Consider the following 56183-nt stretch of genomic DNA (forward strand, 5'->3'; position numbering starts at 1 on the left):
CGGTGAACGGTGTGCCGGGCATCTACCGCTCCGACGACAGCGGCGTCAGCTGGCGGCGGGTCAACGACGACCGGCACCAGTACGCCTCGACCAACGACGCGATCGCGGGCGACCCCAGGGTCTACGGGCGGGTCTACCTGTCCACCAACGGTCTCGGCATCCCCTACGGAGAACCGGTATGACGGGTCTGTACTACGGCGGCGACTACAACCCCGAGCAGTGGTCGCCGCAGGTGTGGAAGGAAGACGTCGCGCTGATGCGCGAGGCCGGGGTGAACCTGGTGACGGTCGGCGTGTTCGCCTGGTCCAGCCTGGAACCGGCGCCGGGCACGTACGAGTTCGGGTGGCTCGACCAGGTGATGGACCTGCTCGGCAGCGCCGGCGTACAGGTTGATCTGGCGACGCCGACCGCTTCACCGCCGCCGTGGTTCAGCCTGCGGCATCCCGACGCGCTGCCGGTCAACGCTGACGGTGTCCGGCTCACGCATGGCAGCAGGGACACGTACTGCGCCTGCGCGCCGGCGTACCGGGAGGCGGCGGCGGGCATCGCCCGGGCGCTGGGCGAGCGGTACGCCGGGCATCCCGCGCTGGCGATGTGGCACGTGCACAACGAGTACGGCACGGTCTGCCATTGCGATCACGCGGCCACGTCGTTCCGGCGCTGGTTGCGGGATCGCTATGGCGACCTGGACCGGCTGAACGCGGCCTGGACGACGGCCTTCTGGAGCCAGGGCTACGCCGACTGGGAGGAGATCCGGCCGCCGCGCGCGACGCAGTACCTGGTGAATCCGGCGCAGGCACTGGACTTCCGGCGGTTCTGGTCGGACGAGTTGCTGGCTGCGTACTCGGAGCAGAAGGCGATCCTGCGGTCGTTCACGCCGGAGCTGCCGATCACGACGAACTTCGTGTTCGGCTCCTGGGTTCCGGTCGACCACGCACGCTGGGCGTCGGAGGTGGATTTGGTTGCCATCGACCACTACCCGGGCGACGCGGGGATCGGTGCGGAGCAGCAGACGGCGTTCGGGGCGGACCTCGCGCGGTCGTGGGCGGGCGGCGGGTCCTGGCTGCTGATGGAGCAGGCGGCCGGATCGGTGAACGACGGGCGCCGCCTCACCACCAAGACACCCGGGCGGATGACCCGGCACAGCCTGGCGCACGTCGCCCGCGGCTCGAAGGGCGCGCTGTTCTTCCAGTGGCGCGCGTCGCGCGGCGGGGCCGAGATGTTCCACTCCGCGCTGGTGCCGCACGCCGGGTCCAGTACGAGGCGTTTTCGCGAGGTCGTCGAGCTCGGCGCCGCGTTGCCGCGGATCGCCGAGGTCGAGGCGAGTGCGGTCCGGGCCGACGTCGCGATCCTGTGGGACGTGGAGTCCTGGTGGGCGATGCAGGCGACCCACCTGCCGTCGTCCGAGCTCGACTATCTGACCGCGGTGCAGGCCGCGCACCGGCAGGTCTGGGCGGCTGGAGTCGGAGCGGATCTGCCCGGTCCCACGGCCGATCTGTCGTCGTACCGGCTGGTCGTGGTGCCCAGCTTGTACCTGGTCTCGGCCGAGGCGGCTGCTGCGATCGCGCGGTATGTCGAGGGCGGTGGGCACGTGCTGGTCACGTACTTCAGCGGCATCGTGAACGAGAACGCGCAGGTCTGGCTGGGCGGCTATCCCGGCGCTTTCACCGATCTGCTCGGCATCCGGGTCGAGGAATTCCACCCCGTCGCCGAAGTCGAACTCGCGTCGGGTGGTCGCGGCACGGTGTGGAGCGAGGACGTGCAACTGGCCGGCGCCGAGGTGATCGACCGGTACGCCGGTGGCGTGCTGGACGGGTCGCCTGCGATCACCCGGCACCAGTACGGCGCCGGCGTCGCGTGGTACGTGTCGACGCAGCTGGAGGACGAGGCGTACCGGGCGCTACTGGACCAGGCGCTGCGCGGTGCGGGCATCGAGCTGCCGGTGCTGCCCGCGGGCGTCGAGCTGGTCCGGCGTCACGCCGAGGGGACGACGTGGACGTTCCTGCTCAACCACGGCGACGCGGCGGCCGTCGTACCGGTTGAGGGGCTGGACCTGCTGTCCGGCGCGGAGGTGAACGGAAGCCTGGTCCTGCCCGCCGGTGGTCAGGCGGTCGTCCGCTCCGAATGAGCTTCAGGCGCGGCGCAGGTGCTCGCCCGGGCGGTCAGCCGGGCGGGCACCAGTGTCACGCCGGCCGACGTCCGGTGGCCTTCGAGCTTCGCGATCAGGGCCTCGACGGCCTGCTGGCCGATCTCGTCGGCCGGCAGCGTGACCGACGACAGCTGGGGGACCTGGCGCTCGGCCACGTCGTCGGCGCAGATCGCCATCAGCGACATGTCCTCCGGCACCCGGCGGCCGAGACGGCGCAGAACGTCCAGCAGCGGACCGATGATGGGCTCGTTCTGGACCACCAGGCCGGTGATGCCCGGATGCGCCTCGAGCAGCTCGCCGACCGTCCCGAGCACCGCGTCGAAGGTCGGCTCGCACGGCGTCTCGATGCCCATCACGCCGCGGCGCTCGGCCGCCGCCTGGAAGCCGGCCAGCGTGCGGTGCGCGAAGCCGGTCTGCCGGGCGTAGACGGCGGACGGCGTACCGAGCAAGGCGATGCTGTGGTGCCCGAGGTCGGTCAGGTGGTCGACGCACTGCTCGGCTGCCGCGAAGAAGTCGAGGTCGATACAGGTCAGGCCCTCGGTGTCGGCCGGTACGCCGATCAGCACCGACGGCATCGGCAGCTCGCGCAGCAACGGCACACGCTCGTCGTGCAGCTCGACGTCCATCACCACCAGGGCGTCGACCAGCGCGCTCTGCGAGACGCGCTCGAGTCCGGACCGGCCCTCGTCGGCCGTCAGCAGCAGGACGTCGTGGTCGTAGCGGCGGGCGGTGGTCACGACGGCGGTGGCGAACTGCATCAGCACGGGGACGTGCATGCCGGCCCGCAGGGGGATGACCAGCGCGAGCACGTTGGACCGGTTCGAGGCCAGCGCACGGGCGCTCGCGTTCGGCCGGTAGCCCAGCACCCGGACGGCCTCCTGCACGCGATCGCGGGTCTCGGGCGAGATCGACCGCTTGCCGCTGAGAACGTACGACACCGTGCTGGCCGCCACTCCGGCCTGCCGCGCGACATCGGCGATCGTGACGATGGCTGCCTCCTCGGTCCGCGTGGCGGTCGAAGCGCTTCGACCTTGTCCGCTCACAGCGTCGAGCGGCGCACGGTTCCTGTCAAGACCGTACAGCCTTCGGTCGGCATTTCCGGCCCGGGCCGTTGACCTCCGATAAACCGGCTGCGACAGTGCTCTCGATCCGCCGGTCGTGACCGGCGGAATTCCCTCGTCGATTCGATTCGAATTCGACGGCCATCCTCCGGAACAGACGCTTTCCTGCCTTTCGAATGATCGTCGAAGCGGCAGCGGGTCCTACGCGACGGCGTACGACATCTGGGCCGGCAACAACGCCTACGAGATCATGCTGTGGATGAACAAGCAGGGCGCGGTCGGCCCGATCGGCAGCCGGCAGGCCACCGCCACCGTCGGCGGCCACACCTGGGACGTCTACCGGGGCACCAATGGCGCCAACGAGGTGTTCTCGTTCGTCCGCACGAGCAACACCAATTCCGGCACCGTCGACATCAAAGCGGTGCTGAACTGGATTCGTGGCCGCGGCTGGATGGCCGACGCGACGGTGGGCGAGGTGCAATTCGGATTCGAGATCACCTCGTCCGGCGGTGGGCTGAATTTCAGCACCAGCAGTTATTCGGTCACGTCGTCCTGACCCTTCACATGGCGCTGCGCGGGGCGTACGGGTTCCGGCTGTTCAGGTCGCCGATGTAGTCGGTCGGAATGGCCGGTTCACCGCGGCTCAGCTGGCTGGCGCTGCGCGGCAGCTCGTCGCGGACCTTGAGGTGATGGGCCTGGGACTCCGCCGGCGTCGTCCGGCCGACGATCTTGCCCGCCTGGACCAACGGCTGCAGCAGCGGCCGGTCGTCCCCGTCGTCCACCGGCGGCTCGCCGACGCCGATCACCTCGGCCTCGGCGACGCCGTCGGCGGAGCGACGGCGCAGCGCGTACTTGCGGCCGCCGATCGAGATCTTGTCCGGGCTCTTCTTCGCCACCGGGACCAGCGTGCCGTCGGCGTCCTCGCGGGCGACCAGCTTGTAGACGAAACCGCAGGTCGGGTAGCCGCTGCCGGTCACCAGCGACGTGCCCACGCCGTACCCGTCGACCGCGGCCGGGGCGAGCGCGGCGATCTGGTACTCGTCCAGGTCGCTGGTCACGATGATCCGGGTCTTCGTCGCGCCCAGTGCGTCGAGCTGCTCCCGGACCTGGCCGGCCAGCGACGGCAGGTCGCCGGAGTCGAGCCGGACCGCGCCGAGCTCCGGACCGGTCACCTCGATCGCCGTCTTGACCGCCTCGGTCAAGTCGTAGGTGTCGACCAGCAGTGTCGTGCCCTTGCCGAGCGCCTCGACCTGCGACACGAACGCGTCCCGCTCGGTGTCGTGCAACAGCGTGAACGAGTGCGCCGCCGTCCCGGCGCTCGGGATGCCGAACCGGCGCGCCGCCTCCAGGTTGGAGGTCGTCGCGAACCCCGCGATGTACGCCGCCAGCGCGGACGCGACCGCGGCCTCCTCGTGGGTGCGCCGCGAGCCCATCTCGATGCACGGCCGGCCGCCGGCCCACCAGGTCATCCGGGACGCCGCCGAGGCGACCGCGGAGTCGTGGTTGAGGATCGACAGGAACACGGTTTCCAGCAGCACCGCCTCGGCGAAGCTGGACTCCACCACCAGGACCGGCGAGCCGGGGAAGAAGATCTCGCCGTCGGCGTAGCCGCTGATGTCGCCGCTGAACCGGTAGCCGGCCAGCCAGTCGCAGGTGGCCTGGTCGACCACGCCACGCTCGGCCAGGAACGCGACCGTCGCCTCGTCGAAGCGGAACCGCTCCAGCGCGTCGAGCAGCCGGTTCACGCCCGCGACCACGCCGTACCGGCGGCCGTCGGGCAGCCGGCGGGCGAACAACTCGAAGACCGACCGGCGGTGCGCCGTACCGTCGGCGAGCGCGGCCTGCAGCATGGTGAGCTCGTAGTGGTCGGTGAGCAGGGCGGTCGTTGGCTCCGCTGAAGTCGTCACAAGGGCAGCCTATTGCGAGACCGGATCGGCCAGTGGAGACAATGGGCCCGTGACCACCGCACCGAGCGAGCTCGACAGCCCCGAAGTCGACGAGGCGATCGAGTTGAGCCCACCGTGGGTGACGATCGTGTGGAACGATCCGGTGAACCTGATGGACTACGTCACGTTCGTCTTCCAGACCTACTTCGGCTACTCCAAGCAGAAGGCGGAGAAGCTGATGATGCAAGTGCACGAGGAGGGCAAGTCGGCCGTGTCCAGCGGCAACCGCGAGGCGATGGAGCGCGACGTCGAAGCCATGCACAGCTACGGCCTGTGGGCCACCTGCGAGAAGTCGTGACCCGGTTCCGGAAACGCCGCAAGACCGTCGTCGTCAGTTTCGCCGAGCACGAGGCCGACATCCTGGCCAACCTGCTGCGCAACCTGGTCGAACTCCTGTACGACGGCATGCCGCCGCGCGCCACCGAGGCCGGCGACGACCCCCTGGCGGCCCTGCTCGACACCGACGGCCCGACCGCGCCGCCGGAGGACGTCGTCCTGCAGCGCCTGCTGCCGAACGCCTACTCCGGTGACGACCAGGCCGCGGGCGAGTTCCGCCGGTTCACCGAGCGGGGGCTGCGCGACGGCAAGGCCAACGACGCCCGGCGCGTGCTGACCGCCCTCGAGGAGCACTCCGTCGAGGACGGCATCCCGCTCGAGCCCGACGACCAGCTCGCCTGGCTGCGCGCGCTGAACGACCTCCGCCTGGCGATCGGCACCCGCCTGGACATCAAGGAGGACGACGACTACGCCGTCTGGGAGAAACTGCCCGACGACGACCCCCGGCGCCTCACCTACGACCTCTACGACTGGCTCGGCTACCTCCAGTCCGCCCTCCTGCACAACATGCGCTGACCCCGCGGCCTAGGGTTGGCCGCATGGAGAAGCGGACGTTGGGGCGTACTGGTCGGGATGTCGGCGTGGTCGGGCTGGGGGCCTGGCAGCTCGGGGCCGACTGGGGTGAGGTCGGGGAGGACGAGGCGCTCGGCGTACTGCGGGCGGCTGTCGACGGTGGGGTGACGTTCATCGACACCGCCGACGTGTACGGCGACGGCCGCAGCGAGCGGCTGGTCGGCCAGGTGCTCAAGGAGTACGACGGTCTGACGGTCGCCAGCAAGATGGGACGCCGGGTCGAGCAGCAGCCGGAGAACTACACGCTCGACAACTTCCGCGCCTGGAACGACCGGTCCCGGGAGAACCTGGACGTCGAGACGATCGACCTGGTCCAGCTGCACTGCCCGCCGACCGAGGTCTACTCGACCGACGCGGTGTTCGACGCGCTGGACACGCTCGTCGAGGAGCAGCGGATCGCGGCGTACGGGGTGAGCGTGGAGACCTGCGCCGAGGCGCTCACGGCGATCGCCCGGCCGAACGTGGCGTCGGTGCAAATCATCCTGAACGCGTTCCGCCTGAAGCCGCTCGACGAGGTGCTGCCGGCCGCCCGCGAGGCCGGCGTCGGGATCATCGCCCGCGTCCCGCTGGCCAGCGGTCTGCTGTCCGGCAAGTACGACGAGAACACCACCTTCGCCGCCGACGACCACCGCACCTACAACCGCCACGGCGAGGCCTTCGACGTCGGCGAGACCTTCTCCGGCGTCGACTTCCGCACCGGCCTGGAGGCCGTCCAGCGCCTGATGCCATGGCTGCCGGCGGGCGCGACGATGGCCCAGTTCGCCCTGCGCTGGATCATCGACCAGCCCGGGGTCTCGGTCGTCATCCCCGGCGCCCGCAACCCCGAACAGGTCGCCGGCAACATCGGCGCCGCGGCCCTCGATCCCCTGACCGAGGAGCAACTCGAAGCCGTCCGTTCGACGTACGACGAACTCGTCCGGCCCCAGGTCCACGACCGCTGGTAGTCCACATACTGGACCGGATGCCGGGTTGGCGGGGACGCCTGGTCGCGCTCCGTATCGTGGAACTGTGCTGATCATCGACCAGGCGACGTACGACGCGATCGTGGCGCACGCGCGGCGGGACCACCCGGACGAGGCGTGTGGGGTGGTGGCGGGGCCGGCGGGGTCGGACCGGCCGGAGCGGTTCATCCCGATGCTGAACGCGGCGATGTCACCCACGTTCTACGAGTTCGACTCCGGCGACTTGTTCAAGCTCTACAAGGAGATGGACGAGCGCGACGAGGAGCCGGTGGTGATCTACCACTCGCACACCGCGACCGAGGCGTACCCGTCGCGCACCGACATCAACCTGGCGCAGGAGCCGGGGGCGCACTACGTGCTGGTGTCGACCCGCGACGGCGCGGACTCGCCGGCCTACGACGGGCCGGTGGAGTTCCGCTCGTACCGGATCATCGACGGCGCGGTCACCGAAGAAGAAGTGCAGATCGTTCCGAACAACCGAGGAGACAACTGAGATGGCGATCGAGCTTCGCGTCCCGACCATTCTGCGCACCTACACCGGGGGCGAGAAGGCGGTGAACGGCGACGGCAGCACGCTGGCCGAGTTCATCGACAACGTCAACGGCGCGCACCCGGGTCTGAAGGAGCGGATCGTCGAGGGTGAGCCCGAAGAGCTGCGCCGGTTCGTGAACGTCTACGTCAACGACGAGGACGTGCGCTTCACCGGCGGTCTGCAGACCGGGGTCAAGGACGGCGACGTCGTCGTCGTACTGCCCGCGGTGGCCGGCGGCTGATCATGCGTTTCGACAGCCTGCTCGACTCGGTCGGCGGTACGCCGCTGGTCGGGCTGCCCAAGCTCTCGCCCTCGGCCGACGTCCGGTTGTGGGCGAAGCTGGAGGACCACAACCCGACCGGCTCGATCAAGGACCGGGCGGCGCTGCGGATGCTGCTGGACGCCGAGAAGGACGGCCGGCTCCGGCCGGGCAACACGATTCTCGAGCCGACGTCGGGCAACACCGGCATCTCGCTGGCGATGGCGGCCAAGCTGCGCGGCTACCGGATGGTCTGCGTGATGCCGGAGAACACCTCCGAGGAGCGCCGCCAGATCCTGCGGATGTGGGGTGTGGAGATCATCTCCTCGCCGGCCGCGGGTGGTTCCAACGAGGCCGTCCGGGTGGCCAAGCAGGTCGCGGAGGAGCACCCGGACTGGGTGATGCTCTACCAGTACGGCAACCCGTCGAACGCGGCCGCCCACTACGACGGCACCGCGCGCGAGATCCTCGCGGACCTCCCGTCGGTGACGCACTTCGTCGCAGGTCTCGGCACCACCGGCACGCTGATGGGCGCCGGCCGGTTCTTCCGCGAGCACAAGCCCGAGGTGCGGATCGTCGCCGCCGAGCCGCGGTACGGCGAACTGGTCTACGGACTGCGCAACCTCGACGAAGGCTTCGTGCCCGAGCTGTACGACGCGTCGCTGATCGACGGCCGGTTCTCGGTCGGGCCGCGCGACGCCGTCCGGCGGGTCCGCGAGCTGCTCGACAACGAGGGCATCTTCGCCGGCATCTCGACCGGCGCGATCCTGCACGCGGCGCTCGGCCAGGCGGCCAAGTGCGTGCGTGACGGCGAGCAGGCCGACATCGCGTTCGTGGTCGCCGACGGCGGCTGGAAGTACCTGTCGACCGGCGCCTACGAAGGCACGATCGACGAGGCCGAGGACCGCCTCGAAGGTCAGCTCTGGGCCTGAGCTGAGTCAGGTCCTCGCGGTGCGTGGCACCGCTCGAGGTTCCCAGCCCGGTGGGACGGTCCGTCCCTGGTGGCCGGGACGCCGGGACGCCCAAGGTCGAGACATTCCGTTTCGACCCTGGGAGGGGCCCATGTCCAGCACCAGAACCAGTTCACCCGTTCCGGCCACGACCACCGGGCGGCGCCTGCGCGCCGCGGGGTGGTCGCTGATCGGCTCGTTCGTGGGTTTCGTGGTCGCGGTCGCGACGATGATCGCCACCGGCAACGGCTACGACGCCGCGTTGACCGAGGCCGCCGAGCGCCGCGGTGTCGGCCTCAACGATCTGCCGGCTGAGGCGATCGCGCCGATCAACCGGCAGTACAACGACCTTCCGACCGGCATCCTCACCCTGTGCCTGGTCCTGCTGGCGCTCGGCCTCTTCCTCGCCGGTGTCCGGCTGGCCACCTGGGACAGCGGCGGACTGGGCAAGGCGTCGGTCGCGGTCGCGGCGGTCATGCCGGTGTGCTGGCTGGCCGTCTACGCCCTCGAGTACTCGATCGGAGTCGAGGAACCCGAGCGCTGGTTCGACCTGTACGACGCGGCGTACGACCCGGCGATCGCCGTCAGCTCCGTCGCCGGATCGCTGGCGCTGCTGGGTGTCGTGGTCGTGCTGCGGCGGGCCGGCGTGGCACGGCGTACCGGTCTGGTGGTCGCGGTGTTGGCCGGACTCACCGTCGTCACCGCGGTCGCGGTCGGCGCTCCGCCGGTCGTGCCGTTGCTGTTGGCCGCGATTGTCGGCATCGTGATGGTCAGGACGGCACGGTCCGGCACGGCCGGGTGACCGACCGTCGGGCCGGGAGTGGTCGGGTGGAGCTGAAGATCCGGTTGCCGCAGACCGTCGCCGTGGGCGTCACCTTGGTGGCGCTGACGACGGCGGCACTCGGTACGCCGGCGGTCCACCGGCGGATCCAGGTCCCGTGCGAGAGCGGGATCTGCCAGCCGTTCGAGCGGCCCACCCAGCCATCGCAGGAGGTGCTTGCCGCCCTGCACATCTCGGTGGCGGCCTACGCCGGGATCATCACCGTCGTCAGCTGGGCGCTGTTGCTGCTCGCTTTGTCCGTCAGCCTGGTCCTCGTCTGGCGCCGGCCGTCGCTGCTGGCCGGGGTGACCGGGATCCAGCTCGGCGGGATCTTCGTCGGCCCGTTCGCCGACGCGCTCGCCGAGCAGGGGAACCCCACGACGACGGTCCTGCGGACCATCGTGATCGCCGCGGTCCAGCTGACGATGCCGCTGCTGATCGGGCTGTTCCCCGACAACCGCTGGCACCCTGGCTGGTTTCGCTGGGCCTGGCCGGTGGTCGGCCTGACCGGCGCGGCCCTTGTGGTCGGCGATCAGCTGAACGTGATCCAGCCGACCTCCGCGCCGCAAGGTCTGTACGACCTGTCGTCGGTGCTGTTGCTGGCCGGGATCCAGGTTCACCGCTATCTACGGGTGTCGGACTGGACCGCGCGGCAGCAGGCCAAGTGGTTCGTGCTCAGCTTCGTCGTGCTGGCCGCCAACGTCGTGGTCGCCAACGTGCTCGACGTCGCCGGACTGGTGGAGCACTGGCAGCTCGGACTGGTCGCGACGGCCTACCTCGCCTTCGTCGCGATGATCCTCGGACTGGCCTTCGCTCTCCTGCGCTATCGCCTGTACGACGTCAGCGTCGTCCTGCGCCGCACCTTCCTGTACGCCGGTGCGGTGATCGGGCTGGTGATCGCCTACGCCGGCCTGGTCGCGCTCGCCAGCCTGTCGATGGCGCGGGCCTCGGCCTCGATGGTCGGAGCCGCGGCGGTGGCAGCCCTGGCACTGGGCGGTGGTCTGCTGGCGGCGCGCGCCGGCGGCTGGTTCCGGGACAGGCTGCTGGGAGCCAGTGGCCGTCCGGGCGGGGTGGCGGCGCTGCTGGCCCGCGGGATGACCGGCGAGGACGGCCAACCGGCGAACCTCGCCGAGACCATCGCGGCCGCCCTCGTCCTGCCCTACGTCGCGGTCCTCGATGCCGGCGGCCGGACCCTGTGGACCCACGGCGACCGCGTTCCGCCGGACATCCACCCCGAAAGTGTGGTCGACGGTTCCGGCACCGTGCTGGGCTCATTGCTGCTGGCAACGACCAACGGGGCGCGGCTGTCCCGGCGGGAACGCCGGGCGCTGCGCGAGGTGCTGCCGTTCGTCGTACTGGTTCTGCGGGCGCAGCGGGAGTCCGGTGAACTGCGCGCGGCGCGAGCGGTGGCCGCCACCGCGCGCGAGGACGAGCGACGCCGGCTGCGGCGCGATCTGCACGACGGGGTCGGACCGCTGCTGGCCGGCCAGTTGCTCACCCTGGACTCCCTGCGGCTCGCCGCGGCGCAAGCGGCCCGCGAGGGGGAGTTGCTCGCGCACCTCGAGGGCCAGGCCCGCGCCGCGATCACCGAGGTCCGGCGGATCAGTCGCGACCTTCAACCGGCCGCGTTGAGCACCGGGCTCGGCGCGGCCCTCGAGGCCGAGGTGGAGCGGCTGCGCGTTGCGGGGCTGGACGTCCGCCTGCGGCACGCACTTCCGGACGACGGTCTCCCGGCAGCGCTGGAGGTCGCTGCGCTGCGCATCGTTGCCGAAGCGCTGGCGAACGTCGTACGGCATGCCGGTGCGCGGGCGGTGACAGTGGAAGTTGCCGCGAGCGACGGCTGGCTGGACGTCCACGTCGCCGACGACGGGCGGGGGTTCGGTGACGATGCGGTGCCGGGCGTCGGGCTGGCGTCGATGCGGGAGCGCGCCGAGGAGCTCGGCGGGTGGCTGGACGTCGTGACGAATTCGTCCGGGACCCGCGTGCACGGGAGGATTCCGCGATGAGCGACGAACCGGTCGAAGTGGTGCTGGTCGAGGACCATCCGATGTTCCGGCTCGGTCTGCGGACCCGGATCGAGCTCGACCCCGGGCTGACCGTGGTCGGCGAGGCCGCGGACGGGCTGGAGGCGGTCGGCCTGGTGGAACGGCTCGCGCCGGACGTCGTCGTGGTGGATCTCAACCTGCCGGGGCTCAGCGGGATCGAGCTGATCCGGCGGCTCGGCGCCACCGCGCCCCGGGTCGCGCCGCTGGTGCTGACCATGCTGGACGACGAGTCGGTGTTCGCGGCGGTGCGGGCCGGCGCGCGCGGTTACCTGCTCAAGGACGCCGAGCCGGATCGCATCCTGGCCGCGATCCGGGCGGTCGCCGCCGGAGAGGCGGTGTTCTCCGGCGCGGTCGCGGCGCGGTTGCTCGCGCTCGCGGCGCAACCGGCCGGCCGGCACCGCGCGCCGGTCTTCGCCGGGCTGACGGAGCGGGAACACGAGATCCTCGCGCTGATGGCCGACGGCCTCGGTAACGTGGCGATCGGGCAACAGCTCGGACTGCGGCCGAAGACGGTCCGCAACTACGTCTCGAACGTGCTGACCAAGATCCAGGCCGCGGACCGCGCCGACGCCGTACTGCGTGCTCGCTCCGCCGGACTCGGCGACGGGCGGCAGGGTTGACTCAGGTCTTGAACAACACTTTGCGTCCCAGTCTCGGGTGGGTGCCGCGGCCCTTGCAGCTGTTGCAGGGGCGAGTGGCGTAGTTGAACAACGTGCCGCGGTGACGGCCCATGCCCTTGCACCGATTGCATTTCGCGTTCGGGTGCAGGCGTAAGGACAGGACGTAGGCGGCGAAGGCGGCGGCCAGCAGCACCAGCAGCATCCCGGTCGGCCCGAGGGCCGCGGCGATGTCGGCGGCGGTGCTGTCGGCGTTGGCGTCGGCAACCTGGCCGGCGGCTTGCCCGGCGGTGGTCGGTTGCGGATTCGGTGCGGCGGTGGAGCCCAGTGCCACCGCGATGTGGACTGCCAGGTTCATGGCATCGCGAGGGGCGGTCGGAAATACATCGCTCCAGAGTGGCGTGCGTCACGTGAGAATGCAATTCCGCAGAGTAAAGATGTGGACAACTCCGGCGTGTCGTTCGGAAGTCTTAGGTGAGGGTTCCTTCGGAACTGCCCGCTGCCGGTCCTGACGGTGCCGCGGTCTAATCTAACCGTTGTGGCAGACGCACCGATCGGCATCTTCGACTCAGGCTTCGGCGGGCTCACGGTGGCGCGGGCGGTGCTGGACCAGCTGCCGCACGAACCGATCCTCTACCTGGGCGACACCGCCCGCCAGCCGTACGGGCCGAAGTCCATCGCCGAGGTCCGGGAGTACGCGCTGGAGTGCCTGGACCACTTGGTCGAGGCCGGCGTGAAGGCGCTGGTGATCGCCTGCAACTCCGCCAGCGCCGCGATGCTGCGCGACGCCCGCGAGCGGTACGACGTCCCGGTGGTCGAGGTGATCCTGCCCGCCGCCCGGCGCGCGGTCGCCGCGACCAGGAACCACAAGGTCGGCGTGATCTGCACCCGCTCGACCGCCGCGTCGCAGGCCTACGACGACGCGTTCGCGGCCGCGCCGCAGGTCGAGCTGACCACCCAGGCCTGCCCGAAGTTCGTTGATTTCGTGGAGTCCGGCGTGACGTCGGGCCCGGAGCTGCTGGCCGCCGCCCACGAATATCTGGACCCGCTCGTCGAGGCCGGCGTGGACACGCTGATCCTCGGCTGCACGCACTACCCGTTGCTGACCGGCGTCATCTCGTACGTGATGGGCGACGAGGTCACGCTGGTGAGCAGCGCCGAGGAAGGCGCCAAGGACGTGTACGGCGTACTGACCAAGGCGAATCTGCTGCGCGACGATGCGCTGCCCGCGCCGCGGCACCGCTTCGTCACCACCGGAAACCCGGCCGACTTCGCCGCGATCGGCTCTCGCTTCCTGGGACCGGTGATCAGCACGGTCGACCAGTTCGCCTGGGTGCGTTGACCCAACTGTGACCCAGGTCGCAGCAGACGTTGTCCACGGCACCGGTTGCGGGCGCGATCGTCGGCAGGCAACTGTTCTGCGACGTCCCGGCGTGCTCTGCGCGGTGGGCAACCCGCCGGTAATGTTCAAGGTATGAAGCTCACCGTGATCGGCTGCTCCGGGTCCGTCCCCGGGCCGGACTCGCCTGCGTCGAGCTACCTGGTCACCGCGGACGGGTTCCACCTGGTGCTCGACCTGGGCAGCGGCGCGCTCGGCGCGTTGCAGCGGCATCTCGGCGTACCGGAGATCGGCGCGATCGCGTTGTCCCACCTGCATCCCGACCACTGCATGGACCTGTGCGGTCTGTACGTCGCGGCGAAGTACTCGCCCGCGTCGCCGTTCCCGCGGATCCCGGTCTACGGCCCGCCCGGGACGGCCGGGCGGATGGCGCTGGCCTACGACCTGCCGGATGACCCGGGCATGGAGGAGGAGCTGGAGTTCCACACCTGGCAGGAATCCCAGCAGATCGGGCCCTTCACGGTCCGGACCGCGCCGATGATGCACCCGGTCCCGGCGTACGCGATCCGGGTTGAGTACGGCAACAAGTCGCTGACCTACACCGGCGACACCGGGCCGAACGACGCGCTCGTCGAGCTGGCCCGCGGCACCGATCTGCTGCTGTCGGAGGCGGCCCAGCAGGACAACAACCCGGCGAATTCGGCCGATCTGCACCTCACGCCGTCCGAGGCGGGCGAGCATGCGAAGCGGGCCGGGGTGAAGCGGCTCGTGATCACCCACGTGCCGCCGTGGTACGACCGGGTCACGCAGACCGAGAACGCGCGCCGGACCTTCCCTGGTGAGGTGCTGACCGCGACACCGGGCGCCGTCTACGAGATCTGACGCCGCCACGGTTGCCGACGGCATCCGGTCGAGGACGTGAGCCGGCCACTCGCCGTGGTGCGAGTGGCCGTTTCGCTTTGTCCTCCAGGGGATTCAGCGCTGCTGGCCGCCGTCGAAGTAGCTGACCAGCGCCGGGTCGAGCTGCGGGATGTCGATCGGCGTGCCGTTCTCGCGCAGGGACGTGGTGGCCGCGTACCCGGCGGCGACCGCGGCGCGGGCGGCGATCGGCGAGGTCAGCGTGGTGCCGCCGTCGCGGACGAAGCGGACGAACTCGTCGACCAGCCGCGGGTCGGCGCCGCCGTGCCCCTCGTCCTCGGAGGCGACCTCGACGACCTGGTCGGCGTCGGCGCGGTAGCCCGAGCGGCCGCTGTTCCAGACCTTCACGACGCTGCCGGAGGTGTCGCCGAAGTTCTCCAGCCGGCCGTGGGTGCCGATCACCGTGTAGTTGCGCCAGTAGTCCGGGGTGAAGTGGCACTGCTGGTAGCTGAGGAAAACGCCGTTGTCGAGCTGGAAGTTCGCCATCGACAGGTCCTCGACGTCCATCACCGGCGCCAGGCCCTTCTGCTCCAGCGGCGGCCAGTTGTCGTTCGACACGAACTCGTGGAACCGCTGCCCGGAGCGGTCCTGGCGGTCCTCGATCCCGCCGTACAGGACCAGGCCGCCGAGGGCGGTCGCGTGGGTGGTGTAGCCGCCGGCCAGCCAGTGCATCACGTCGATGTCGTGGGCACCCTTCTGCAGCAGCAGACTGGTGGTCCGGCGGCGGTCGGCGTGCCAGTCCTTGAAGTAGAAGTCGCCGCCGTGCCCGACGAAGTGCCGGCACCAGATCGCCTTCACCTCACCGATCGCGCCGGACTGGATCAGCTCGCGCATGGTCTGGACGACCGGCATGTGCCGCATGTTGTGGCCGACGTACAGGCGGGTGCCGCTCTCGTACGCCGCCTGCAGGACGCGGTCGCAGCCCGCCGTGGTGATCGCGAGCGGCTTCTCCACGAACACGGCGACGCCGGCCCGGAGGAAGTCGATCGCGGGGTCCTCGTGCAGGTCGTCGGGGGTGGTCAGGAAGACACCGTCGAGCTTCAGGTCGAGCAGTTCGCGGTGGTCGCCGTACGCCGTGGCCTCGGGGTACGTCGCCAGCGCGGCCTGGCGCTGCTTGTCGGCCGGGTCGCAGACGGCCACGATCTCGCCGCCCTCGCCGGGGTGGTGGGCGTGCCGGGCGAGTTGACTGCGCTGGCCGAGTCCGACCACACCGAACCGAAGATCAGTCATCGTTCACTACTCCTGCACGTAGTTGTTTGTAAGAGCCTATGTCCGAACACTTCCGCCCTTCAACACCTGTTTGCTCCCGCCGTGTTGCCCGGCCGTTCCGCCAGCTCTCACCCAGCACCCGCCCAGCGACGTCATCATGACGGAACGTGAGCCTCCACTACGTGGCACTCGGCGACTCGACCACCGTGGGTGTCGGGGACCCGCAAGACGGCAGCACGACCGACCTATCCGGTGCCGGAGCGCGTCCGGGCGAGGGGTGGCGGGGCTGGGCCTCGCTGCTCGCCGACTCCCTGGGCAGTTCCCACCGTGTGACGTTCTCCAACTACGCGATCAGTGGCGCGACCGCGCCGCGGGTGGTCGCCGAGCAGCTCCCCGAGATCGGCTCGGGGCCGATCGACCTGGCCTCACTGATCGTCGGCCTGAACGACACGCTCCGCTCGTCCTTCGATCCCGGCCAGATCCGCGACTGCCTGCACCAGTGCGCCGCGGAGCTGACCGGGCGAGGCGCACTGCTCCTGACCGTCCGGTTCCACGACCACGGACAGATCTTCGGGCTGCCCACCTGGCTGCGCCGGCCGCTGTGGCAGCGGATCGAGCAGGTCAACGCCGTCTACGACGACCTGTTCCTGCAGTACGGCGGGATCCGGCTCGACATGGCCGACTATCCCGAGGTGTATCGCCGGGACTTCTGGTCGGTGGACCGCCTGCATCCCGGCGAGCGGGGTCACCGGCGACTGGCGCGGGCGTTCGCCGACGAGCTGGCCGCGCGCGGCGTACGGATCGACGTACCGCCGGAGCTGGACTGTGCCGGTGAGCCGCCGAGCCGGTGGGCCGACACGGTCTGGATGGTGAAGGAGGGCGTTCCGTGGCTCGGGCGCCGGGCCGGGGACCTGACGCCGTGGGCCGCGCGGATGGTGCTGACGCAGTTCCGCCCGCCCGCCGATGCGGGGGTGCGACGACTTCGGGCCTAGGGCACGGCTCCCAATTCCCCGCCTACTGCGCGGCACCCGGCACGGCACCTCGGCGCACGGGAGCCAAGCTCACGATGCTTCGCATCGCCACGCTCGTCTCCCGCACGCCGAGCTACCGCACCGGGCACCTGCTCGCGACGGCGGGGAATTGGGAGACGTGCCCTAAAGTTTCGGGCATGGCTCGTAGCGACGGACGTACCCCTGACCAGCTTCGCCCGGTGACCCTGACCCGGAACTGGCTCGACCACGCCGAAGGATCGGTGCTGGTGGAGTTCGGCCGGACCCGGGTGCTGTGCGCGGCGTCGGTCACCGAGGGCGTGCCGCGCTGGCGCAAGGGATCCGGCCTGGGCTGGGTCAGCGCGGAGTACGCGATGCTGCCGCGCTCGACCAACACCCGCTCCGACCGCGAGTCGGTGAAGGGCCGGATCGGCGGCCGCACGCACGAGATCTCCCGGCTGATCGGGCGCTCGCTGCGCGCGGTGATCGACTACAAGGCCCTCGGCGAGAACACGATCCTGCTCGACTGCGACGTGCTGCAGGCCGACGGCGGCACGCGGACGGCGGCGATCACCGGCGCGTACGTCGCGCTGGCCGACGCGGTGTCGTTCCTGCGCGAGCGCAAGGCGCTGAAGGGCGAGCCGCTGACCGGATCGGTCTCGGCGGTGTCGGTCGGCATCATCGACGGCGCCGCGATGCTCGATCTGTGCTACGAGGAGGACGTGCGGGCCGAGACAGACATGAACCTGGTGCTGACCGGCGACGGCAAGTTCATCGAGGTGCAGGGCACCGCCGAGGGCGCGCCGTTCGACCGGGCCGAGCTCGACGCGCTGCTGGAGCTGGGCACGGCCGGCTGCGCCGAGCTGACCAAGCTGCAGCTGGAGGCGCTGGCATGAGCAAGGTGCTGCTCGCGTCGAACAACGCGAAGAAGCTCGAGGAACTGCGCCGGATCCTCGCGCCGATCGTGCCGGGCATCGAGGTGCTCGGGCTCGGCGACGTCGCGGCGTACGACGAACCGGCGGAGACCGAGCCGACGTTCGAGGGCAACGCGCTGCTGAAGGCCCGGGCGGCCGTCGCGGCGACCGGGTTGCCGTCGATCGCGGACGACAGTGGGATCTGCGTCGACGCGCTGAACGGCATGCCCGGCGTACTGTCGGCGCGGTGGTCCGGGCCGGCCAAGGACAACCACGCGAACAACCTGCTGCTGCTCGGCCAGCTGGAGGACGTGCCCGACGAGCGCCGCGGCGCCGCCTTCGTCGCGGCCGTTGCCTTCGTCCGACCGGAGGGCGCCGAGGAGGTCGTGCGCGGCGAGATGCGCGGCTCGGTCATCCGCGAGCTGCGCGGCACCGGCGGCTTCGGGTACGACGTGCTGTTCGTGCCCGAGGGCTACGACCGCACCACCGCGGAGCTGTCGATCGAGGAGAAGGACGCGATCAGCCACCGGGGCAAGTCGCTGCGCGCCCTCGCCCCGCTCGTCGCGAAAGCCCTGGAGGCCTAGATGCTGTTCGCCGGAACCGACACCGAAGGCGTCGCCGAGGGCCGCATCACCGCGGCGTACCGGCGCTGGGCCGAACCGCGCGTCGTCGAGGGCCGGGTCTACCGCACCAACGCGGGCCGGATCGAGATCGACAGCATCAAGCGGGTCAACCCCGAGCTGATCTCCGACTACGACGAGATGCTCCACCTGGCCGGCCGCGCGAACGCCAAGGACGTCCGTCGCCGGCTGCGGGGCGACGAGACGCTGCCCACCTGGCTGATCCGCTTCCATCTGGTCGAGGGCCCGGATCCCCGTGACGAGCTCGCCAATGCGGCCGACCTCAGTCCCGCCGACGTCGAAGAGCTGACCAGCAAGCTCGCCCACCTGGACAGTTTCAAGGAGTCTCCTTGGACGCTCGCCACGCTGCGGCTCATCGAGGCCAACCCCGCGACGCGGGCCGCGGATCTGGCGGGGCAACTGGACCGGGACACCCCGGGCTTCAAGATCGACGTCCGCAAGCTGAAGAACCTCGGCCTCACCCACAGCCTGGAAGTCGGCTACGAACTGACTCCTCGGGGCGCGGCGTACCTGAAGGCGTTGGGCTGAGCGGGATCACTGTCCATAGCAGGTGACCATCGCGGTCGCGCGTTGGTGCAGCTTGGTGCGTAACCACTGTGGGGTCAGGGTTTCCGCGTTTGTTGCCAGTTGCCACATTGCCCATTCCGCGTGTCTGGCGTCCTGGAAGGTGACTTCCATGCTCAGCCAGCCGCCGGGTTCGGACGCCTCGGAGAGTACGGCGAGTGCTGTGCCGACGAGGTCTTTGCGGCGCGCTGGGTTCACTCGAGCGTGGACGGTGACCTGGTCGCCGCCGGTGCGGAACTGGGTGCTGCGTTCCTGCCAGGCGCTGTCCAGATCGATGTGGTCGGGGCGCTGGGCCGGTTCGGTGAGTTCTTCGGCGGCCAGAACGCGCGACACCCGGTAGGTGCGGTCGGCGCCTGACTTCGTGGCGAGCAGGTAGCTCTGGCCTCGGACGGTGACTAGGCCGACGGGGTCGACCGTGCGCCACTCCGGATCCTTGCCCAGGGCTGCGTAGTGGATGCGGAGTTTGTGGCCGGCGAGTACCGCGCGCCGGACCTCGGCGACGACGGTGTCGGGGGCCTCCTCGGCGACTCCGCGCCGCGAGAGAAGGTCGACCTCGGGTTCGAGCAGCAGTCGCTGGGCCGCGCCGGTTGCGGCGTCGCGGTAGCCGGCGGGGAGCGCGTCGACGACCTTCAGCATGGCGGAGGCGAGGGCCGAGCCGAGGCCGAACGCCTGGGCGCCGCGGCGCGATCCGGCGACCAGGAGGGCGAGGGCTTCGTCGTGGTTCAGCCCGATGAGCTCGGTCTGGAAGCCCGGCAGTAAAGCGAATCCGCCGTGGCGGCCGCGTTCGGCGTACACCGGGACGCCGGCCGCGGACAGTGCCTCGATGTCGCGCAGCACTGTGCGGGTGGACACCTCCAGCTCCTGGGCCAGTGCCGTCGCGGACAACCGGCCGCGCTGGCGGAGCAGCAACACCAGCGAGACCAGGCGGTCGGCGCGCATACGACAAAACCTCTCCGGAATACACGACCAAGGGTGTCGTGATTTGTTGGCAGGCTCATCGGCGTACGGATTTCCCGACGAACCGAATGGAGCTGAAGTGGCAGTGGAGCGAACGGCGATCAACCCGGTGACCTGGTCGACGGAGCTGGGATTCAACCAGGGGGAGGTCGTCTCCGGGCACACGCGGACCTTGTACTGCTCGGGGCAGACCGCGACGAATGCCGACGGTAAGCCCGAGCACGACGGCGATCTGGCGGCCCAGCTGGCGTTGAGCCTCGACAACCTGGAGGCCGTGCTGGGGGAGGCCGGCATGTCGCTCGCGAACCTGGTGCGGCTGAACGTCTACACCACCGACGTGGACCTGCTCTTCCAGCACTACGGCGTACTGGCGTCGCGGTTGGGGGCCGCGCGGGTGGCGCCGACCACCACGATGCTCGGCGTGACCCGGCTCGCGATCCCTGGCCAACTGGTCGAGCTCGAGGGCACCGCGGTCGCGTAACGCCCGGGACGGCTAGCAAGCGCGCTCGTACTCGACTTGCGCCAAAGCCTGTCCGTCCCCGAAATCCCTGGTCTGCGTGGCGCCGGTCTCGGCGAATCCGCACTTGCTGTAGAACCGCCGGGACTGGGCCGTGTCGCGCAACGTCCACAGATGCACCTGGGTGAACCCTTCGTCCCGCAACACCTGCAGCGTCCCGTCCATCAACGCCGCCGCGACTCCGGATCCCCAGCCGTCCGGATGCCCGTAGAAGCTGTAGATCTCGGCCAGTCCGGGCCGGGTCCCGGATTCCATCACCCACGCCATCGCCAGCGGCCGCCCGTCCACCGATCCCAGCATCACGATGCCCTCACCGGAGCTGATCCGGTCGTGCCAGCGGGTCAAGCGGCTCTTGATCTCCCCGGCCGCGAACTTCTCGTCGAAGAACGGTGCATAGGCCGCCGCCCACGCCGCCGCGTGGATCTCGCCCACCGCGTCCCCGTCACCGGCCACCGCGCGTCGTACGTCGATCATGGTCCGACGGTAGGAGATCGCGCCGACAGTTCAGGTCGCGGCGCCGAGGATCAGCCCGGCCGCCAGGGCGCCGTACGCCGTACCGGCGAAGCGGGGGAGCCACTGGTTGGCGGCGCGGTGCCGGCGCAGGAACCGACCGACGCGGACGGCGCCGCTGCCGATCGAGAGGTCGACGACCAGGCCCACCAGCAACATCGTCAGCCCGAGGGCGAACAACTGCAGCGCCTGACGGCCCAGGCTCGGGTCGACGAACTGCGGCAGGAAGGCCAGGTAGAACAGCAGGATCTTGGGATTGGTGAGGTTGTTGACCAGGCCGCGCACGTACACCGGGCCGAACCGGTCCGGCACCGCCTCGCCCGCGGTCGCCGGGGTGAGCTCGGACTTGCGCAGGGACTGGAAGGCGAGCCACACCAGGTACGCAGCGCCGGCGAAGCGGAGCACGTCCATGGCGATCGGGGCCGCACGCAGAACGGCGGCCAGGCCGAGCGCCACCGCGCTGGTGTGCACGAGCATCCCCGTCGCGGTGCCACAGGCTGCGGCGCGGCCGGCGCGACTTCCGCCGGTCAGCCCCTGGGCCAGGATGAACAGCATGCCGGGACCCGGCGTGAAGTTGATGATCAGGGCGGCGACCAGAAAGGTGGCGAACAGTTCGGCGTTCATCGTTGTCTCCTCGGAGGCGGGTTGTGGTGGTGGTTCCAGCGTCGGCCTCCGAGTGGTATGACGTCCAATGCCAATATCGGCGACAACCCATAGATACTCTTGATCTATGTTCAACCTGATCCAGCTCAGCGTCCTGGCCGCGGTCGGCCGGCACGGGTCGGTGACCGAGGCGGCCAAGGAACTGCACTACTCCCAGCCGTCGGTGAGCCACCACTTGGCGCGGCTGGAAGCCGCCGCCGGCGTGAAGCTCGTCCAGCGGGTTGGTCGCGGCATCCGGTTGACGCCGGAAGGCCAGCTGCTGGCCCATCGGGCTGCCGAGATCGTGGGCCGGGTCGACGCGGCGAGCAGTGAGCTCGCGGCGCAGGTCGGACTGCAGTCGGGGCGAGTCCGGCTGGCCGCGAACGCGTCGGCGCTCAGCACGATCGTGCCGAAGGCGGTCGACGCGCTGGCGCAGGCCTATCCCGGGATCGAGCTGAGCCTGATCGATCGGCACCCGGTCGAATCGCTGCAGCTGCTCCGGCACGGCGAGGTCGACGTCGCCGTGGTGTTCCGGTACGCCAACGCGCCGGCCGAGTCCGGCGAGTTCCGCCTGGTCCAGCTCGGCGACGACCCGATCCACCTGATCAGCCGGCAGGGCGACGACAGTCTCGCGAATCATCGCGAGTCGTCCTGGATCGGCGGGTGTGACCGCTGCGTGGCGGAGTTGCTCGCTGTGTGCCGCAGCGCGGACTTCGATCCCCGGATCGGCTCGCACAGTGACGACATCGTCGTCGTCCAGGCGCTGGTCGCGGCCGGTCTCGGGGTCGCCCTCCTGCCCGGTCTCGCGCTGCAGGCTCATCGGCGCCCCGACGTCCACGCCACCGAGCTCGTCGGTCTGCGCCGACAGATCCAGGCGGCGACGTACGGCGAACCGCCCGACCCACCGGCTGTCGCCGCCGTACTGGATGCGCTCGGCGCAGCCAGCGCATTACAGGAGGTTGGAGGCCCACCCGACCACGTCTCGTAGACCGGGCAACGAGCTGCACGGGCCGGTTGGCCGGAGATGATTTCGGCGTCGGCCGGGGCTCGTGTGAGGTCAGTCTCAGGAGTTGGGTTCATGTCTCCGGACCGGTTAAGTTGCTTAGGCAAGCCTTACCTAGGATCTGGGGAGATCGTGCGAGACCTTCGAGTCGCCGTCGTCGGCGCAGGGCCGGCCGGGATCTATGCCGCCGACATTCTGACCAAGGAGCACGAAGGCGCTCACGTCGACCTGATCGAGCGGCTGCCGGCGCCGTTCGGGCTGGTGCGGTACGGCGTGGCGCCGGATCACCCGCGGATCAAGGAGATCATCAAGGCGCTGCACCGGGTGATCGGGCGGGACCGGATCCGGTTCCTCGGCAACGTCGAGTTCGGCGCGGACCTCAAGCTCGAGGACCTGCGCCGGCACTACCACGCGGTGATCTTCGCGACCGGGGCGATCTCGGACCGCGAGCTCGCGATTCCGGGCATCGATCTGCCGGGCAGCTACGGCGCGGCCGACTTCGTCAGCTGGTACGCCGGGCATCCCGACGTACCGCGTGAGTGGCCGCTGGACGCTCGCCACGTCGCGGTGATCGGCGCCGGCAACGTCGCGCTCGACGTCGCCCGGATGCTGGCCAAGCCGGCCGACGAGCAGCTCACCACCGAGATCGCGGACAACGTCTACCGCGGGCTGAAGGCGAACCAGGCCACGGATGTGCACGTCTTCGCGCGGCGCGGGCCGGCGCAGATCAAGTTCACGCCGATGGAGCTGCGCGAGCTGTCGCACTCGCCGAACGTGGACGTGATCGTGCACCCCGAGGGCTTCGAGATCGACGAGGCGAGCCAGAAGGCGATCAACTCCAGCAAGGGGACGCGACTGGTCGTCGACACGCTGCTCAAGTACCTCGAGGCGGAGCCGACCGGCGCCGCGCACCGGATCCACATCCACCTGTGCCACGCGCCCGTCGAGATCCTGGGCGAGACCCGCGTCGAGGGGCTGCGCACCGAACGCACCGAACTGCAGGGCGACGGGACTGTCCGGGGCACCGGCGAGTACGTCGACACTCCGGTGCAGGCGGTCTATCGCGCGGTCGGATACCTGTCGTCGAACCTGCCCGGCCTGCCGTTCGACCACCAGGCCGGCGTGATGCCGAACGCGGGCGGCCGCGTGCTCGGCATGGATGACGAGCCGCTGCCCGGGCTGTACGTCACAGGCTGGATCAAGCGCGGGCCGATCGGGCTGATCGGGCACACGAAGTCCGACGCCGCCGAGACGATCGCCAACCTGCTCGCCGACATCGACCAGTTGCCCCAGCCGGAACTGGAGGATCCTGACGCGATCCTCGAGCACCTCGCCGCACGCGGCGCGACGATCGTCGACGCCGAGGGATGGACGAAGCTGGACGCGCACGAGCTCGCGCTCGGTGAAGCCGCCGGGCGGGAGCGCATCAAGGTCGTGCCGCGCGAGGACATGCTGCGAGCCTCCCGGGGCTGACGCGCGTGCGGCGAACGTCCGCCCGAAGCTGATGCCCGTACGGCGACAGCGTCCAAGGCGCATCCGGCCCGCCTCCACTTTGTGCACCGCCCAGCCACTTCGTCAGCCCTGGAGCGGCTGGGCGGTGCACAAGCGCGGGTCCCCGGAGGCGCGGCGGCGGGTCGGTACGCTGGAGCATCGGACGTGGCGGACCTGAGGGGTGTGGGTGAGCAAGGGCTGGTGGTGGCTGGCGATCGGCGCGGTCGCGGTGGCGGCCTGGGCCGCGCGTCCGGACTCGCCCGATACCGACACCTCGGCGGACAGCCCGGCCGCGTCCACCGCGACCAAGACGCCGGCACCCGCGCCGAAGTCCGCCGAATCCAAGCCGAAGCCGACGCCGTCCACCACCGACTGGTGGACCGACTACGATCCCGCGCACTTCGCCGTACAGGTGAAGCGATCGGCCGCCGCGGCGAAGGTGGACCCGCAGCTGCTGATGGCGATTCTCTACAACGAGTCCTACAAACCGCACGACCCGGAGTTCGAACGCGCCTGGCTGCGCATCGACTCCAACCCCGCGCTGGGAATCGCCAACATGCACCGCGCCGCCTTCGAGGACACTCAGCGCGGAAGCCGGTTCGCCGGCCGCAAATGGGAGGAACTTCCCGACCACCCCGAGCTCGCGATCGAAGCCGCCGCCTGGCACCTGCGCGACCTCGCCGCGCGCCTGCCCAGCAAACCCCGTACCGAGCTGAAGAAGCACGAATTGATTGCCCTCGGCTACAACGCCGGCCAGGGCAACATGCGAGCGTTCGCCCGCGGCGTGAAGCCCGGCTCGCAGGCCCAGTCCTACCTGGACCGCTTGCGCGACAACTGGGACAAGTCGGGAGAAGCCCTTCGGGCGTAGCTTCTGTGAGGTGGGTCACAGGAGTCGTGCTTTCCCGCCGTACGCCGTGCTGTGGTCGAAGAAGCCACCTTCGACAAGGAGACGCGGATGATGGATGTGGACGAAGCGGCGGAGCGCCTGGGATTCCCGGCTGGTGCCCGTGCCTGGCTCAACGGCCTACCGGTGCCTGCCGACGTGCAGCTCCCAGCGAATCCCCAAGCCCTGTTGGACTTCTGCGGTGTAGCCGACAACGACCAGCGGGAGATGCTCGCCGCGCGTCCTGACCCGGAGGCCCATCCTGAGTGGTGGGCGGTGGTGTCGGCCATGGCTGCCAGTCTCGAGCAAAACCTGGACAAACCGATCCCGTCGACAGGCTTCCAGGGCTGGCCTGTGGTGCCCGCAGCGTCCTCGCCGGTCGGCCTGTTCGCCGCCGCTTGGGCGCTGCTCAGCGCGCTCCCTCGGCTGCTCGATCGCCACGAACGACGTGGGGTTCCGGACGCCGTGAGCCGCGCGACCGCCTCCGCACTCGGCGGTGTCATGGGCACCCATCGCCACCTCACCGGTCGTCCCGGAGTCGGTCTGATGCCGCTGTGGGGTCCGCCGTTGCGGTTCCGGGGCGCCGATTTCGAGATCGGCCGGCATTCGTTCACCCGTGCTGAACTCGGCCTCGGCGACGGCGTCGCGGGTCATGTGCTGATGATCCACGTACCGCCGATCGGCCCGCTCGATCCATCCAGTTCGGAGCGGTCGGTCGCCGAAGCGGCTCGTCTGTTCGACCAGTGCTACCCCGACGAGCCGGTGACGGCGTTCGTCTGCAACTCCTGGCTCCTCGATCCTCAACTGGCCGAGTACCTGCCGGAGGACTGCAACATCCGCCGCTTCCAGCGCCGGTTCGACGTACTGCCGCTGCTGCCGCCTCAGGACCCGTACGACGACGACCGCGACATGATGCGGATAGGGCTGCACCTGTCGCCGCCGACAGGTCCCTTCACGGCCGAGGATTTGGAGCGGGTGCCGCAGAAGACCACACTGCAGCGCGCGTTCGTCGCCCATCTGCGGACCGGCCGTCACTGGCAGAAGCGCACCGGCATCCTCCGCTCGGACGAAGCCCTCACTTCTTGGCCGGCGACAGATGCGCGCGCTCGCCCTGCGGGCCGAACAGCGTGAGCAGCTCGGCCGGGCGGCGATCGGCGCTGCCGATCCAGTGGGGGACTCGGGTGTCGAACTCCGCGGCCTCGCCCTCGGCGAGCAGGAACTCCTGCTCGCCAAGGACGAATCGCACCTTCCCGTTCAGCACGTAGAACCACTCGTATCCCTCGTGCGTCTGCCGCTTCGTCGTCGACGCGCGACCGGCCGGCGGATAGATCACCTTGTACGCCTGGACGCCCCCGGCTCGTCTGGTCAGCGGCACGATCGTCAGCCCTGACCGCCGTACGGGGCGCAGGTGGATACGGGGATCGCCGGTTGGTGGCGCGGCGACCAGGTCGTCGAGCGGTACGCCGTGCGCTCGCGCCAGCGGGAGCAGTTGCTCCAGCGTCGGGCGGAGTTTGCCGTTCTCCAGGCGGGACAGGGTGCTGGCGGTGAGGCCGGTCTCGGTCGCGAGGCCGGCCAACGTGGTGCGTCGCGCCTGGCGGAGCGCCCGCAAGCGCGGGCCGACTCCGGCCAGCACGTCATCGTTGCTCATGGCCACATCATGCGGATCTGCAACATCCTTTGCAAGAAGGAAAGCACTGCGGAAAGGGTGGAAGCAACACAACACAAGGAGACAAAACGCATGGACGCAGAACGCTTCTGGGACGACCTGTACGACGCCCGCAGCACCTGGGGAGAGCGACCCAATCCGCTGCTCGTCGAGACTGTCGAGGCGCTGCCCACCGGCGAGGCGCTGGATCTCGGATGCGGTGCCGGAGGCGACACCATCTGGCTCGCTCGCCAGGGCTGGGACGTCACCGCCGTGGACATCTCCGGCACGGCCGTCGAACAGGTGAGCAAGCGAGCTCACGATCTCGGCCTCGCCGACCGAGTGACCGCCGTACGGCACGATCTGGCGCGCGGCTTTCCGGAGGGGACCTTCGACCTCGTGTCAGCGCAGTACCTGCAGACTCCGTTCGCGTTCCCGCGCAGCGAAGTCCTGCGTACGGCGGCACACGCTCTGCGCCCCGGCGGTCTGCTGCTGATCGTCGACCACGGCTCGACCGCGCCCTGGTCGTGGAACCAGGACCCCGACGCGCACTTCCCGGCGCCGAGCGAGATCGCCGCCGAGCTCGGCCTCGACCCCGCCCAGTGGCCGGTACGACGAGCCGACCGTCCTCAACGCGAAGCCGTCGGCCCGGCAGGGGAGACCGCCACGGTCACCGACAACGTCCTGCTCATCCAGCGAGTCGACCGATGACCGACAGGAAACCGCCGCGGACCACAAACGACGAGAAGGCCACGCTGGTCGGCTTCCTCGACTATCTGCGCGACGCGATCGCGGCCAAGGTCGTCGGTGTTCCCGAACCGGAGATACGAACCCCGGGAGTGCAGTCCGGCACGAACCTGCTGGGCCTGGTCAAGCACCTCACCGCCGTCGAGCGGTTCTACCTGCTCGGCGAGGACGTCCGCGACTGGCCGGGCACCATGCGTCCGTCGCAGAAGGAAACCGTCGACGGCGTCCTGGCGGCGTATCGGGAGATCAGAGCGCGGGCCAACGAGGTGATCGACGCCTGCCCCGATCTGACACTGCCCGCCCCGGGACCGCCACGGCGTGGCCCGAAGCCGTCGATGCGCTGGGCGCTGGTCCACCTGATCGAGGAGACCGGCCGGCACGCCGGGCACGCCGACATCCTCCGCGAGCAGTACGACGGCTCCACCGGTCGCTGAAACTAATTTCTTCACAGGGGACAGAAAGTCTTGACAACCCTCCGGTGAGCCTTCAGGGTTCCAATATCCTATCCGATCCGCCCCGGTCGGTACGGATCACTCGAACGACCACAGAGAGGGTCACCGCTCATGACCAGATCCCTTCGGCCCAAGGCGGTCAGAGGCCTGATCGCCGGGCTCGCCGTCGCCGTCGTCCTCCCGATCGGCGCTTCGGCCGTCTCGTCGGCCGCGCCGATCACCCCAGGTACGACCACCGCGGTGGGCAAGGCGGCGCCGGCCGAGGTCACCGCGCCGGACGCCGAGCCGTTCGCGCCCGCCGGCCCGATCGCCGCGAAGCCCTACATGGGGTGGAGCAGCTACAGCATGCAGGTCTACGCGCCCGAGGGCGGCAAGTGGATCACGGCCGCCCAGATCAAGGCCCAGTCCGACGCGATGCACCGCAAGCTGCAGCCGTACGGCTACGACCACATCAACATCGACGCCGCCTGGAACGACGGGATCGACGCCTACGGCCGCCCGACGCCGAGCAAAACCCTGTTCCCGAACGGGTTCCAGGAGGTCATCGACCACATCCACGACAACGGCCAGAAGGTCGGCATCTACGGCATCCCGGGCATCTCCGACGGCGTGCTGAAGGCCAACCTGCCGGTCTACGGCCACCCGGAGTGCCGCACCGGCGATCTCGCGGCCGAGCCGCGCCAGCAGGGCGACTACTGGGGCTTCGGCTACCGCATCGACATGACCAAGCCGTGCGCCCAGCACTACATCGACTCGATCGCCGACCTGTACGCCGAGTGGGGCATCGACTTCCTGAAGTTCGACAGCGTCACGCCGGGTTCGGGCAAGAACGACCTGTCGCTGGACGCGCGCGACGAGGTCAAGGGCTGGTCGCAGGCGCTGGCCCGGCACAAGATCTGGCTCGAGCTGTCCTGGGCCCTCGACATCCGGTACGCCGACTACTGGAAGCAGGTCGCGAACGGCTGGCGGATCGACTGGGACATCGAGTGCTACTGCCCTGGTGAGGCACTCACCGCCTGGCCGAACGTCTCGCGGCTGTTCCCGAAGCTGGCCGACTGGTGGCGCCACGCGGGACCCGGCGGCTGGAACGACCTCGACTCGCTCAACATCGGCAACGGCGCGATGGACGGCCTGACCCGCGACGAGCGCCGTACGGCGGCCACCCTCTGGGCGGTCTCGGCCGCGCCGTTCTACGTCGGCAACGACATGACCAAGCTCGACGCGTACGGGCTGGAGCTGCTGACGAACCGCGAGGTGATCGCGGTGAACCAGGCCGGCCGCCCCGCGCAGCCGGTGTCGACCAAGACCAACCGTCAGGTCTGGTACTCGCTCAACCCGGACAGCTCGTACACCGTTGCCCTGTTCAACCTCGGCACCACCGAGGCCGACATGACCGCGACCTTCGCCGACCTCGGCCTGGACGGCGCCGCGTCGGTGCGTGACGTGTGGGCGAAGAAGGACCTGGGCACGTTCGCGACCGGCTACACCGCGCGGGCCGTGCCGCCGCACGGCGCCCGGCTGTTCAAGGTCACCCCGCGGCCCAAGGCGTCGATCCGCGTCAACGACGACGACCTGCGGGTCCAGTACGACGGCGACTGGCAGCGCAACAACAACCGCGAGGTCTCGGCCGTGACCGAGCCGCTGACCGTCAAGGTGTCGGAGACCTCCACGGGCACCCAGACGCCGACGGACAACGCCGGCGTGCGCACGGTCACGCTGAACAACGACGACCCGAAGATCAACTACACCGGGTCGTGGAGCCGCAGTACCGGTCGGGGGATGGGCGACTACCAGGACGACGTCCAGTACACCGAGGCCAACGGCGACTCGTTCTCGCACACCTTCGTCGGCACCGGTGTCGACTACGTGACCGAGACGCACGAGTCGCAGGGCGAGGTGGAGATCTACATCGACGGCGAACTCAAGCAGACCGTCAACACCTACCAGGCCGAGGGCCGCGGCGCGCAGCAGAAGGTCTTCAGCATCTCCGACCTGCCGAACGGCACGCACACCATCCGCGGGGTGAAGAAGTCGGGCCAGTTCATGCTGCTCGACAAGCTGGACGTCCGGCAGGTGAGCCTGCTGAACCCCGACACGGTGACCTTCGACAAGTCGGCTCCGGCCGACGTCACGATCCAGATCGCCCGCGACTCCAGCGAGCTGTCGTCGATCGCGAAGGCCGGCAAGTTGCTGGTCAAGGGCACCGACTACACCGTCGACGGCCGCAACGTCACGCTGAAGAAGGAGTTCCTGGCCACCCAGCCGACCGGTGACAACGCGCTGGACTTCACCTTCCGCGGCGACTACCGCGACGACGTCCACGCCACCACCGCCAACGGCGCCTCGGTCAGCTTCGGCTTCCGCGGTACGTCGGTCGACTGGATCACCGCCAAGGCTCCCGACCAGGGCGAAGCCGACGTCTACCTCGACGGCAAGCTCGTCCGCCGGGTCAACCTGCACAGCGACGAGCGCAGCACGCTGCAGCAGGTCTTCAGCCAGACCGGTCTGAAGGACGCCAACCACACCCTCCGTATCGTGAAGGTCTCCGGAGACGTCCTCCGCACCGACCAGCTCCGCTACACGACCGCGAGGTAGTTCCTGCTCGAACCCGCGGGCCGGCCGATGTCCCATCGGCCGGCCCGCGGCGTTGTTCCAGGCTGAAGCCGGCGCTCGTCACAACCCGCCTCGCTGTTCGGTCAATGCTGGTGACATCGACCGCTAGGCAGGAGAGCAGAGCCATGAGTGTCCTGAAACCGACCATCGTCCTCGTGCACGGAGCGTTCGCGGAGTCGGCGAGCTGGAACGGGGTGATCGAGCGGCTGCGGGCGGAGTCGCTGGACGTCGTCGCGGTCGCCAACCCGTTGCGTGGTCTGGCCGAGGACGCGACGTACGTGCGGGACGTGATCGCCGGGATCGGCGGGTCGGTCGTCCTGGTCGGGCACTCGTACGGCGGCATGGTGATCACCGAAGCCGCGACCGACAACGCATCGGTTCTCGCGCTCGTGTACGTCGACGCGTTCGCGCCCGAGCACGGGGAGAGCGCGTTCGAGCTGTCGGCCAAGTTCCCCGGCAGCACGCTCGGCGAGGCCCTTACGGTCTACCCCGTCTCGTCCGGCGGGAACGAACTGGTCATCCGGCAGGACAAGTTCCACCACCAGTTCGCGGCCGACGTCCCGGCCGGCCAGGCCGCGCTGATGGCCGCGACGCAGCGTCCGGTGACCGAGAAGGCGCTGACCGATCCGCTGCCCACCGACAGCCCGGCGTGGCGGACGATCCCGTCCTGGTTCGTGATCAGCGACCAGGACCTGAACATCCCGGTCGCGGCCCACCGCTACTTCGCCGAACGGGCCGGCGCCCGGGCGACACGCGAGGTGCCCGGGGGCTCGCACGCGCTGAGCGTCTCCCAGCCCGCGGAAGTTGCCGCAGGCATCCTCGACGCGGTCACGGCGGTCTCCAACTGAAGCCGATCCACGCGCCCGGAGGCGATCCGGGATGACCGCGACCGCGATGGTGGCCGAGTTCGACGACGTCGCGGGCTGGACCGCCGACGCCGTCGAGCGACTCGGGGACCAGTACGCGATCCCGGCCGCCTGCCGGGGCAGCGCGAGCCCGGCCGCACTGGCCTGGCTGGCCGAGGCCTGCGAGCTGTCCGCCGGTACGACGCTGCTGGACGTCGGCGCGGGAGTCGGCGGTCCGGCGGCCTGGGCGGCTCGGCGGTTCGGCGTACGGCCGGTGCTGGTCGAACCGATGCCGACGGCGTGCCGGGCCGCCCGGCGACTGTTCGGGTTGCCGGTGATCGCTGCCGACGGTGGTCGGATTCCCTTGCGGACAAGCTCGATCGACACGGCCTGGTGCCTCGGCGTGCTGTGCACGGTCGAGGACAAGGCCGCGCTGCTGGCTGAGATCCATCGCGTCCTGCGACCCGGTGCTTCTCTCGGGCTGCTGGTGGTAGTAGTTGCCCGCGACAACCGATGGCAGCCGCTACCGGACGGCAACCACTTCCCGACCCAGGACGAGCTCGCAAACGTGCTGGACCGCACCGGATTCACCCTGCTCGAGCAGACGACCCGCCCCGACAGTACGCCGCTGTCGTGGTCGCGACGGGTCGAGGAGGTGACCGCGGCGGTCACCGCGCAGCACCGCGCGACTCCCGCCTACGCTCTGGCCGCCCGGCAGAGCGAGCGACTCGGTCGCTTGTTCAGCTCCGGCCACCTCTCCATGCAGTTGCTGCACGCCGTCAGCCGCTGAACGGCGTGATGTCACAGAGGACCCCGCTACCCGGTCATTGCCGGTAGATGCCCAGCAGGAGGACGAGATGGAGCCGAGAATCGACACCGAACGCCTGGTGATCCGGCCGTGGCGCGACGCCGACGCCCCGGCCGCGCTCACGATCTACGGTGACGAGGAGGTGACGCGCTGGCTGACGCCGGCGATGGACCAGGTCGCCGACGAGCCGGCCATGCGCGCCGTACTGCGGCGCTGGCAAGTCGGCGACGTGGCACCGGTCAGTCACTGGGCGGTGCAGGAGCGCGACACGCGCCGGCTGGTCGGCGGCGTGGCGCTCCTGCGCCTGGCACCGTGGCAGGACATCGAGATCGCCTGGCAGCTGGCCCGTACGGCGTGGGGCCGCGGGTATGCGGCGGAGGCGGGCGAGGCGCTGGCCCGTTGGTCGATGCACCACGCCAACGTCGACGAGTTGTTCGCGCTGATCGGGTCGTCGAACACCCGCGCGGCGGCGACGGCCGAGCGGATCGGCATGGAGTGGATCGGCGAAACGGACCGCTATCACGGGCAGCCGCTGGAGCTGTACCGGCTGCGCCACGACGATCTGGCGTACTGCGAGACCTGCGAAAGCGATCTGGAGACCGATGCCGTGGCGGCTGGACAGAGCCGCGGCGACTGATCGGTCAACCGCGCAGGGCATCGGCGATCGCAGCGGTCACGACGTCCGGGGCTGACACAGCCAGCGAATGCGAGGCGCCGGCCACCTCACGGATCCCCCTCGCCCCGGCCCGACGCGCCATCGCGCGATGCACCGCGACCGGGATGACAAGATCCTCGTCCCCGAAGGCGAACCACGACGGCAGCCGCTTCCACGCCGGTACGCCGGCCGGCAGCGCGGCCATCAGCGCAGCCTGCGCCACCGGCCGCTGGGTCACGCTCAGCAGCGCGGCTCGATCGGCCGCGACGTCAGCCGCGACGACGCGGTGGAACGCGTCGTGGGCGATCGTCAGTTCCACGCCGCCGGTGCTCACCGGCGATGCCACCAAGGCGTGGGCGAGCATGCTGCCGGGGGACCGGCCCATCAGCTCGAACGCGCTCTCGCCGTGGTCGGGAGCGAACGCGGCGACGTACACCAACCCCCGTACGTCGTGAGCGTGCGTGGCCGCCTCGGTGATCACCGCTCCGCCGTACGAATGGCCGACGAGAACCACTGGCCGGCCGAGACCGGCGATCACGTCCCGGACGTAAGCGGCGTCCATGGCGAGACCGCGGAGAGGGGTGGCGGCAGCGACGGCCTCGATCGAGCGGGCTCGCAGTCGCGTGAGGACCTCGCTCCAGAGCGCGGACTCGGCGAACGCGCCGTGCGCCAGCAGGACCATCGGTCGCTCGTTCATCGGGACTCCTGGCTGTGCGGATGTCTCCGCCGGGCGGGTGCGCCCGAGCACAGTAATGACAGGGAGCACACCTCCGTTGTGACGAGATGACCCTCCGTACGCTCCCGCGAGCCTGAATTCGTCTGCTCAGCGACCGCCGAGGTCAGCGGTGAGCAGGTCCTCCAGGTCGGTGAGGTCGCCGGCCCGGGCCGCCTTCAGGAAGGCGTCCAGGAGTTGCCGGTGGGCGAGCGACGACACCGGTGCCCTGCGGTCGGCGGTGAGGTGGCCACGGGCGCGGCTGACCAGTTGCCGCGCGTTCGCCGCGCCGGTGTGCAGCATCTCGGAGATCCGCCCGTACGGGTAGTCGAACGCCTCGCGCAGGACATAGGCGGCGCGTTCGCGCGGTGGCAACGTGCCGAGCAGGGTGAGGATGGCCAGCTCGACCTCTTCGCCGAGCTCGGCCTCGGCGGCCGGATCGTCGTCGGTGCACCCGAGCTGCTCCTGGTACCACTCGCCGACCGGCGTCTCGTGCCGGCGACGGGCCGACTGGCTGACGTTGATCGCGAGCCGGACGGTCATCGTCACCAGGAACGCGTGCGGATCCGCGACCACCGTCCGGTCGGTGCGCTGCCAGCGCAGCCAGATGTCCTGTACGACGTCCTCGGCGTCGCCGGCACTGGCCAGGACGCGGCCGGCGATCCGCAGCAACCTGGGCCGGGCGCTGACGAACACGGCGACACCGTCGTCGGCCGCGGGCGACGGCACGCGGATGGGACTTTCGGTGTGTGCCCTGGACACGGTGACGGTCACGGCTCCGGTTCCTTCCCTTCCGGCGGCACCGCGCGGTGCCTGTGTCACCACCGTCGCGCCCGGCGCCGGTGCGCCGCGCCCTGGGAAGTCCGTGGTCACCCCGTGGTGTGACCACGGACGACCACGTGGCCGGACCACGCGCCACCACGTGCGCGCAGTCCCTCGGCGGGCAGCACCGTGCGCCGGGCCACGGAGGGGTGGCCCGGCGCGGGTTCGGTGCTTCGGGTAAGGAGGGCTGCGACGCCGGTCAGCGCACGGCCGCCCTCGCCGCCCCTTCGATGAACCGCGTCACGGTCGTGGGGTGGGTCATCAGGCCGACATGCCCGGCGTCGTACGTCGCCGTGGTGGCCCCGGCGCGGTTCGCCATGGTCCGCTGGGCGCCGATCGGGATGATCAGGTCCTTCGTGCCGAGCAGGGCCCAGGACGGGATCGTCCGCCAGGCCGGGGTGGCCGACGGCTCGTTGAGCGCGCCGACCGTGGCCGGCCGCTGCGTGGCCGCCACCAACGCCTTGTCCTCGGTGCTCAGCCCGGTCGCGAACGACGCGAAGACCGTGGACCGCTTCAGGTACAGCTCGGTGGCCGGCGTCGGCGGCAGAGTGGCGGGCACGAAGTCGAAGATCGTGGTCGGGTCGACCGAGAGCGCGGAATCCGGCCCGGCGAGCTGGGTGGCGCTCTCGCCGGCGTCCGGCAGGAACGCGTTCACGTAGACGAGCGCCTTGACCCCCGGGTGGCCGACGGCCGCGTTGCTGATCACGGGACCGCCGTACGAGTGACCCACCAGCACGATGGGTCCGGTGATCGTGTCCAGGTACGCCCGGATCGACGCCGCGTCGCCGGACAGCGACCGGAGCGGGTTCGCGAGGGCGGCGACCCGGTAGCCGTCGTCCTGGAGCTTGCTGATCACCGAGCTCCAGCTCGACGCGTCGGCCCAGGCACCGTGCACCAGAACGACGGTCGGTTTCGCCGTTCGGCTTTCGGAAGCGGCGCTCTGCGCCGGACTGAGACCGGCCGCGAACAGCGCGAGCGCGGCCAGGATCGTGACGGCGAACGACGGGTGCGCCCGGCGGGTGGTGCGAGGAAAGAGCCTCATGGTGCGGATGTCCTGTTCTGTGCGGTGGGCGGCGGAGTCGCACGACTCACCGGGACAGACCGAGCGGTTCCTGGCGCTGTGACAGCCGTTCCGGGGGAGGCGGACAGCCGTGCCGGCCTGTCACAGCGCTCGGCCGGGAGCTGTCCTCTGAGAGTCCGATCACTAAAAGTCAACGCGAGTTGACTTTTCGGCCGACCGAATCCTACCGTCGAAGTCAACAGCCATTGACAAATTTCAGGGGTGGTCATGACGCAGACGTCCGCCCGCGCGGAACGGGGCTCGGCGCCGCCGCGGGCTACCCAGGAAGGGCTTCGCCGGTTCGTCGAGCGGTTCGCCGAGGACCATCCGCCGCTGTCGCTGGCTGCGGCGGACCTGACCATCCACGACCCGGACGCGGTGCGCCGCCGGTTCGGGCCGGTCTTCAACTACCTGACCCGGGTCGAGTTCGAGGTCGAACGCAACGTCCTGGAGCTGCGCGCCTTGATGCCGGATGCCACCGAGGTGGACCGGTTCTTCTACCAGGAGGTCTGGTCGCCGCAGGAGTTGCAGCACGGAGTGCTGCTGGACGCCGTACAGCAGGGCTTCGGGTTGGCGCCGGAGCCTGCCGAGCTGAGCAGGGTGAGTGCCCGGATCAGGCTGGTCGGGGTGCTGTCGCACCTGCCCGGCATGCTCGGCGTGGTCCGGCTGCTCTACTACCTGACCGGCGCTGCCACCGAACGATCTGCGGTGGTCGCGTATTCGCGCCTGGTCGACGGGCTGCGCGCCATGGGTGAGCGAGCCGTGGCGGAGACGGTCGTTGCCCCGATCAAGCGGCAGGAGCCGGGCCACTTCGCCTTCTACCGGCTGTCGGCGCAGGCGCTGGTGGCGGACGAAGGACTCCGGGACTGGCAGCTCCAGCTGGCGCGGATCCTGCGCCGCCGGTCGTTCGGGCTCGTCGGCGTGAACAATCGCAAGCAACAGGCGGACTTCGGCGACGTCGCTCGTGCTCTCGGTCTGGATCGGGAGCTGCTGGAGGTCGCCCGGCAGGTCAGCTTGGTGGAGCGCGAACTGCTGTGGGCTCAGCAGCAGGGCATGGACGTCCCCAGCTACATCCTGGCGGCGCTCCGGGATGCGATCGAGTCGAGCGTCGCGCGGGAAGCGGGACTCCGGCTGTGACCGGCCGGCGATGCTCAGCCGGTGGCCATGTCCAGAGGGTCGCTGAGGTAGCGCTGTACGGCGGGTGCCAGGTCCGCGACCAGGCCCTCCGGGGTGCGAGCGGTCATGTCGGGCAGGCGCAGCAGATAGCGCGTCAGGGCGATGCCCAGCAGCTGGCTGCAGATCAGGCCGGCCCGTCGTGCGGCCTCCGCCTCGGGCGCGACGGTCGCCACCATGGCGCGCAGTTGGCGAACGTAGACCTCGCGCAGTTTGGCCGCCGCCGTCTCGTGGGTCGCGGCGGACCGCAGCAGGATCGGCAGTACGGTCTGCTTCTCGTCGCCCTCCCAGAGGTCGAGGAAGTGCCGCACCAGTACCTCGCCCCGGCGGTCGGGCTCGACGTCGCGCAACTCGGGCAGGTGCAGGTCGAGGTCGACCGCGGTCGCGAACAACGTCTGTTTGTTGGTGAAGTACCGCACCACCATCGCCGGATCGATCTGGGCCTGCGTGGCGACCGCGCGAACGCTCACCTGGTCGTACGGATGCAGGGCGAACTGCTCCCGCGCGGCCGCCAGGATCGCCGTCCGGGTGCGCTCGGACTTCTTCATTCCCGCAGCGTAGCAAGTAAGTCAACACTGGTTGACTTTCGGTTCGGCGGTCGGGAGCCGTCACAGGACGGTGGTCCGCGCTGTCCAACCTGTCGACCGAGGAGGAGGTCGTCATGACCAGCACCCAGCAACGCCGGGCCGAGCGGGCCGTCCTGATGAAGTTGCGGCTGCTCGGCCTGGGCCGCAATCCCCTGCGCAGAAGGGTGGACCGGGTCGAGTCCGGCGTGATCATCGCCGTACTGATCGGTGCTCTGCTGGCGATCCCCGTGGCGCCCGGGCTCGGGACGTCGGTCCGCGAGCAGGCCGACCGTACGGCGGCCGAGCGGAAGGCGCAGTTGCGCCAGGTCGAGGCGAGAACCGTGGAGAACACCGCTGAAATCGTTCCCTCCACCCCTGGCCAGGTCACCTCGCAGGTCCGGGTCGTTTGGTTCGACGCGACCGGACTGTCGGGCGAGGGCCGGGCGGAGGTGCTGATCGGCACCAGGGCCGGCACTGCGTTGACGATCTGGCTCGACCGGAACGGATCGATCGCCCGCGCGCCGCGGGAGTCCGCCGACAGCGTGGCGCTCGGCGTCGCGGCCGGGTTCGCCCTGCTGATGGTTGCCTGGCCGCTGTTGTGGGGCGGGTACCGGCTGGCCAGGCTCTCGCTGGATCGCCGGCGCGCTCAGGAGTGGGAACGCGAGTGGGAACTGGTGTCTCCGCGCTGGACCCGGTCGCAGAACTGAACTCGTTGCGCAAGGCACGCAATGGGTGGTGACCACGTTCTGAGCCGTTCACCGGGCGTCACCGCGACGAACTGGTGCTATCGCGAACTGGCGGTTCGGCGCTAGCCTCGTTCGGGGGTGGTGCGAGCGATGGTGACTGGTCCGTCCGGGCCCGGACTTCGTGGGCGGCGCAGAGAATGTGGCCGCCTCGACGACGTGCTCGCCGGCGTGCGATCCGGCCAGGGCCAGGTGCTGGTCGTTCGGGGCGAGGCAGGCATCGGAAAGACCGCGCTGCTGGAGTACCTGGTCGCCCGGGCCGACGGCTGCCGCGTCGTACGGGCGGCCGGTGTCGAGTCCGAGATGGAGCTTCCGTACGCCGGTCTGCACCAGTTGTGCGGCCCGATGCTCGGCCTCGGCGACCACTTGCCGCAGCCGCAACGCGAGGCGCTGGGGATCGCGTTCGGGTTGGAGTTCGGTGGGCCGCCGAACAACTTCCTGGTCGGAGCGGCCGTGCTGGGTCTGCTGTCCGCGGCCTCCGAGAGCCGGCCGCTGCTGTGTGTCGTCGACGACGCCCAGTGGCTGGACCAGGCTTCTGTTCAGGTCCTGACCTTCGTCGGACGCCGCCTGCTCGCGGACCGGATCGGCCTGGTGTTCGGGCACCGAGAGCCGGTCACCGGGCCCGACTGGCGGACCGCTCCCGAGCTCGTGGTCGGCGGTCTGGCCGACCGGGACGCCGCGGCGTTGCTCGACGACGTGATCCCGGGACGGCTGGACGAACGCGTCCGGGATCGCATCGTGGCGGAGACCAGGGGAAATCCACTGGCACTGCTGGAGTTGCCGCGGGGGCTGACCCCGGGCCAGCTGGCCGGTGGTTTCGAGCGGCCGGACGCCCAGCCGCTGGCCGGCCAGATCGAGCAGAACTTCGTCCGCAGACTCCAGGCGCTTCCGCCGGACACTCAGCGGTTGCTGCTGACCGCGGCCGTCGAACCAGTCGGCGACGTGCCGCTGCTGGTCCGGGCGCTGGCGATCCAGAACGTCCCGGTGGCCGCTGCCGGGCCCGCGGAAGGGGCCGGGCTGATCGAACTCGGTGCGCGGGTCCGGTTCCGGCATCCGCTGGTCCGATCGGCGGTGACGCGCGTGGCCGCTCTCGACGACCGGCGGCGAGCCCACGAGGCTCTGGCGGAGGCGACCGACCCGGACCGGGATCCGGATCGGCGGGCCTGGCATCGTGCGCAGGGAGCGAGCGCGCCGGACGACGAGATCGCGGTCGAGCTGCTCGCGTCGGCCGAGCGAGCGCAGGGCCGAGGCGGAATCGCGGCCATGGCAGCATTTCTGCGCCGGGCGGCCGAGCTGACCCCGGAGCCTGACCAGCGCGCGGTCCGGGCTCTCACGGCTGCCCAGGCGACCCTGCGGGCGGGGGACTTCGCAACTGCGGCGTGGCTGCTCGTCAGTGCCGGCGACGGGCCGGTGGATGCCCTGCACCAGGCGCGGGTCGAGCTCGTCCGTGCGCAGCTCGCGTTCCTGTCCGGCCACAGTGTCGAGGCCCCGCCGCTGCTGCTCGAGGCGGCCCGCCGGCTCGAGCCACTGGACGACGACCTGGCCCGCGACACCTACCTCGACGCGATCTCGGCCGCGCATTTCGCCGGACGGCTGGCCGGGAAGGCCGGGCTGGCCGAGATCTCCCGGGCGGCTCGCGCCCTGCCTCGGCCGGACGGGAGCCGCAAGCGCGACCTGGCGCTGGACGGCGTCTCGGCGTTGTTCACCGACGGCTACCCGGCGGCGGTCACGCCGGCCAGGCAAGCCGTCCTGGCGTTCTCCGGTGCCCAGGGGCCACCCGACCAGGACGACCTGCGGTGGTTGTGGCTGGCGTCGCTGCTGGCGGTCGACCTCTGGGACGACGAGAACTGGGAGGTGCTCACCACCCGCCACGTCCGGATCGCCCGCGAGACCGGCGACCTCAACGACCTCCCGCACGTCCTGAACCACCGGGTCATGCTCAACCTCTTCGCCGGGCAACTCTCCGAGGCCGCCGCGCTGGTCGCCGAGATCAAGACGATCAGTGACGCGACCGGAGTCGGCCTCACGCCGTACGGGGCGGTCTGCCTGTCCGCCTGGCGCGGTCGCCCGGACGAGGCCCGCGCGTTGATCACCAGGACCCGCGACGAGGCCCAGAGCCGGGGCGAAGGTGGCGGGATCACCATCGCGCACTTCGCGCACGCCGTCCTGCTCAACGCTCTGGCGAAGTACCAGGAGGCACTGGCGGCGGCCACGGAGGCGACGGCGTACCCGATCGAGCTCGGCGTTGCGAACTGGGCGCTGCCCGAGCTGGTCGAGGCCGCGGTGCGTAGCGGCCGACCGGATCTGGCGTCCGACGGCTTCGAGCGGCTCACCGTGGTGGCGCAGGCGTGTGGCACGAACTGGGCCCTCGGCGTGCTCGCCCGATCGAGGGCGCTGCTGACGACCGGCCAGGCGGAGGCCGAATCGGCGTACCGGGACGCGATCGAGCTGCTCGGCCGCACGCGGATGCGGATGGATCTCGCCCGCGCCCGGCTCGTGTACGGCGAATGGCTGCGGCGCGAAGGCCGACGGCAGGACGCGCGCGACGAGCTGCAGATCGCGTACGACGTGTTCAGCGCGGCCGGCGCCGATGCGTTCGCCGACCGCGCCGCCAGCGAACTGAGGGCGGCCGGCGCCGCCGTCGGGACCCGGACCGACCGTCTCAGCGACACGTTGACCGCACAGGAGGCGCACGTCGCCGAGCTCGCCGCCGCCGGTCTGACCAATGCCGAGATCGGGGCACGGATGTTCCTCAGCCGGCACACCGTCGAGTGGCACCTGCGCAAGGTCTTCACCAAGCTCGGCATCACGTCCCGCAAGCAGCTTCGCGCGCGCACGTCGGTCTCGCGGTAGGGCGTGTGGTGGCGGCAACGAGTGGTTCACGAGCCGGACTGCTGGGCCGCCGCGAGGAGTGCCGTGTCCTCGACGACCTCGTGGCGGCCGCGAAGGCCGGGCGAAGCACCGCGCTGGTGCTGCGCGGCGAGGCCGGGATCGGCAAGACGGCCTTGCTGGACTACCTGGCGGCGCACTCGGACTCGTGCCACGTCGTACGGGTGGCCGGGGTGGAGTCCGAGATGGAGCTAGCCTTCGCCGCCTTGCACCAGATCTGTGGCCAGTTGCCGGACGGCCTGTCCGAGCCGAGGCACGCTGTTCTCGCCACGGCGTTCGGTCGCGCCACCGGTCCGCCACCCGATCGGTTCCACGTCGGCATCGCCCTGCTGGATCTGCTCGCCGAGGCCGCCGAGACCCGGCCGTTGATCTGCCTGATCGACGACGCTCAGTGGCTCGACCGGGTGTCCGCCCAAGCTCTCGCTTTTGCCGCGCGACGGCTCGGGGCGGAGCGTGTCGCCATCGTGTTCGCGGCCCGCGAGGCGGAGGAGGTGCACGACCTGGCGGGTTTGCCCGTGCTCGCCGTCCGAGGTCTCGGGTACGCCGACGCGCGCGCCCTGCTGGACTCGGCGATCACCGGTCCGGTCGACGAGCACGTGCGCGAACGCTTCCTCACCGAGACCCGGGGAAACCCGCTCGCGCTGCTCGAGCTGCCGCGCGCCCTGTCTGGCCAACTGGCCGGCGGGTTCGGGCTGCCCGGGGCTCGCCCGTTGCCTCGCCAGATCGAAGAGGAGTTCCTGCGCCGCTTTCAGCCGCTGCCGCGCGACACTCAGCTCGTCGTGCTGACCGCCGCCGCCGAGCCGCTCGGTGATGCGGCCCTGCTGTGGCGTGCGGCCGAACGCCTCGGCCTCGAGCGGGCCGCGGCCGAGCGCGCCGAATCGGCCGGGCTGATCGAGCTCGGCGCCGGTGTCCGGTTCCGGCACCCGCTGCTGCGCTCAGCGATCTACCGGGCGGCGTCGGCCGAGGACCGGCGTCGCGTGCACGGTGCCCTCGCCGAGGCCACCGACGCCGGCCGTGATCCCGATCGCCGGGTCTGGCACCGGGCCTACGCCGCGGTGGGGCTCGACGAGTCGGTCGCGGAGGAGCTGGAGCAGGCTGCCCAACGGGCCCAGGCGCGGGGCGGTGTCGCGGCCGCCGCGGCTTTCCTGGAGCGAGCGGCGGAGCTGACGCCCGAACCGGTACGCCGGGCCGAACGCGCCCTGGTTGCCGCTGGCACCAAGTTCGCGGCGGGGGAGTCCGATGCCGCGTACAACCTTCTCGCGGCCGCCGACCTGGGTCCGCTGGACGAGCTCCGGCGTGCGCATCTCGCGCAGCTGCGCGCCCGGATCGCGTTCGCCCGCGAGCGAAGCAGCGCCGCGGTCGGACTGCTGCTCGACGCGGCCGATCAACTCGAAGTGCTCAACGACTCGTCCGCGCGCACGACGTACCTGGAGGCGCTCGGGGCGGCGATCTTCTCCGGACGGCTGGCGGTGGTCGAGAAGGCCGCCCAAGCAGCTCGCGCGGCCAAGCCGGCGCCGTCGCCTGGGCCGATGGATCTGCTGCTGGACGGCGTGGCCACCCGGTTCAGCGATGGCTTCGAGGCGGCGATTCCCTTGCTTCGCAAGGCGTTGCAGGCCTTTCGCGAGGAGGCTGACGAGGTCACCGACGGACTGGTGCGCTGGTTGTGGCTGGCCTGCCCGGTCGCCCCCGAGCCGGTCGCGTCGGAGCTGTGGGACGACGAGGTCTGGCACGACCTGGCCGACCGGGCGGTCGAGCTCGCGCGCGGATTCGGTGCCCTGGGCATCCTTCCGGTGGCGCTGTCCTACCGGGCGACGGTCCATCTGCACGCTGGTGAGTTCGCCGCCGCCGCGACACTGATCAGCGAATCCGACGATCTCACCGCAGCCACCGGCAACGTGCCGCTGCGCTACACCCGCCTGCTGCTCGCCGGCTGGCGCGGCGAGGAGACCGCCGCGATGACCGCGATCGAGTCCGGGCTCGAAGACGCCTCCGCGCGCGGTGAGGGCCGGGCTGTCGCGCTGGCCAGACACGTGACCGCGGTGCTCTACAACGGCCTCTCGCGGTACGACGACGCGCTCGACGCGGCCAAGCAGGCCTGCCGGCAGGAACACCTCGGATTCGTCGGCTGGTCCCTGGCCGAGCTCGTCGAGGCCGCTGCCCGGTCCGGCGTACGCGATGCAGCTGTCGACGCTCTGCACGAGTTGGAGCAGCGGACGCTCCCAGCCGGCACCGACTGGGCACTCGGCGTCCTGGCCCGCTCGCGAGCGCTGCTCGCCGAAGGGCCGGCCGCGGACGCCCTGTACCAGGAGGCGATCGAGCGCCTCGGCCGCTCGCGGGTCGCCGTCCACCTGGCCCGTGCGCATCTCGTGTACGGCGAATGGCTGCGCCGTGAGCAGCGGCGCCCCGACGCGCGGTACCACCTTCGGCTGGCCTACGAGCGGTTCAGCGCGATGGGGGCGATGGCGTTCGCCGAGCGGGCCCGCCAAGAGCTCGCGGCCACCGGCGAGGCCACCCGCAGACCGTCCACCGACGGCGGAGTGCTCACCCCGCAGGAGGCGCAGATCGCGCAGCTCGCCGCGTCCGGGCTCACCAATCAGGAGATCGGCGGCCGGCTGTTTCTCAGCCATCACACGGTGGAGTGGCATCTCCGCAAGGTGTTCACCAAGCTCGGCATCACGTCGCGCCGGCAGCTCGACCCGGCGCTGACGAGCGAGGTCTCACTCGGCTGATCTGGCCGGTCAGGCGTGGCGCGCGCCGGCCACCGCGGCGCGGATCGGCCCACGATGCAAGGGTCCGTGACCCGGCAACAGGAGGTCGGCGTCGAGGTCCTCCAATGTGCTCAGGGTCGCGAGCAGCGTGGTGCGGTCGGTGTGGTGGAACATTGCCGGCAGCAACTGTGGTCCGGTCGTCGCGGCGATCGGGTGCCCGGTGACCAGGCTGTCCCCGGTGATCACAGCGCCGACCGACGGCAGGTAGTACGCCGTATGGCCGGACGTGTGGCCATGGGTGGGCACCGGCACCGGCGCGCCGGGGAGATCGAGGGCGCCCGTCGACGGGAAGGCCTGGACGTGCGGCGCCGTCACGTCCTGCGTCGCGCCGTTGCGCAGGATGTGGACAGCCCATGGCAGCACCCGCGGCCGCCACAGATTGGCGAGCAGCTTCGGCGGGGTCAACTGCTCCAGGTAGTCCCGATGCGCGTGGCCCACCTCAGCGGGATCGACGTACGCCGGGGTGCCGTACCGGTGATGGAACGGGTTCACCGCGCCCAGGTGATCGACATGCGCGTGCGTGACGAGGATCGCCCGTACGTCCTCGGGCCGCCGTCCGATCGCCCGGATCGACGCCTCGACGTCCTCGAGATCGCCGGGATAGCCACCGTCGACCAGCGTCAGGTCGGTCCCGTCCCGCAACAACACCCAGTTGACCGCCGACCCCCGCACCAGGAAGACGTCCTCAGCCGCCTCCACCACCCCGCGGTCACTCACCGGAACTCCTATCGATGCTTAAGGCAATAGTTGCCGCCACCGCACCATTGTCTCGTCCCGCCGCACCAGGACCCGCACCCGTGGCACAACCTCGCCACGGGCGGTGCGTACGGTACCGAAGTGAACCCAGCGAAGGACCTGATGATCCGGCCCGCAACTCCCGACGACGTCGAAGCGCTCTACGCCGTCTACGCCGAACTGGCCGCCGACGGCGCCGTCGAGCCCCAGCAGGCGAAACCCCTGCGACAGACCTTCGACGAAGGCTGGGTCCGCGACCGCGCCGTCTACGCCGCCCACCTCGACGGCTCCGTTGCCGGCGGCTACTTCTTGCGACCCAACTTCCCGGCCTTCGCGGCCCACATCGCCCAGGGCGGTTACCTCGTCGCCCGCTCCGTACGCCGCCAGGGCATCGGCCGGAAGCTCGTCGAACACTCTCTGCAGGAAGCAACCGCAGCCGGCTACACCGCGATGATGTTCAACCTGGTGATGGAGTCCAACCCGTCCCGTCACCTGTACGAAAGCGTCGGTTTCCAGCGCATTGGCACCATCCCCGACGTGCACGGCACCGAGAGTGCCCTCATCTACTGGCGCTCGCTGACCGGTTGACCGTTCTATTCGCGCCAACCGCTCAGCTCCACGGACTTCCCGGTGTCGACCCGGAAGCCGAGTCTGATCGCGGCCTCGGCGCCGGCGGACAGGTCGAGCTTCCAGGTGACGACGCCGAGGTCGGTGGTTTCGGCCGGCTCCGGTACGGCGGTGGTCGGCTTGACCGCGATCTCGTGGTCGCGGGCCACCGGCAACTGGTCGAGCACCGTAATCCGGGCCGTGCGGGGCGTGTGGTTCTCGATCTTCGTCTCGTACTCGACCTCACGCCGGCGGGTCGATCCGAGCGTCGCCTTGGTCGCGGTCCGGCGGACCAGCTTGCGCTCGACGCGGATCCGGTCGTCCAGGCCGAGGGCGAGCTCGACGTCTTCACCGGGCGCCCAGAGCGGCAGGGCGGCCGAGCCGACGAAGTCCGCCTCGTGGAAGACGGAGGCCTTTCCGGCGGGCAAGGTGTGCTCCGAGGAGTTCACGACCGTGGCCCGCAGGTGAACGTCGGTCGACCGGACCGGCGCGGTGACGTAGTCCAGTTCGGAGTCGAGGTCGACGGACGCGATCGTCGCGCGGTGCGAGGCGCCGTCAGCGGGGACGGCGACCGGTCGCGGCGGGGTGTAGGTCGCCGCGGTGACACCCTGCTCGACGGTCGCGGCGAGGTCGGTGAACACGGGCGCCTCGGCCTGGAGGCTCTCGGCGCCGTGCCGGGCCCTCCTGCCTCCGCCGTAGCCCAGCGGGGCTCCGGCCGGCGCGGCTGCGACGGGCACCGGTGGGTGATAGCGGTCCAGGTACCAGGGGTCGAGCTCAGGCACCTTCGCCGTCACCATCGGCCGCGCGGTCGACAGCGTGAGATCACACTCCGGCCAGTCCTCACCGGTGTGCTGGGTGATCAGCCCATACCAGTTCAGCGTCAGCCGATCCCCGATCAGGCGGACGTCGTACGAACTGGTCCACCCGGCCCGCGGTACGACGTATGACAGCTCGATCTCCACCTCCGCCTCGGACTCCAGTGCCAGCCCGACAGCAGCCGAGCGGCGATCGGGAACGCGCTGCTCGACAACCGCGGCCAACCGACGGTCGGCCGCCGCCAGACGTTCCTCAGCTTCCCGCCGCTGCTCGGCCAACTCCCGCCGCTTGGCCCGTACGGCGGACAACCGTCCAGCCAGCGACTCGGTGAACTCACCAAGCTCAACCGTCGCATCCCCGGCGGCAAGCGTCCGGGCGAACGTCCCACCGGCCCGCCGACCCAGCTGTGCGAGGAACTGGTCGAGCTGCGCCTGGACCTCGTCGGCGTCCGACAGTTCGTCCACCTCGGCCTGCGCCTCGCGACGCTGACGCTCCAGCTCGGCGACGGTCTCGTCCGGCGCCTGCGGAAGATGCCGTACGGCCACGTCCACCCCGAGCACCGTGGCCGGCCCGCGGCCGGAGACCCGCACGGAGTCCTCCTGCAACGCCAGCGGAAGCGACTCGACGTACACGGTCCGGTCACCGGCCGGCACGGTGATCCGCCCGCGCCGGGTGACCCGCGCCCGGTCGGGATAGACGACAACGGCCACGATGGGGGCGTCCACCACGAGTTCGCTCATGGCCCGACAGTAACCCCCATGGGGTGCCCTCGGCCGCCCGAACGACGACCGGGCCGAACCCCGTGGGATCCGGCCCGGCCATCGCGGTGCGCTAGTTGACGATGATCCGGTCGACCTCGATCGTGAGGCCCTTGACGAGTGGCGTGGAGGTCCCGGTCGTGACCGTGCCGGTGCCCTGCTGCACTCCCTTGATGTTCATCGAGTACGTCATCGAACCACCGGGGGCTCCCGGCGTCGACTGGATGCGGTAGTTCTCGGTCGGCGGGCCGGTGATCTGGCTGCCGGCCGTGCCCTCGGAGTTCTCGGCTCCGACGGTCAGGCCGTAGCCGGCCGGCGGACTGCCGAGCGACCCGTTGTAGGTGTAGCTGATGTCCTCGGTGCCGTTGACCCCGATCCACTGCTGGAACACCTTCAGGTCGGACGTGCCGAACACGTTCACCCGCCACTCCAGCACGATCCAGTCCGACACCCCGTCGGTCAGGCTGGTCGCGTAGATGCCCGGTGCGCCGGTGCCGTCCAGATCGGTCCAGTACGACGCGAGCACGTTGTTCGGCCGGGCGGGATCCGGCAGGTTCTGCGGCGTGAACTGCACGTCCTCGCTCGACGACGTGCCGCCGACGACCGAGTATCCGTTCGAGGTCACGCCGATCCGGTTGTACGTCTGCCCGGCGTACTGGAACGCCGGCAGATTGAAGTTCAGCGCCTCTTCGTCCCCGATCGGGGTGGGCGTGACGCCGAACGTGTCGAGCGGGATGTAACCGAACGTCTCACCCGGTGCGATGACCGGTCGATCGGGTTGGCGCGCGGCCAGTGTCCCGGTCTTGGTCGCGATCTGGGTGCCGATCTTGGTCGCGCCGGTGACGCTGTTCAGCCGGAGTTGCGAGCTCAGCGTGCTCACCGCGGTGACCTGCGCGCTCTGCAGGCTGTTGTTCTGCACGGTCACGGTGCAGGTCGACGCGCCGGTGTTGCGCGCGATGGTCGACGGCGTACAGGTCTGGTCGATCGGTACGACGCCTTCCTGGCGGAAGAACGCGACCGGCAGGTGCAGGGCCCGGCTGCCGCCGACCTGCTTGAGGTTGACCTGACCGAAGTACTGCCCGTCGGGCAGTGCGGGTGCGGTGATGGCGATCGTCAGTTTCTGCGTCTTGCCGGGCTTCACCTGGAACACCGGCGGTAGCACGGTGACGTTCGCGCCGCTGACCGTCGTACCGGCGGCGGTGAAGGTGAGCGTCTGGTTGGTGACGTTCTTGACCGTCCGCTCGGCGGTGATCAGGCCGGGCATCGTCGGTGCGTTCACCGACGGCAGGTTGAGGTCGATCCGGTTCAGCGAGTCGGTCGCCGCGGCCGCGTAGTTGGCCGCCGTCTCGTCCAGCGTCAGACCGGGATCGCCGGCCTTGGTGAGGTCGATCCGGCCGCTGCCGTAGTCGAACGGGTCCGCCTGGGTGACCCGGTCCGGCTTCTTGACCGTGGTCTTGGCCGTGGTGCCCAGCGCGGACTTGACCTGGCCCGGCGTCCACGAGGGGTGCAGGGCGAACACCAGCGCGGCCGCGCCGGCCACGTGCGGGGACGACATCGACGTACCGGCGATCGCCTGGTACAGGTTCCCGGGCGGTCCCTCGGAGGGGGACTCGGGAGTCGGCGTGTGGCCCGCGAGGATGTGCAGACCGGGTGCGGTGACGTCGGGCTTGAGGAAGTCGCCACCGGGACCGCGCGACGAGAACGACGTCATCACGTCGCCCTGCCAGGTGGTCTTGGTGCCCGGCGTCATCGACGCGGTGGTGGCCGGATGCGCCGCCAGGAACGCGAGCAGTACGTCGGCGTCCGGCTTCTCGAGCTGTGCCGTCGGCAGCCAGTGGTTGTCGGTGAACACGTCGGACGGGAAGGTCGTGTTGTACATCAGCATGCCGACCGCGCCGCCCTGCTTGACGTTGAAGCCCTTCATCACCCGGCCCGGCGTGAACTGGCAGGCGACGATCTTGCCGGTGAAGATGCCCGGAGGCGCCGGGGTGTTGCAGGTGACGTCGTTGTACGGCGGCGCCGAGGCGAGCACGACCGGTGCCGGGGTGCTGAGGCCCGGGGTGACCGACGCGCCGGAGATCGTGGCGGTCGTGCCGCCGCCGGACAGCGTGACCGTCGAGCGGAACGTCCGGCTCTGCGTGGAAGCCGCCACGGTCGTGACCCACGGGCTGCGGTGGTCGGTGGTGTTCGCGCCCGGACCGGAGTTGCCGGCCGAGGCGGCCACGAACACGCCGGCCGCGTAGGCGTCCAGGAAGGCGAGCTCCACCGGGTCGCTGTAGGGATCGCTGCCGCCGGAGATCGAGAAGTTGATCACCTTCACGCCGTCGAGAATCGCCCGCGCGACGGCCGCGGCCGAGTCGCTGGGGAAACAGCCCTCGGCGCCGCAGACCTTGTAGACCGAGACGGCCGAGGCCGGGGCGATCCCGAGGATCGGTCCGCGGTCGATGCCGAGGGTGTTGGCGTTCGCGACCGGTCCACCGGCCGACGTCGTCGCGGTGTGCGTGCCGTGCCCGTTGGAGTCACGCGCGGAGTCGGGATAGACGTCGCCGCCGATCACCGCGTTGTAGGTGTCGAGGAACGGCCGTCCGCCGATCAGCTTGTTGTTGCAGGTGTAGACGTCGGTCGCCGGCGTCAGCGGGTTGTCGCCGAAGTCGCACACCCGTGGCGTGCCGTCGACGGTCGGCGACGGTGCCGGCAGCGTGCCGGGGTCGGCGAACGACGGGTGCTCGGGCCAGGCGCCGGTGTCCAGGATGCCGACGACGACCCCCTTGCCGGAGGAGGCCGAGCCGCCGAGCCGGTTGTAGATCGCCGGGGCGCCGATGAAGGCGCCGCTGGAGTCGGTGAGCAGCTTCTGCGGGTTGTCCTGCTGGACCGCGGCCACGCCGGGCAGCTTCAGCAGCTCACGCGCCTTGTTGGCCTGCACGCTCAGCGCGACGCCGCCGTACACGGTGCGGAGCTTCTGACCGGCGCGCGCACTCGGAACCTCGTCGCGCAACGCGGCGAGGAACTTGTTCTCCACTGCCGCCACGTGCTGGAGGTACTTGGTCGCGTTCGCGCTGCGGGGATCGAGGCGTTTGCCGGTGACCGCCGGGCTGGTGCCGGGCAGTCCCTTGATCCCGCCGCGGTACGACGCCAGCGCGTCGTAGTCGAGCTTGACGACCACGCGGACCTGCTTGGCCGAGGTGCTGTTGACGAGTGCCGGGTCGCTCTTGGCGAGTTGACCGCTGGGCGATTTGGCGCCGTGAACGGTGTCCGCGACCGTGAGTGGCGTCGCGGTCCAGGGCCGGCCGCTGGGGCCTGTCGGTGGCGGGTCGGCGGCCGACGCGCTCACCGCGGGCAGAGTCGCGGCGACCAGCAGGCCGGCGGACAGGCCGGCGATGGTGACGCGTCGAGTGGATCGGACGTGGGTCCGGGCAGTGGACCTCATGTGGGCCTCCCGTGAAGGCAGCTGACGCCGTCACCACAGAAGGCCAGGCATGGGACGTCGGGCAACGCCGCGACGGCGCTGCAGACCCTTCAGTCCTGTGACCGAACCCCCCCGGGTTCCGGCGTACCGGCAGGAGCCCCCACGGCACCCGCCTGAGCAGAGGCTAAGCCCACAACGTCACTCTCGGCTAGACCTCGTGCACGGTCCAGCTCAGTCGCAGGTGTCGCAGATCCCGCTGGCCGGCGTCTGCAGGTTGCAGCGCGGGCACTTGTTGATCGGCCGCTCGGCGATCGCGGCCTTGCGGGCCCGGCCGCGGGCCGCGCTCAGCTTCGACGGGATCACCGGGCTGCCGCCGTCGGCCGGCAGACCGGCCGCCTGGAAGTGGCGGTAGACGGCGAGGCGCTCGTGCGAGGCGTGAACGTCGGGGTCCGGGGGAGTGGTGCCCGTCGCGGCACCCACGATCGCGGCGTACCCGTCGAAGACGCTCTCGTCGGCGTTGACGCACAGCGCGGACAGCATCGGCTCACCCCGCCGAAGGCTCTCGGCCGAGACCTCGGCGAGCACGCCGCCGATCCACTGCCGGGTCGGCTGCTTGGTGCGGATGCCGGTCAGCTCCTGGACGCCGGTGGCGATGTCCTTGTGCTGCACCAGGGCCTGGTACTTTCCGGCCGCGCGGAGCAACATCTCCCGCGCGGCGCCCGCCCACTCGGTTCGCGCGGTGGCGATCCCGACGTCGGACACGTCACGCCAAGCGCGTTCCTCGACATCCGGCAGGTTCTGGTCTGGTGCGGCGACATCGGAAGTGGACACCTGAAGACCCTAACCGGGTCAGCTCCAGGCGCGAAAACCGCGCCTCAGCGGTCGTGCGAATCGAAGGTGACCTCGATCGTTTCGGCGGCCTTGTGACGTTGTGCCTGGGCGTACATCGCGTAGGCCCGATGGTCGGCCGGGGTCAGGTCGGTGGCGGAGTCGGTGAACAGCGCGAGCAACGAGCGCGGGTAGAGCCGGTGCACGATCACCGAGTTCAGCTCGGCGCCGATCACCGCGATCGTCGAGGCGCCGTAGATGAGCCCGATCAGCCCGAGGGTCAGCGCGAACACGCCGTTCACCTCGCTGGCCTTGGCCAGGACGTCGTTGACGTAGATGCCGCCCAGACGCTCGAGCAGATGCCAGCCGAGCGCGGTCAGGAACGCTCCAGGGACGATCTGCCGAAAGGGCGGCCGAGGCCTCGTCCCGGGCCGCAGGCAGAGCGTCAGCATGGCAGTCAGCACCAGCACCGAGCCGATCGAGACCAGCCACCCCATGTTGTCGGCGAGCTGCCCGGACAGCTTGCCCATGCTGCCGGCCAGGACGGTCAGGGTGGCGAAGCTGAGTACGGTGAGCCCCGCCAGCGACAGCAGCGCACCCGACCGCAGACGCCCACGGAACGGATTGGGCCGCCTGTTCCGCGGCACGCCCCACGTGACGTTGACCGCGTTCTGCACCGCTTGCCCGAGCCCGATCACGCCGTACACCGCGGTGGCCGTGCCGACGATCACCGCCGCCGTACTGCCCTGCAGACCCTGCGGCGTCGCCAGCTGGGTCCCCACGATCGGGAACTCCTTGAGCGCCGACTCCAGCACCGCGCGCTGCAGGTCCTCGTTGCCCTGCAGCACGAAGCCGAGCACCGACGAGGAGATCAGCAGCATCGGAAAGATCGCCACGAACGCGTAGTAGGTGACGATCACCGCGAGATAGCTGCCCTGGTCGTCGAAGAACTTGTACACCACGGCGAGCGGGAACCCGAGCCTTCGCCGCCGCCGCTGTACGGCGTCCAGCCGCTGTCCCAAGGTCGTCACGCACCAACCGTACGATCCCGGGCACGCGCTGCTGCTCAGGGTCGGCGGCGCGGCCTCACCAGGACCAGCCGCGGGAGGCCAGTTCCTGCTCCTCGAGCCAGCGTTTGTCCTCGCCGCGCGCCAAGTGCACCGTCTCCGGTACGCCGGCCAGACGGCACGCCTCGTCGAGCAGGTCGTCGTACGCCGCCTCGGCGGCCATCAACCGGTGGGCCCGCGCGTAGATCCGCGGCGCGGTCTCGATCCGCTGGATCTCGACCGCCAGCCGGCCGAGCCTGGTCTGCAGCCGTAGCGTCTCGAACGGATCAGCGACCGTGACGGATCGCCGGCGGAACTGGCCCGCCAGCTGACACAGTGACGTCCGCAGCCACTCCATCGCCCTCACTCCCTGCGTCGAGATTACGACGAGCAGGTCGCCGAGGGCGAGAGCCTGGCGTCAACGCATTGCTTCGCGGACGGCGTCGAGCCGCGCGCTGAGAAAGCCGCGCTCAGCCGCGTTTCCGGCCAGGGCAAGGGCTTCCTCGTACGCCGTCGCGGCCTCCGGCAGCCGGCCGAGCCGGCGCAGGAAGTCGGCGCGGATCGCGCTGAGGTAGTGGTAGATCGCCAGCGCGGGTTCCGCGGTGAGCGGCTCCAGCGCCCGCAGACCGGCCTCGGCTCCGTCGCGCATCCCGATGGCCACCGCCCGGTTCAGGTCGACGACCGGTGACGGCCACGAGGCGCGCAGGACGTCGTACAGCGCGACGATGGCGGACCAGTCGGTGTCCTGCCAGGACGGCGCCTCCGCGTGCACGGCGGCCAGCGCGGCCTCGACCGCGTAACGCGACGGCGCCGCACGGCCGAGTGCGTCGGTGAGGGCCGCGACGCCTTCGGTGATCAGCTTGCGGTCCCAGTGGCTCCGGTCCTGTTCGGAGAGCAGCAGCAGCCGTCCATCCTCGTCGACGCGAGTCGCCGAGCGGGCTTCGCTGAGCAGCAGCAGCGCGAGCAGCGCACTGACCTCGGCCTCGCCCGGCATCAGCAGCCGAAGCATTCGGGCCAGACGGATCGCACTGTCCACGAGATCCTGGCGAACCAGCTCTTCCCCGGACGGCGCCGTGTGTCCGGTAGTGAAGATCAGGTGGGTGACCTCCAGTACGGCGTCCAGACGGTCGGACAACTGGTCGTAGGCCGGTACGCGGTACGGGATCCGGGCGGTCGCGATCTTCTTCTTCGCCCGGGTGATCCGCGCGGCCATGGTCGACTCCTGGACCAGGAAGGCGCGAGCGACCTCGGTGGTCGACAGGCCGCAGACCAGGCGCAACGTCAGCGCGACCTGAGCCTCGCGCGACAGGGCCGGGTGGCAACAGGTGAACACCAGCCGCAGACGGTCGTCCTCCAGGATGTCTTCCGGCCGCGGTGCGGGTGCATCGGGCACCAGTAGAGGCATCGAGCGGCGGACCAGGTCCTCGCGACGGAGGAAGTCCAGCGCGCGATTGCGGGCCACCGTCGTCAGCCACGCGCCCGGCCGGTCGGGGATCCCGGACGCCGGCCACGACCGGAGCGCCTGGGCGTACGCGTCCTGGGTGAACTCCTCGGCCAGATCCAGATCGCGCGTCAGTTTGGCCGTGGCGGCCAGCACCTTGGCCCACTCCAGCCGATGGGCCGACGCGACCGCCTCGGCCACGGCGCCGGCCGCCACGTCGGTCATCCGCGGTTGACCAGCGGCCGGATCTCCACGCCGCTGTGACCGGCGTGGACCTCGTGCAGACCGGAGGCCAGCGAGATCACCCGGTCGAGATCCTCGGCCTCGAGCAGGTAGAACCCGCCGAGCACCTCCTTCGCCTCCAGGAACGGCCCGTCCGTGATCGCCACCTGACCCACGCCGCCGCTCCGCAGACTGGTCGAGGTCTGCGAGGGCTCCAGCTCTCCCGCTGCCAGGATGGCGGGACCGGCCTTGGCGGCGAACTCCCGGTGCGCTTGGTCGAGCTCCGCGCGCTCCGAAGAGCTCATCGCCGCCCACTGCGCCTCGTCGCCGAAGATCAGCACCATGTACTTCGTCATCTGCGTTCCATCCACTCGTCGGGCCCGGGCCGGACCCACCTACTTCGACGACGAATCCGCCGGACCCGAAATCGACACTGTCACGCCGGGGGATCAGGATTTCTGCCGGACCGGGATCCGGACCCGCAGGGTGGTCTCGCCGGGGACCGAGGTGATCGTGATCGCGCCGTTGTGGCGTTCGACGACGATGCGCTGGGCGATGTCCAGGCCGAGACCGGTGCCCTTGCCGACGTCCTTGGTGGTGTAGAACGCCTCGAAGGCCCGGGCGGCGACCTCGGGCGACATTCCCTCGCCGCTGTCGGTGATCTCGACGACGACCTCGTTGCCCTCGGCCCGGGTGCGGACGCGCAGGGTGCCGGAGCCGTTCATCGCGTCGACGCCGTTGTCGATCAGGTTGGTCCAGACCTGGTTGAGCTCACCGGTGTAGGCCTCGATCCGCGGCAGTTCGCCGTACTCGCGGACCACCTCGATCCCGTCGCGCAGCTTGTGGCCGAGCATCACCAGCGTGTTCTCGAGGCCCTGCGTCACGTCGGTCGGCTGCAGGGACGCACGATCCATCTGCGAGTACGACCGGACGGCCGCGACCAGCTCGGAGATGCGCCGGGTCGACAGCTTCACCTCGGACAGCAACGTGGTCGCGGCGAACGTGCTCGCCACCCACTCCAGGCCCGGCTCGAGGTTGTCCTCGTCCAGTACGGCGGCCGCTCGCTCGCACCAGGCGACGTCGACCCCGGCTGCGGCCAGCGGCTGGGCGATCACCCAGTCCCGCTCGATTCCGCGACGCCCGAGCCACGTGGCCAGGGCGTTCTCCTGGTCCGCGACGTCCAGCGGGTCGAGGCCGACCGCGGCCGGCTGGATCTCGCGGCGGAGCTTGTCGAGCTCGGTCAGCTGCGGGGCGGAGATCTCGCCTTGGGCCAGCCGGTCCAGGGAGGAGATCAGCGTGTGGCAGACCCCGGCGAGCGCGTCCGCGGCCCGTGTCGCGGCGGCCGCGGGATTGTTGATCTCGTGCGCGAGTCCGGCGGCGAGGGTTCCGAGCGTCACCAGCGACTGGCGTTGCCGCGCGGTCGCCTCGATGGATCGTGCGGTCCCGTAGACGCCGTTGATCAGGTGGCTGCCCAGGGGGAACCAGGCGTCGGTGAGCGTACGCAGTACCGTCGCCGGGACCCGCAGGACGCGGCCGTCCTGCACACCGCGCCCTGACGCGAGATAGACACCACGCTCGTCCCAGGCCCGGAACCCACCGGCCCAGCGGCCCGGCACGTCCAGCCGGCCGACCACCGTGTCCTCCCGGCCGACGTGCCTGGACAGCTCGATCGCGCCGTCGAGCAACACCCACCAGTGGTCCGCGTGCTCGCCCTCGGTGAACAACGTGACGCCGGGCTCGATCCGTACTTCGGTACCGCCGTCGAGCAGTTCCCCCAGCTGCGCGTCACTCAGCCCGGCGAAGAGGCTGAGTCCGCGGAGCTCGTCGACGTGCACGGTTCACACCGTCGCCAGGTAGCGGTGCACCAGATAGACCGACATGGCGCCTTCGCCGACCGCGGACGCGACCCGCTTCATCGAGTCGAGCCGTACGTCGCCGGCCGCGAAGACGCCGGGCACACTCGACTCGAGCGCGAAAGGGGCCCTGGGCAACCGCCACGCCTGGTCGCGGGCGAGCAGCTCCTGGCCGGTCACCACGAATCCCTTGTCGTCACGGACGACAGCAGGGCCGAGCCACTCGGTCCGCGGCGAGGCACCGACGAAAACGAACAGCCAACTCGTCGGCAGCTCCTCGGTGCGACCGGTGGTGCGGTCGGCCACGGTGATCGCCTCGAGATGCCCGTTGCCACGGCAGGCCGCCACCTCACTACCGCAGCGCACCTGGACGTTGGCGGTCGCCGCGATCTTGTCGATCAGGTACCGCGACATCGTGGCCTCGAGCGAACTGCCCCGGACGATCAGCACGACCTTCCGCGCGTAGCGGGCGAGGTTGAGCGCGGCCTGGCCCGCCGAGTTGGCGCCGCCGACCAGATAGACGTCGTCGTCTTGGCACTGGCTCGCCTCGCTCGCACTGACGCCGTAGTACACGCCGCGGCCGGTGAGCTCGGCGAGCCCGTCCGCTTCGAGCCGGCGGTACGAAACCCCGGTGGCCACGATCACCGCGCGGGCCTCGATCTCGCCCGCACCCTCGACCAGTACGGCATGCACCGGCCCTCGGGTCTCGAAGCCGACCACCGAGCGGGCCAGCACCATCTCCGCCCCGAACCGCGACACCTGGGCGACCGCGCGCTGCGCCAGATCCGAGCCGGTCAGTCCCTTGGGGAACCCGAGGTAATTCTCGATCGCCGCGCTCTGCCCGGCCTGACCACCCGGCGCCTCACGCTCGACGATCACCGTGCTCAGCCCCTCGGACGCCGCGTACACCGCGGCCGCCAGGCCCGCGGGTCCACCGCCGACGATGCACACGTCGTACAAGGGCTGCTGGGCGGTGGTCCGCAGCCCGAGCGCCCCCGCGAGATCGAGCGTCGACGGCGAGCGGAGGGTGTCGCCGTCGGGGATCAGCACCAGCGGCAGATCCGTCGCCTGCGCCTCGGCCAGTTGCGTCAGCCGCCGGGCCTCGGCATCGCGTTCGACGTCGTACCAGCGGTAGGGCACGTAGTTG

General features: G+C 70.5%; 56 protein-coding genes (2 of these 56 cut by a window edge). 34 read left to right on the plus strand and 22 right to left on the minus strand.

The genetic code is table 11. The annotated features are described in order from the left end of the window. Together BWI15_RS07550 and BWI15_RS07555 are read left to right on the plus strand one after the other, a co-directional pair. Window positions 1-182 carry the end of a WD40/YVTN/BNR-like repeat-containing protein gene (locus BWI15_RS07550; RefSeq protein WP_077013579.1) on the plus strand. Its footprint begins 2029 nt before the window's first position, so only the last 182 of its 2211 coding nucleotides appear in the window; its start codon lies beyond the left edge, outside the window; the stop codon is at window positions 180-182. Next, window positions 179-2128 carry a beta-galactosidase gene (locus BWI15_RS07555; RefSeq protein ID WP_077013580.1) on the plus strand — a complete coding sequence of 650 codons (1950 nt, stop codon included), beginning with the start codon at window positions 179-181 and terminating at the stop codon, window positions 2126-2128. Before BWI15_RS07550 ends, BWI15_RS07555 begins: the two co-directional genes overlap by 4 nt. Here the strand turns inward: BWI15_RS07555 and BWI15_RS07560 are convergent. Next, window positions 2104-3192: a LacI family DNA-binding transcriptional regulator gene (locus BWI15_RS07560; protein WP_237771185.1), complete on the minus strand. Its 1089-nt coding sequence runs from the start codon at window positions 3190-3192 to the stop codon at window positions 2104-2106. The two genes, BWI15_RS07555 and BWI15_RS07560, sit on opposite strands and share 25 nt — an antisense overlap. Before the next feature lie 115 nt (window positions 3193-3307). On the opposite strand from BWI15_RS07560, the gene BWI15_RS07565 reads away from it, so the two are divergent. Then, window positions 3308-3766: a GH12 family glycosyl hydrolase domain-containing protein gene (locus BWI15_RS07565; protein WP_237771186.1), complete on the plus strand. Its 459-nt coding sequence runs from the start codon at window positions 3308-3310 to the stop codon at window positions 3764-3766. A gap of 4 nt (window positions 3767-3770) precedes the next feature. Here BWI15_RS07565 and BWI15_RS07570 read toward each other — a convergent pair whose 3' ends face one another. Beyond that, a complete protein-coding gene (locus BWI15_RS07570; RefSeq protein ID WP_237771199.1) occupies window positions 3771-5060 on the minus strand; it encodes a nicotinate phosphoribosyltransferase in 1290 nt (429 codons plus the stop codon). Window positions 5061-5166: 106 nt separating this feature from the next. Here BWI15_RS07570 and clpS point away from each other — a divergent pair, with 106 nt between their 5' ends. From clpS to BWI15_RS07615, 9 genes are all read left to right on the plus strand, one after another. Beyond that, window positions 5167-5454 (plus strand): ATP-dependent Clp protease adapter ClpS, encoded by a 288-nt coding sequence (clpS, locus tag BWI15_RS07575; RefSeq protein WP_012919486.1) that lies wholly within the window; start codon window positions 5167-5169, stop codon window positions 5452-5454. After that, window positions 5451-6008 (plus strand): DUF2017 domain-containing protein, encoded by a 558-nt coding sequence (locus tag BWI15_RS07580; RefSeq protein WP_077013850.1) that lies wholly within the window; start codon window positions 5451-5453, stop codon window positions 6006-6008. The genes clpS and BWI15_RS07580 overlap by 4 nt, the downstream gene beginning before the upstream one ends. Before the next feature lie 23 nt (window positions 6009-6031). Further along, on the plus strand, window positions 6032-7009 hold the full coding sequence (locus BWI15_RS07585; protein WP_077013582.1) for an aldo/keto reductase: 978 nt from the start codon (window positions 6032-6034) through the stop codon (window positions 7007-7009). A gap of 64 nt (window positions 7010-7073) precedes the next feature. Continuing rightward, entirely contained in the window at window positions 7074-7520 is a 447-nt protein-coding gene (locus BWI15_RS07590) for a Mov34/MPN/PAD-1 family protein (protein WP_077013583.1), read from the plus strand. Between the two features lies 1 nt (window position 7521). After that, window positions 7522-7800: a MoaD/ThiS family protein gene (locus BWI15_RS07595; protein ID WP_077013584.1), complete on the plus strand. Its 279-nt coding sequence runs from the start codon at window positions 7522-7524 to the stop codon at window positions 7798-7800. Between the two features lie 2 nt (window positions 7801-7802). Further along, on the plus strand, window positions 7803-8750 hold the full coding sequence (locus BWI15_RS07600; RefSeq protein WP_077013585.1) for a PLP-dependent cysteine synthase family protein: 948 nt from the start codon (window positions 7803-7805) through the stop codon (window positions 8748-8750). 130 nt (window positions 8751-8880) lie between these two features. Then, entirely contained in the window at window positions 8881-9570 is a 690-nt protein-coding gene (locus BWI15_RS07605; protein ID WP_077013586.1) for a hypothetical protein, read from the plus strand. A gap of 26 nt (window positions 9571-9596) precedes the next feature. Continuing rightward, window positions 9597-11594 carry a sensor histidine kinase gene (locus BWI15_RS07610; protein ID WP_077013587.1) on the plus strand — a complete coding sequence of 666 codons (1998 nt, stop codon included), beginning with the start codon at window positions 9597-9599 and terminating at the stop codon, window positions 11592-11594. After that, entirely contained in the window at window positions 11591-12253 is a 663-nt protein-coding gene (locus BWI15_RS07615) for a response regulator (protein ID WP_077013588.1), read from the plus strand. Before BWI15_RS07610 ends, BWI15_RS07615 begins: the two co-directional genes overlap by 4 nt. A 1-nt stretch (window position 12254) precedes the next feature. Here the strand turns inward: BWI15_RS07615 and BWI15_RS07620 are convergent, their stop codons facing one another. Next, complete coding sequence (locus BWI15_RS07620) at window positions 12255-12608, minus strand: hypothetical protein (protein WP_077013589.1); 354 nt, start codon at window positions 12606-12608, stop codon at window positions 12255-12257. 180 nt (window positions 12609-12788) lie between these two features. On the opposite strand from BWI15_RS07620, the gene murI reads away from it, so the two are divergent. Next, on the plus strand, window positions 12789-13592 hold the full coding sequence (gene murI / locus BWI15_RS07625; protein ID WP_077013590.1) for a glutamate racemase: 804 nt from the start codon (window positions 12789-12791) through the stop codon (window positions 13590-13592). Window positions 13593-13724: 132 nt separating this feature from the next. Beyond that, on the plus strand, window positions 13725-14471 hold the full coding sequence (locus BWI15_RS07630) for an MBL fold metallo-hydrolase (protein WP_077013591.1): 747 nt from the start codon (window positions 13725-13727) through the stop codon (window positions 14469-14471). Window positions 14472-14564: 93 nt separating this feature from the next. Here the strand turns inward: BWI15_RS07630 and BWI15_RS07635 are convergent, their stop codons facing one another. Beyond that, the gene (locus tag BWI15_RS07635; protein ID WP_077013592.1) at window positions 14565-15737 is read right to left on the minus strand and encodes a Gfo/Idh/MocA family protein; all 1173 of its coding nucleotides are present in this window, start codon (window positions 15735-15737) and stop codon (window positions 14565-14567) included. Between the two features lie 146 nt (window positions 15738-15883). Between BWI15_RS07635 and BWI15_RS07640 the strand changes: the two genes are divergently transcribed. The 4 genes from BWI15_RS07640 (at window position 15884) to BWI15_RS07655 (ending at window position 18788) form a co-directional block, all read left to right on the plus strand. Next, the gene (locus BWI15_RS07640; protein WP_077013593.1) at window positions 15884-16708 is read left to right on the plus strand and encodes an SGNH/GDSL hydrolase family protein; all 825 of its coding nucleotides are present in this window, start codon (window positions 15884-15886) and stop codon (window positions 16706-16708) included. A gap of 176 nt (window positions 16709-16884) precedes the next feature. After that, a complete protein-coding gene (rph, locus tag BWI15_RS07645; RefSeq protein WP_077013594.1) occupies window positions 16885-17601 on the plus strand; it encodes a ribonuclease PH in 717 nt (238 codons plus the stop codon). Continuing rightward, the gene (gene rdgB / locus BWI15_RS07650) at window positions 17598-18203 is read left to right on the plus strand and encodes an RdgB/HAM1 family non-canonical purine NTP pyrophosphatase (protein ID WP_077013595.1); all 606 of its coding nucleotides are present in this window, start codon (window positions 17598-17600) and stop codon (window positions 18201-18203) included. The genes rph and rdgB overlap by 4 nt, the downstream gene beginning before the upstream one ends. Then, on the plus strand, window positions 18204-18788 hold the full coding sequence (locus BWI15_RS07655) for a hypothetical protein (RefSeq protein WP_077013596.1): 585 nt from the start codon (window positions 18204-18206) through the stop codon (window positions 18786-18788). A gap of 6 nt (window positions 18789-18794) precedes the next feature. Here BWI15_RS07655 and BWI15_RS07660 read toward each other — a convergent pair whose 3' ends face one another. After that, window positions 18795-19763, minus strand: coding sequence for a helix-turn-helix transcriptional regulator (locus BWI15_RS07660; RefSeq protein ID WP_077013597.1), 969 nt, complete (start codon window positions 19761-19763; stop codon window positions 18795-18797). 103 nt (window positions 19764-19866) lie between these two features. Here BWI15_RS07660 and BWI15_RS07665 point away from each other — a divergent pair, with 103 nt between their 5' ends. Next, window positions 19867-20262 carry a RidA family protein gene (locus BWI15_RS07665; RefSeq protein WP_077013598.1) on the plus strand — a complete coding sequence of 132 codons (396 nt, stop codon included), beginning with the start codon at window positions 19867-19869 and terminating at the stop codon, window positions 20260-20262. Between the two features lie 12 nt (window positions 20263-20274). Here the strand turns inward: BWI15_RS07665 and BWI15_RS07670 are convergent, their stop codons facing one another. Continuing rightward, window positions 20275-20772: a GNAT family N-acetyltransferase gene (locus tag BWI15_RS07670; protein WP_077013599.1), complete on the minus strand. Its 498-nt coding sequence runs from the start codon at window positions 20770-20772 to the stop codon at window positions 20275-20277. A 30-nt stretch (window positions 20773-20802) separates the two neighbouring features. Then, window positions 20803-21432: a LysE family translocator gene (locus tag BWI15_RS07675; protein ID WP_077013600.1), complete on the minus strand. Its 630-nt coding sequence runs from the start codon at window positions 21430-21432 to the stop codon at window positions 20803-20805. Window positions 21433-21538: 106 nt separating this feature from the next. On the opposite strand from BWI15_RS07675, the gene BWI15_RS07680 reads away from it, so the two are divergent. From BWI15_RS07680 to BWI15_RS07695, 4 genes are all read left to right on the plus strand, one after another. Then, window positions 21539-22438, plus strand: a complete 900-nt coding sequence (locus tag BWI15_RS07680; RefSeq protein ID WP_077013601.1) for a LysR family transcriptional regulator — start codon at window positions 21539-21541, stop codon at window positions 22436-22438. A gap of 147 nt (window positions 22439-22585) precedes the next feature. After that, on the plus strand, window positions 22586-23926 hold the full coding sequence (locus BWI15_RS07685) for an FAD-dependent oxidoreductase (protein WP_077013602.1): 1341 nt from the start codon (window positions 22586-22588) through the stop codon (window positions 23924-23926). 205 nt (window positions 23927-24131) lie between these two features. After that, window positions 24132-24812: a transglycosylase SLT domain-containing protein gene (locus BWI15_RS07690; RefSeq protein ID WP_202817586.1), complete on the plus strand. Its 681-nt coding sequence runs from the start codon at window positions 24132-24134 to the stop codon at window positions 24810-24812. Window positions 24813-24899: 87 nt separating this feature from the next. Continuing rightward, window positions 24900-25958 (plus strand): acyltransferase domain-containing protein, encoded by a 1059-nt coding sequence (locus BWI15_RS07695; RefSeq protein ID WP_143465438.1) that lies wholly within the window; start codon window positions 24900-24902, stop codon window positions 25956-25958. Here the strand turns inward: BWI15_RS07695 and BWI15_RS07700 are convergent. Continuing rightward, window positions 25903-26475: a helix-turn-helix domain-containing protein gene (locus BWI15_RS07700; RefSeq protein ID WP_077013605.1), complete on the minus strand. Its 573-nt coding sequence runs from the start codon at window positions 26473-26475 to the stop codon at window positions 25903-25905. The two genes, BWI15_RS07695 and BWI15_RS07700, sit on opposite strands and share 56 nt — an antisense overlap. A gap of 90 nt (window positions 26476-26565) precedes the next feature. Here BWI15_RS07700 and BWI15_RS07705 point away from each other — a divergent pair, with 90 nt between their 5' ends. From BWI15_RS07705 to BWI15_RS07730, 6 genes are all read left to right on the plus strand, one after another. Next, on the plus strand, window positions 26566-27183 hold the full coding sequence (locus BWI15_RS07705) for an SAM-dependent methyltransferase (RefSeq protein WP_077013606.1): 618 nt from the start codon (window positions 26566-26568) through the stop codon (window positions 27181-27183). Continuing rightward, complete coding sequence (locus BWI15_RS07710) at window positions 27180-27653, plus strand: DinB family protein (RefSeq protein WP_077013607.1); 474 nt, start codon at window positions 27180-27182, stop codon at window positions 27651-27653. Before BWI15_RS07705 ends, BWI15_RS07710 begins: the two co-directional genes overlap by 4 nt. A 129-nt stretch (window positions 27654-27782) precedes the next feature. Beyond that, window positions 27783-30266 carry a X2-like carbohydrate binding domain-containing protein gene (locus BWI15_RS07715; RefSeq protein WP_143465439.1) on the plus strand — a complete coding sequence of 828 codons (2484 nt, stop codon included), beginning with the start codon at window positions 27783-27785 and terminating at the stop codon, window positions 30264-30266. Between the two features lie 143 nt (window positions 30267-30409). Then, on the plus strand, window positions 30410-31132 hold the full coding sequence (locus tag BWI15_RS07720) for an alpha/beta fold hydrolase (protein ID WP_077013608.1): 723 nt from the start codon (window positions 30410-30412) through the stop codon (window positions 31130-31132). A gap of 31 nt (window positions 31133-31163) precedes the next feature. Next, complete coding sequence (locus BWI15_RS07725; RefSeq protein WP_202817587.1) at window positions 31164-31919, plus strand: class I SAM-dependent methyltransferase; 756 nt, start codon at window positions 31164-31166, stop codon at window positions 31917-31919. A 67-nt stretch (window positions 31920-31986) separates the two neighbouring features. Further along, the gene (locus tag BWI15_RS07730; protein WP_077013609.1) at window positions 31987-32574 is read left to right on the plus strand and encodes a GNAT family N-acetyltransferase; all 588 of its coding nucleotides are present in this window, start codon (window positions 31987-31989) and stop codon (window positions 32572-32574) included. Between the two features lie 4 nt (window positions 32575-32578). Here the strand turns inward: BWI15_RS07730 and BWI15_RS07735 are convergent, their stop codons facing one another. The 3 genes from BWI15_RS07735 to BWI15_RS07745 all read right to left on the minus strand — a co-directional run bounded on the left by BWI15_RS07735 (window position 32579) and on the right by BWI15_RS07745 (window position 35168). Next, window positions 32579-33289, minus strand: coding sequence for an alpha/beta fold hydrolase (locus tag BWI15_RS07735; protein ID WP_077013610.1), 711 nt, complete (start codon window positions 33287-33289; stop codon window positions 32579-32581). A gap of 126 nt (window positions 33290-33415) precedes the next feature. Then, window positions 33416-34078 (minus strand): sigma-70 family RNA polymerase sigma factor, encoded by a 663-nt coding sequence (locus BWI15_RS07740; protein ID WP_077013611.1) that lies wholly within the window; start codon window positions 34076-34078, stop codon window positions 33416-33418. A gap of 247 nt (window positions 34079-34325) precedes the next feature. Beyond that, a complete protein-coding gene (locus BWI15_RS07745) occupies window positions 34326-35168 on the minus strand; it encodes an alpha/beta fold hydrolase (RefSeq protein ID WP_077013612.1) in 843 nt (280 codons plus the stop codon). Between the two features lie 246 nt (window positions 35169-35414). On the opposite strand from BWI15_RS07745, the gene BWI15_RS07750 reads away from it, so the two are divergent. Then, window positions 35415-36323: a GTP-binding protein LepA gene (locus BWI15_RS07750; RefSeq protein WP_077013853.1), complete on the plus strand. Its 909-nt coding sequence runs from the start codon at window positions 35415-35417 to the stop codon at window positions 36321-36323. Window positions 36324-36337: 14 nt separating this feature from the next. On the opposite strand, the gene BWI15_RS07755 is transcribed toward BWI15_RS07750, so the two are convergent. Next, window positions 36338-36907 (minus strand): TetR/AcrR family transcriptional regulator, encoded by a 570-nt coding sequence (locus BWI15_RS07755; RefSeq protein WP_077013613.1) that lies wholly within the window; start codon window positions 36905-36907, stop codon window positions 36338-36340. Window positions 36908-37020: 113 nt separating this feature from the next. Here BWI15_RS07755 and BWI15_RS07760 point away from each other — a divergent pair, with 113 nt between their 5' ends. The 3 genes from BWI15_RS07760 to BWI15_RS07770 all read left to right on the plus strand — a co-directional run bounded on the left by BWI15_RS07760 (window position 37021) and on the right by BWI15_RS07770 (window position 43286). Beyond that, window positions 37021-37632 carry an Rv1733c family protein gene (locus BWI15_RS07760; RefSeq protein WP_077013614.1) on the plus strand — a complete coding sequence of 204 codons (612 nt, stop codon included), beginning with the start codon at window positions 37021-37023 and terminating at the stop codon, window positions 37630-37632. A 129-nt stretch (window positions 37633-37761) separates the two neighbouring features. Continuing rightward, window positions 37762-40521: an ATP-binding protein gene (locus BWI15_RS07765; RefSeq protein ID WP_077013615.1), complete on the plus strand. Its 2760-nt coding sequence runs from the start codon at window positions 37762-37764 to the stop codon at window positions 40519-40521. An 8-nt stretch (window positions 40522-40529) separates the two neighbouring features. Next, a complete protein-coding gene (locus tag BWI15_RS07770; protein ID WP_237771187.1) occupies window positions 40530-43286 on the plus strand; it encodes an AAA family ATPase in 2757 nt (918 codons plus the stop codon). 9 nt (window positions 43287-43295) lie between these two features. Here BWI15_RS07770 and BWI15_RS07775 read toward each other — a convergent pair whose 3' ends face one another. Continuing rightward, window positions 43296-44042 (minus strand): MBL fold metallo-hydrolase, encoded by a 747-nt coding sequence (locus BWI15_RS07775; protein ID WP_083750606.1) that lies wholly within the window; start codon window positions 44040-44042, stop codon window positions 43296-43298. 120 nt (window positions 44043-44162) lie between these two features. Here BWI15_RS07775 and BWI15_RS07780 point away from each other — a divergent pair, with 120 nt between their 5' ends. Then, window positions 44163-44648, plus strand: a complete 486-nt coding sequence (locus BWI15_RS07780) for a GNAT family N-acetyltransferase (RefSeq protein WP_077013616.1) — start codon at window positions 44163-44165, stop codon at window positions 44646-44648. A gap of 5 nt (window positions 44649-44653) precedes the next feature. Here BWI15_RS07780 and BWI15_RS07785 read toward each other — a convergent pair whose 3' ends face one another. The 9 genes from BWI15_RS07785 to BWI15_RS07825 all read right to left on the minus strand — a co-directional run. After that, on the minus strand, window positions 44654-46222 hold the full coding sequence (locus tag BWI15_RS07785) for a DUF4139 domain-containing protein (protein WP_077013617.1): 1569 nt from the start codon (window positions 46220-46222) through the stop codon (window positions 44654-44656). Window positions 46223-46313: 91 nt separating this feature from the next. After that, a complete protein-coding gene (locus BWI15_RS07790) occupies window positions 46314-49667 on the minus strand; it encodes a S8 family serine peptidase (RefSeq protein ID WP_077013618.1) in 3354 nt (1117 codons plus the stop codon). 210 nt (window positions 49668-49877) lie between these two features. Next, a complete protein-coding gene (locus BWI15_RS07795) occupies window positions 49878-50477 on the minus strand; it encodes a hypothetical protein (RefSeq protein WP_143465440.1) in 600 nt (199 codons plus the stop codon). Between the two features lie 44 nt (window positions 50478-50521). Further along, on the minus strand, window positions 50522-51505 hold the full coding sequence (locus BWI15_RS07800) for a YihY/virulence factor BrkB family protein (RefSeq protein WP_077013620.1): 984 nt from the start codon (window positions 51503-51505) through the stop codon (window positions 50522-50524). 55 nt (window positions 51506-51560) lie between these two features. After that, complete coding sequence (locus tag BWI15_RS07805) at window positions 51561-51878, minus strand: hypothetical protein (protein WP_202817588.1); 318 nt, start codon at window positions 51876-51878, stop codon at window positions 51561-51563. A 60-nt stretch (window positions 51879-51938) separates the two neighbouring features. Further along, a complete protein-coding gene (locus BWI15_RS07810) occupies window positions 51939-53186 on the minus strand; it encodes an RNA polymerase sigma factor (protein ID WP_077013621.1) in 1248 nt (415 codons plus the stop codon). Further along, on the minus strand, window positions 53183-53539 hold the full coding sequence (locus tag BWI15_RS07815) for a YciI family protein (protein WP_077013622.1): 357 nt from the start codon (window positions 53537-53539) through the stop codon (window positions 53183-53185). Before BWI15_RS07815 ends, BWI15_RS07810 begins: the two co-directional genes overlap by 4 nt. 93 nt (window positions 53540-53632) lie before the next feature. Continuing rightward, window positions 53633-55018, minus strand: a complete 1386-nt coding sequence (locus BWI15_RS07820; RefSeq protein WP_077013623.1) for a sensor histidine kinase — start codon at window positions 55016-55018, stop codon at window positions 53633-53635. A 3-nt stretch (window positions 55019-55021) separates the two neighbouring features. Further along, window positions 55022-56183, minus strand: partial view of an FAD-dependent oxidoreductase gene (locus BWI15_RS07825; protein ID WP_077013624.1) — the 3' portion only. The gene runs 491 nt beyond the window's last position; the window shows 1162 of its 1653 coding nt (coding positions 492-1653); the start codon falls outside the window, past its right edge; its stop codon occupies window positions 55022-55024.

The sequence above is a fragment of the Kribbella sp. ALI-6-A genome (assembly GCF_001984195.1).
Taxonomy (GTDB): Bacteria; Actinomycetota; Actinomycetes; order Propionibacteriales; family Kribbellaceae; genus Kribbella.

Bases quoted from the DNA above. Each gene is read 5' to 3' on its own strand.
- BWI15_RS07555 (WP_077013580.1), top strand. From the start codon at position 179: ATGACGGGTCTGTACTACGGCGGCGACTACAACCCCGAGCAGTGGTCG.
- BWI15_RS07570 (WP_237771199.1), bottom strand. From the start codon at position 5,060: ATGCTGCAGGCCGCGCTCGCCGACGGTACGGCGCACCGCCGGTCGGTC.
- BWI15_RS07585 (WP_077013582.1), top strand. From the start codon at position 6,032: ATGGAGAAGCGGACGTTGGGGCGTACTGGTCGGGATGTCGGCGTGGTC.
- BWI15_RS07595 (WP_077013584.1), top strand. From the start codon at position 7,522: ATGGCGATCGAGCTTCGCGTCCCGACCATTCTGCGCACCTACACCGGG.
- BWI15_RS07600 (WP_077013585.1), top strand. From the start codon at position 7,803: ATGCGTTTCGACAGCCTGCTCGACTCGGTCGGCGGTACGCCGCTGGTC.
- BWI15_RS07605 (WP_077013586.1), top strand. From the start codon at position 8,881: ATGTCCAGCACCAGAACCAGTTCACCCGTTCCGGCCACGACCACCGGG.
- BWI15_RS07615 (WP_077013588.1), top strand. From the start codon at position 11,591: ATGAGCGACGAACCGGTCGAAGTGGTGCTGGTCGAGGACCATCCGATG.
- BWI15_RS07620 (WP_077013589.1), bottom strand. From the start codon at position 12,608: ATGAACCTGGCAGTCCACATCGCGGTGGCACTGGGCTCCACCGCCGCA.
- BWI15_RS07630 (WP_077013591.1), top strand. From the start codon at position 13,725: ATGAAGCTCACCGTGATCGGCTGCTCCGGGTCCGTCCCCGGGCCGGAC.
- BWI15_RS07635 (WP_077013592.1), bottom strand. From the start codon at position 15,737: ATGACTGATCTTCGGTTCGGTGTGGTCGGACTCGGCCAGCGCAGTCAA.
- rph (WP_077013594.1), top strand. From the start codon at position 16,885: ATGGCTCGTAGCGACGGACGTACCCCTGACCAGCTTCGCCCGGTGACC.
- rdgB (WP_077013595.1), top strand. From the start codon at position 17,598: ATGAGCAAGGTGCTGCTCGCGTCGAACAACGCGAAGAAGCTCGAGGAA.
- BWI15_RS07655 (WP_077013596.1), top strand. From the start codon at position 18,204: ATGCTGTTCGCCGGAACCGACACCGAAGGCGTCGCCGAGGGCCGCATC.
- BWI15_RS07660 (WP_077013597.1), bottom strand. From the start codon at position 19,763: ATGCGCGCCGACCGCCTGGTCTCGCTGGTGTTGCTGCTCCGCCAGCGC.
- BWI15_RS07670 (WP_077013599.1), bottom strand. From the start codon at position 20,772: ATGATCGACGTACGACGCGCGGTGGCCGGTGACGGGGACGCGGTGGGC.
- BWI15_RS07675 (WP_077013600.1), bottom strand. From the start codon at position 21,432: ATGAACGCCGAACTGTTCGCCACCTTTCTGGTCGCCGCCCTGATCATC.
- BWI15_RS07680 (WP_077013601.1), top strand. From the start codon at position 21,539: ATGTTCAACCTGATCCAGCTCAGCGTCCTGGCCGCGGTCGGCCGGCAC.
- BWI15_RS07695 (WP_143465438.1), top strand. From the start codon at position 24,900: ATGATGGATGTGGACGAAGCGGCGGAGCGCCTGGGATTCCCGGCTGGT.
- BWI15_RS07700 (WP_077013605.1), bottom strand. From the start codon at position 26,475: ATGAGCAACGATGACGTGCTGGCCGGAGTCGGCCCGCGCTTGCGGGCG.
- BWI15_RS07705 (WP_077013606.1), top strand. From the start codon at position 26,566: ATGGACGCAGAACGCTTCTGGGACGACCTGTACGACGCCCGCAGCACC.
- BWI15_RS07710 (WP_077013607.1), top strand. From the start codon at position 27,180: ATGACCGACAGGAAACCGCCGCGGACCACAAACGACGAGAAGGCCACG.
- BWI15_RS07715 (WP_143465439.1), top strand. From the start codon at position 27,783: ATGACCAGATCCCTTCGGCCCAAGGCGGTCAGAGGCCTGATCGCCGGG.
- BWI15_RS07720 (WP_077013608.1), top strand. From the start codon at position 30,410: ATGAGTGTCCTGAAACCGACCATCGTCCTCGTGCACGGAGCGTTCGCG.
- BWI15_RS07725 (WP_202817587.1), top strand. From the start codon at position 31,164: ATGACCGCGACCGCGATGGTGGCCGAGTTCGACGACGTCGCGGGCTGG.
- BWI15_RS07730 (WP_077013609.1), top strand. From the start codon at position 31,987: ATGGAGCCGAGAATCGACACCGAACGCCTGGTGATCCGGCCGTGGCGC.
- BWI15_RS07735 (WP_077013610.1), bottom strand. From the start codon at position 33,289: ATGAACGAGCGACCGATGGTCCTGCTGGCGCACGGCGCGTTCGCCGAG.
- BWI15_RS07745 (WP_077013612.1), bottom strand. From the start codon at position 35,168: ATGAGGCTCTTTCCTCGCACCACCCGCCGGGCGCACCCGTCGTTCGCC.
- BWI15_RS07750 (WP_077013853.1), top strand. From the start codon at position 35,415: ATGACGCAGACGTCCGCCCGCGCGGAACGGGGCTCGGCGCCGCCGCGG.
- BWI15_RS07755 (WP_077013613.1), bottom strand. From the start codon at position 36,907: ATGAAGAAGTCCGAGCGCACCCGGACGGCGATCCTGGCGGCCGCGCGG.
- BWI15_RS07760 (WP_077013614.1), top strand. From the start codon at position 37,021: ATGACCAGCACCCAGCAACGCCGGGCCGAGCGGGCCGTCCTGATGAAG.
- BWI15_RS07765 (WP_077013615.1), top strand. From the start codon at position 37,762: ATGGTGACTGGTCCGTCCGGGCCCGGACTTCGTGGGCGGCGCAGAGAA.
- BWI15_RS07785 (WP_077013617.1), bottom strand. From the start codon at position 46,222: ATGAGCGAACTCGTGGTGGACGCCCCCATCGTGGCCGTTGTCGTCTAT.
- BWI15_RS07790 (WP_077013618.1), bottom strand. From the start codon at position 49,667: ATGAGGTCCACTGCCCGGACCCACGTCCGATCCACTCGACGCGTCACC.
- BWI15_RS07805 (WP_202817588.1), bottom strand. From the start codon at position 51,878: ATGGAGTGGCTGCGGACGTCACTGTGTCAGCTGGCGGGCCAGTTCCGC.
- BWI15_RS07810 (WP_077013621.1), bottom strand. From the start codon at position 53,186: ATGACCGACGTGGCGGCCGGCGCCGTGGCCGAGGCGGTCGCGTCGGCC.
- BWI15_RS07815 (WP_077013622.1), bottom strand. From the start codon at position 53,539: ATGACGAAGTACATGGTGCTGATCTTCGGCGACGAGGCGCAGTGGGCG.